This is a genomic window from Micromonospora sp. NPDC048887 (assembly GCF_040649715.1).
Classification (GTDB): Bacteria; Actinomycetota; Actinomycetes; order Mycobacteriales; family Micromonosporaceae; genus Micromonospora.
In genome coordinates this window covers 57672-113894 of record NZ_JBEZGA010000008.1, presented here as the reverse complement: position 1 = coordinate 113894, position 56223 = coordinate 57672, and the positions used below count along the sequence as shown (strand labels likewise).

Here is a 56223-nt window from a genome sequence, read left to right as displayed (position 1 = left end):
GGCCCGGCTCCGCCCCCGCGGTACGGGTCACCGCGACCGCCCAGCTCGGTGCCGTCGGCCGGGTGGGCACCACGTACACCGGCTCGTCGTTCGGCGCGGCCGGCGCCGGACCACGGGCCGGCACGTTGGTGCGCCGGCAGAGCTGAGGCCCGCGCCGCATCGCGGCGCTCGACGACCGGCCGGGGTGCGCGCAGGGGGCATGCATCCCGGCCGGTTGCGGTCCGCCCGTCACTCGCACAGGTGTACGTCCGGCGAAGACGACGCTTGATCCACGCGCGCCTCTAGCCGCGCGGCCCCGAGGCGATTAGCGTCTAGGCATGGCACGGGGTTTTCCCGGGCCAGCCGGACAGCCCGGACCTGCGTCCTCGCACACGGGGCCCGCATCCGACCCCGTGTCCTCCGGGCACCGGAAGAGGCGGAACTCGGGTGGCCGGGTGCCCATCCGCGGAGCAGGCCTGTGACCACTCGCCGTACCCCCGCCGGAGCCGAGCAGACCCCGGCCTCGACCGCCCCGACCCGCCGGACCACCCGCAGCCGCCGCGCCGCCGCCGCGGAGGCCGAGGAGCCCCGACCAGCCGGCCCGGCCTTCGTGCTGGACACCTCGGTCCTGCTGTCCGATCCGGCGGCGTTCCACCGCTTCGCCGAGCACGAGGTGGTGCTGCCGCTGGTGGTGATCTCCGAACTGGAGGGCAAGCGGCACCACCCGGAGCTGGGCTGGTTCGCCCGCCAGTCGCTGCGCATGCTGGACGAGTTGCGCGTACGGCACGGCCGGCTGGACCGCCCGGTGCCCGCCAACGACCAGGGCGGCACGCTGCGGGTGGAGCTGAACCACACCGACGACGGTGTGCTGCCGCCCGGCTTCCGCAACGAGTCGAACGACGCGCGCATCCTGTCCGTGGCGCTCAACCTGGCCGCCGAGGGGCGTCAGGTCACGCTGGTCAGCAAGGACATGCCGCTGCGGGTGAAGGCTGCCTCGGTGGGCCTGCGCGCCGACGAGTACCGGCACGGCCAGGCCAGCGATCCGACCTGGACCGGGATGGCCGAGCTGGATCTGGCCGAGGAGGAGATCGGCCGGCTGTACGCGGGCGAGGCGCTCGACGTCGACGTGGCGGCGGGACTGCCCTGCCACACCGGCCTGGTGCTGCACTCGGGCCGGGGCTCGGCGCTGGGCCGGGTGCTGCCGGACAAGACAATCCGGCTGGTCCGGGGCGACCGGGAGGCGTTCGGCGTGCACGGGCGCTCGGCGGAGCAGCGGATCGCGCTCGACCTGCTGCTGGACGAGTCGATCGGCATCGTGTCGCTCGGTGGGCGGGCCGGCACCGGCAAGTCCGCGCTGGCGCTCTGCGCCGGCCTGGAGGCGGTGATGGAGCGACGCCGGCACAAGAAGGTGATCGTGTTCCGTCCCCTGTACGCGGTCGGCGGTCAGGAACTGGGCTACCTGCCCGGGTCGGAGTCGGAGAAGATGTCGCCGTGGGCGCAGGCCGTCTTCGACACGCTCGGCTCGGTGGTGCACGAGAACGTGCTGGAGGAGGTCACCTCGCGCGGGCTGCTCGAGGTGCTGCCGCTGACCCACATCCGCGGCCGCAGCCTGCACGACGCGTTCGTCATCGTGGACGAGGCGCAGTCGCTGGAGCGGGGCGTCCTGCTCACCGTGCTGTCCCGGATCGGTCAGGGGTCGAGGGTGGTGCTCACCCACGACGTGGCCCAGCGGGACAATCTGCGGGTCGGCCGGCACGACGGGGTGACCGCGGTGATCGAGGCGCTGAAGGGGCATCCCCTCTTCGCGCACGTCACGCTCAGCCGATCGGAGCGTTCTCCGATCGCCGCCATGGTCACCGATCTGCTGGAGGACATCCCGGGCTGAGTGCCGCATTTGCACTATTTCATCCCGATATTAGGGGTGACGCAGATCACTTTTCGGCCTGGCCATTTCCCACCGGCCTCACCGTGCGCGATGGTGTCCATCGAGCGTCACCTACCACTCCAGCGCCGGACACGGCCCGGAGTCACACCGGTACCGGTGCGCTCACGGCACCCGGCGTGACCCGACCGTGGCCCACGTGTGCCGTGTCCCTGCCCCCGACGAAGGGAAACTTCGTGAGTCGGCTGTGGAGCCGGTTCGGCGCCCGTACGGCCGCTGTCGCACTGCTCTCCGTGGGCGTCGCAGGCGGCTTCTACCTGGGCGAGGATCGACAGACCCAGCAGCAGGGCCTGACCGCACAGGTCGGCCTGGAGGTCGACCAGGCGGAGCACGCGTACCAGCGTGAGCGGCTGTCCGACCACCGCGTGGACTCGTCGCGCAAGCGTGCCGCCGAGTACCAGGCGAAGCTGCGTGCCGCCGCGGCGGCGAAGGAGGCCGCCGAGCGGGCCAGGAAGGCCGAGGCGGCCGCCGCGTCCCGCAAGAAGGAGCGGGACGCCGCGGAGGCGGCCGAGAAGGAGGCGAAGGTCAAGCCGTACAGCGGCCCGATCCCGTCCTCGTGCGCGGAGTACAGCGGCAACCGGAAGGTCGGTTGCGCCATCATGCTCGACAAGGGCTTCGGCATCGACCAGTTCCCCTGCCTGGACAAGCTCTGGACCAAGGAGAGCGGCTGGAACCCGAAGGCCTCCAACAGCTCCTCGGGGGCGTACGGGATCCCGCAGGCCGTGCCGGGCAGCAAGATGGCCTCGGTGGCCGACGACTGGAAGACCAACCCGGCGACCCAGATCACCTGGGGTCTCGGCTACATCAAGGGCCGGTACGACACCCCCTGCGGCGCCTGGCAGAAGTCGCAGAGTTCGGGCTGGTACTGACATCACCACGACGGCGGGACACACCGGCAGACCCGGGTGTCCCGCCGTCGTCGTGCCGCCGCCCGACTGGCGGCCCGCCGCATTTGCTGATAGCTCTTGGTAGGTGACCTGGCACGGCGGCCCCAGCGGCGACCCCCATCGGTTCGGCACCGACGCGTTCTACGCGGCGCTCGGCCGGGCCTTCGTCGCCATGTGCGCGGTCGTGCCGGTGCTGTTCCTCATCGAGGCGCTCGACGTCGGCCTGCGACTCGGCCTCGACTACACCGCCGGCATCATCCCGCAGCGGCTCCAGGGCCTGGACGGCGTCTTCTTCTCGCCGTTCCTGCACGCCGGGTGGAACCACCTCTACAGCAACAGCATCCCGCTGATCCTGCTCGGCACGTTCGTGCTGGCCGCGGGCACCCGCCGGTTCCTCTGGTCCACCGGGGTGATCATCCTGGTCAGCGGTCTGGGCGTCTGGTTCACCGGCTCACCCAACTCGGTGGTGGTCGGCGCCAGCGGCGTGATCTTCGGATACCTCGGCATCCTGCTCACCCGGGGCGTGGTGGAGCGCAGCTGGTGGAACTTCGCCGTCGGCCTGCTGGTCGGGTTGCTCTACGGCTGGCAGCTGCTCGGCATCCTCCCCACCGACGAGCGCATCTCGTGGCAGGGGCACCTGTTCGGGCTGCTCGGTGGCGTGGTCGCGGCGATCCTGTTCCGGCGCCGCAACGACGCCGGCGAGTCCGACCGTCTCGGCTCACCGAGGATGACGCTGCCCTGACGGCGCGTTGATCGAAGCGCGGGACGTGCTTGCCCGCGGCCACCCGCCCGCCTACCGTTTCCGCATCAGCACGGGGTGATCCGAAGCGGAAAGTGACGGTACGCCATGCGCGAGGTCGATGTCGCCGTGATCGGGGCCGGTCCCGCCGGGCTCTTCGCCGCCTACTACGCCGGTTTCCGTGGACTCTCCGTGTCGGTGATCGACGCGCTGCCCGAGCCGGGCGGCCAGGTCACCGCGATGTACCCGGAGAAGCTGATCCTCGACGTCGCCGGCTTCCCCGCGATCAAGGGCCGTGAGCTGGTCACGAACCTGGTCGCCCAGGCCGCGCCGTTCCACCCCGACTACCGCCTCGGCGTACGCGCGGAGAAGCTGTCCTACCTCGACGGCCGGCCGGTGCTCGGCCTGGCCGGCGGTGAGCAGCTCACCTGCGGCGCGGTGCTGGTCACCGGCGGGCTCGGCAGCTTCACGCCCCGGCCGCTGCCGGTCGCGGAGAGCTTCACCGGCGGCGGGATCGTCTACTTCGTGCCGCAGCCGGCCGAGCTGACCGACAGGCACGTGCTCATCGTCGGCGGCGGCGACTCGGCTTTCGACTGGGCCGCCACGCTCGCCCCGCTGGCCCGGTCGGTGACGCTCGTGCACCGGCGGGACCGCTTCCGGGCACACGCCGCCACCATCGAGCGCGTCCGCGCCCTGCCGGTGCGGATCGTGGTGAACGCCGAGGTGAGCCGGCTGTACGGCGAGGAGACGGTCACCGGCGCCGAGCTGACCGTACGCGGCGGCGAGGTGGAGACGCTTCCGGTGGACACGGTGGTGGCGGCGCTCGGCTTCACCGCCGACCTCGGCCCGCTCGCCGAGTGGGGGCTGAACCTCGACCGGCGGCACATCGTGGTGGACAGCGCGATGGCCACCAACCTGCCCCGGGTGTTCGCGGCCGGGGACATCACCGAGTACCCGGGCAAGGTCCGCCTGATCGCGACCGGCTTCGGCGAGGCCGCCACCGCCGTGAACAACGCGGCCGTCGTCATCGACCCGGCCGCGCACCTGTTCCCCGGCCACTCCTCCGACGGCACCTGACGCCGACCGGCGTCAGGGCAGGCCGACCAGGTCCGCCATCAGTCCGATCTGGTGGTCGAAGTACTCGTCGCGGTGCGGCAGCGCCCGGTTGATCCGGCCGAACAGCTCGAAGCTGATCAGCCCGAACAACTGGGTCCAGCCGGCCATGCCACGGGCCAGCAGGGCGGGCGGCACGTCCATGCCGAGCAGGCCGACCAGTTCGGCCACGTCGCCGCGCAGCGGCTCGGGCAGATCCTCGTCGGGCGGGGCGAGCCGGCCGGACGCCAGCCCGTCGCGCAGGATGCCGACCAGGGTCACCGGTGGGCGCTGGGCCGGCGCGACGGTGTCGTCGGGGGCCGCGTACCCGGGCACCGGGCTGCCGTAGAGCAGCGCGTACTCGGCGGGGTGGGCGAGCGCCCACGCGCGGGCGGCCCGGCAGGCGGCGAGCCAGCGTCCGCGCAGGTCGGCCTGGTCGGCGGCGGCGTCGGCCGCCTCCACGGCGTCACCGAGCGCGTCGTACGCCTCCAGGATCAGCGCGGTGAGCAGGTCGTCGCGGCTGGGGAAGTAGCGGTAGATCGCCGAGGACACCATGCCGAGGTCCCGGGCGACCGCGCGCAGGGACAGGTTCGCGCCGTCGGTGTCCAGGTGGCGGCGGGCGACCGTCTTGATCTCTTCGATCATCCCGGCGCGGACCCGGGCGCGGAGCGAGGGAGCGACCATGTCTCCACTCTGCCATGGAGAGAGCGGCAATCAAAAGAGAGAGCACTGCTCTTGACGTGGGCCGCCGCGTAAGTCATGCTCTGTTGCGAGAGCGGTGCTCTCGATTCGGATTACTGCTTCAGCGAAGGTGGACCTGTCATGACACTGCACGTGATCGTCGGCGCCGGCCCCGTCGGCACCGCCACCGCCCGCCTCCTCGCCGAGCGCGGCGAGCGCGTGCGGATGGTCACCCGGCGCGGCACCGGCCCCGAGCACGCGGCGATCGAGCGGGTGGCCGCCGACGCCGCCGACGCGGACCGGCTCACCGCGCACACCGAGGGCGCGGACGCGCTCTACAACTGCGCCAACCCGGAATACCACAGGTGGCAGACGGACTGGCCGCCGCTGGCCGCCGCCCTGCTCACCGCCGCCGAACGCAGCGGCGCCGTGCTGGCGACAGTCGGCAACCTCTACGGGTACGGCCCGGTCGACGCCCCGATGACCGAGGCGACCCCGCTCGCCGCCACCGGCGTCAAGGGCCGGGTCCGCAACCGGATGTGGGCCGACGCCCTGGCCGCCCACCGCGCCGGCCGGGCCCGGATCACCGAGGTACGCGGCTCCGACTACATCGGCCTCGGCGGCAACTCGCTGCCCATGATGGTGCTGCCCAAGGTGCTCGCCGGGCAGCGGGTGTTCCTGCCGGTGGCCTGGGACGCGCCGCACACCTGGACGTACGTCGGGGACGTCGCCCGTACCCTCGTCGCGGTCGCCGCCGACCCGCGGGCCTGGGGACGGGCCTGGCACGTGCCCAGCGCGCCCCCGATGTCCATGCGGGCGCTCGCCCACCGGGCGGCGGAGCGGGCCGGGGCGCCGGCACCCCGGCTGACCCGGATGCCCTACCCGGTGCTCTGGCTCGGCGGCCTCGCCGACCCGTTCGCCAAGGAGATCCGGGAGACCGCGCACCAGTTCGCCGGGCCGTTCGTGATGGACTCCACCGCGGCCACCGAGACGTTCGGGATCGAGGGGACGCCGCTGGACCGGGTGGTCGACGAGATGGTCACCGGCCTGCGCGCCGCCGCGCCCGCCGCCGCCCGCTAGGTGCGGGGACGGGTCGGGCCGAAGGCGGCGACGAGCACGGCGACGAGGGTCAGCGCCGCGCCGAGCAGCGTGTCCAGCCCGGGGTGCGAGGCGGCGGTCGGCAGCGCCAGGTCCAGCAGCACCGCGCCGACGATCTGCCCGGCGATGGTCGCCAGGCCGAGCAGCAGCACCCCGGTGAACCGGACGAGGGCGGCGGCCAGCGCGATGAACACGATGCCGATCGGGCCGCCGAGATACAGCCACGGCTCGGCCGGGAAAGCGCCGGCCGGCCGGCCGCGTACCGCCAGGTCGACAGCGAACGTGAGCAGCAGCGCCGCGGTGCCCACTGTGAAGTTCACCAGCGTGGCCGTCATGGCGCTGCCCGCCGCCGCCCGGACCCTCCCGTTCACCGCCTGCTGCCAGGCGATGCCCACCCCGGCCGCCAGCGGCAGCACGGCCAGCACCAGCGCTTTCGGGTCGCCGAGCCGGTCGCCCACCGCCAGCAGGACCGCGAGCACGGTGAGCACCGCGCCGATCAGCCGGTTCGGGGTGACCGGCTGCCGGCCGGTCGGGCCGATGCCGGCCCGGTCGACGAGCAGGCTGCTGCCGGACTGCCCGGCCACCACCGCGACGGTGAAGACCGCCACGCCGAGCGTGCCGATGGTCAGCCCCTGCGTCGCGACCAGGAACGCGCCGCACACGCCGCCCAGGCACTGCCACGGCCGCAGCGTGCCGGCGCGCAGCGCGCCGCGCAGGGCGGCCAGTCCCCGCCGGCCACCGGGGGTGGCGGGGACCAGCACCAGCAGGATCAGCAGGCCCACGCCGAACGAGACCACCGCCGCGGCGATTCCGTCGGCCAGGCGTACGCCCAGCTCGCCGTTGATCCGGGACTGGACGGCGACCATCACGCCCGAGGCGGTGGCCAGCCCGACACCTGCGACACGTCGTCCGGTCGACAGCGTCGGCGGTGCCGGTGGTGCCGCCGTCCCGGCTCTGCTCACTCCTGCTCGGCCAGCGGTCGGCCGTCGAAGTCGACGGCCGAGTAGAGGGCGAGCTTCTCCAGCCGGTGGTACGAGTCGATCACCCGGATCGTGCCGCTCTTGGAACGCATCACGATCGACTGCGTGTACGCCCCACCGGAGCGGTACCGCACGCCGCGCAGCAGGTCACCCGAGGTGACGCCGGTGGCCACGAAGAAGCAGTTGTCGCCGGTGACCAGGTCGTCGGTGAACAGCACCCGGTCCAGGTCGTGCCCGGCGTCCAGCGCCTTGCGGCGCTCGTCGGAGTCCTTCGGCCAGAGCTTGGCCTGCATCATGCCGCCCATGCACTTGAGCGCGCACGCCGCCGTGATGCCCTCCGGGGTGCCGCCGATGCCCATCAGCACGTCCACGTCCGACTCGCCACGCGCCGCCGCGATGGCGCCGGCGATGTCGCCGTCGGAGATGAACCGGATCCCGGCGCCGGTACGCCGGATCTGCTTCACCAGGTCGTCGTGGCGCGAGCGGTCCAGCACGCACACGGTCACCTCGGCGGCGTCGGTGCCCTTGACCTTGGCGATCCGGTTGATGTTCTCGGCCACCCCGGCGTTGATGTCCACCACGTCGGCGTACATCGGGCCGACGGCCAGCTTCTCCATGTAGAAGACGGCGCTCGGGTCGAACATCGCGCCGCGCTCGGCCACCGCGAGCACCGCCAGCGCGTTCGGCATGCCCTTGCTCATCAGCGTGGTGCCGTCGATCGGGTCGACCGCCACGTCCACCTCGGGGCCGGTCCCGTCGCCGACCTCCTCGCCGTTGAACAGCATCGGGGCGTTGTCCTTCTCGCCCTCGCCGATCACCACGACGCCACGCATCGGGATCGAGTTGATCAGCTTTCGCATGGCGTCGACAGCTGCGCCGTCGCCGCCTTCCTTGTCGCCCCGGCCGACCCAGCGGCCGGCGGCCATCGCCGCGGCCTCGGTGACCCGGACCAGATCGAGGGCGAGGTTGCGGTCGAGATCCTGGGGCGTCCGCGTACTGGTGGTTGTCATGGCGGCCTCCTCGCGACGTTGCGGGGTGGGACCGGCGGTCACCACCGCCGGTTTGTCGCTGATCCTCACACGATCTCAGGTTCGCCGTCCCGGCGGGGCGGAGGAGGCCAGGATCACGTCCCCCGGTGGGCTGCCACAATGGCCGGGTGGAAGCCGCACAGCCTGCCGACCGCACACCGACCGACGCCACCCCGCCGGAGGGCCAGCCCGCGCTGGGCGAGCCCGCGGCTGTGGCACCCGCGCCCGGCGAGCCCGCGGCTGTGACACCGGCAGCGGGTGCGCCCGTGGCTGGTCCGGCGGGGGGCAAGGCCCGGTCCGAGCGGTCGCCGAAGGACATGGCGCTGTCGCTGCTGATCCTGCTGGTCCCGATCGCGCTGCTGCTCGCCTTCTACCGGGGCTTCCTCGGCGGCGACTCGCCGGTCACCGTCGACCCGGCGCCCGCGCTGGAGCAGGCCCGCTCCGCGAACGCCTTCCCGGTCAGCGAGCCGACCGGGCTGGGCGACGACTGGCGTACGGTGAACGCCCGGTTCCGGACCGAGGCGGACGGCTCCACGCTGCGCATCGGCTACGTGACCCCGGAGGGCCGGGGTGCCCAGCTCGTGGAGAGCAACGTCCCGGCGGAGAAGCTGCTGCCGGCCGAGCTGACCGAGGGACAGCCGCAGGGCGCGGCCGACCTGCCCGGCGGGCTGAGCTGGCAGCGCTACACCGCGCGCGGCAACGAGCAGGCGCTCGTCCTGCTGGAGCCGAACCGCACCGTGATCGTCGTCGGCGACGCGGGCGAGACGGAGCTGCGCAAGCTCGCCACGTCGCTGCGCTGAGTCCTCCCTCCGGGTGACGCGGGATTGCGGAAGGCCGCTTCCGGGAACAGAAGGGACATCGAGCCCGGACGACCCACCTGGAGAGGTTGACGTGAAGATACGACGCTTCAGCGCCACCGCGTTCGCCGCGGCGCTGCTCATTCCCGGCCTGGCGGCCTGCAACGGCAACGGGACGACGTCCGACGCCTCCGCGACCCCGAGCGCCTCCGGCAGCGTCGCACCGAGCGCCACGGCGTCCAGCAGCGCGGCCAAGCAGGCCCTGCTCGACTCCACCAACGCGATCCGCGAGGGGAACTTCAAGTTCACCATGACCGGCGCGGGCTCCACCGCCGAAGGGCAGGTGCACGAGCCGAGCCAGAGCGCCGACATGCGGATGACCATCGGCGACCCGTCGTCGGACCTGATGATGAAGCTGGACCTGATCCACGCCAAGCCGGACAGCTGGGTCAAGCTGGAACTCGGCGGCACCGCCGCCGCGCAGATCCCCGGCGTGAAGAACCTCAACACCGGCAAGTACCACCACCTCGACCAGAACCGGATCAAGGGCAACCGGGCGCTCGGCTTCGACTTCGAGAAGCTCGACCCGGCTGGCAGCGCCGTGCTCACCCAGGGCATCACCGAGGTGCGGCAGACCGGCGAGGGCGCGTACGAGGGCACCGTCGACGTGTCGAAGGCCGCCCAGGCGGGCTCGCTCGACCCGGCCGTGATCACCGCGCTCGGGGCGCAGGCCCAGTCGGTGCCGTTCACCGCCAAGGTCGACACGCAGGGCCGGCTCAGCGAGATGGTGCTCAAGATCCCGGCCGCCGGCCAGAGCGCCGCACAGGACCTGAAGATCACCTACACCGACTACGGCAACGCGGCCCCGGCCCAGAAGCCCTCGGCCGACCAGGTCGTCGAGGCGCCCGCCGAGCTGTACGGCCTGTTCAACTGACCCACCGCTCCCCGAGACCTGGGCAGTTCCCGCGCCGAGCGGGAACTGCCCAGGATTCGTTTTCGGGTCAGTCCTCGGCGCGCTGGCGGGCGGCGTCGATGCGGGCGCGAGCGCCGTCCAGCCAGCGCTGGCACACCCCGGCGAGCTGTTCGCCGCGCTCCCAGAGGGCCAGCGACTCCTCCAGCGAGGTGCCACCCGCCTCCAGCCGCTCCACCACCGAGGCCAACTCGGCGCGGGCCTGCTCGTAGCTGAGCTGTTCGTCCTGCTTCGTCCCGGTCATCGTTCCTCTTCCCTCAGCCGTCGACGGTGGCGGTCAGCTCGCCCTCGGCGAGGCGTACCCGCAGTGCATCGCCCTTCGCCACCTCGGTGGCCGCGCGGACGACATGGCCGTCGGCGCGCTGCACGATCGCGTAGCCGCGCTCCATCGTCGCCGCCGGGGACAGCGCGCGCAGCCGGGCCAGCGTGTGCCGCAGGTCGTCGGTGGCGCCCCGCAGCCGGTGCTCAAGGGTGCGGCCGGCGCGGTCGCGCAGCGCTGACACGTCCACCGCCCGCTGTTCGACCATCACCTGCGGGCGGGCCAGGACCGGACGGGAGCGCAGCAGGTCGATCCGGTGCTGTTCCCGGTCGACCAGGTGACGAACGGCCCGTTCCAGGCGGGACCGGGCCTGCCCGATCAGCCGGGTCTCCTCGGTCAGGTCCGGCACGATGCGCTTGGCCGCGTCGGTGGGGGTGGAGGCGCGCACGTCGGCCACGTAGTCGAGCAGCGGCGCGTCCGTCTCGTGACCGATCGCGCTGACCACAGGCGTGCGGCAGGCGAACACCGCCCGGCACAGCGCCTCGTCGGAGAAGGGCAGGAGATCCTCGATGCCGCCGCCGCCCCGGGCGATGACGATCACGTCGACGGCCGGGTCGGCGTCGAGCACCTTGAGCGCGCCGACGATGTCCGGCACCGCGCTCGCCCCCTGCACCGCCACGTTGATCGTGCGGAAGTCGACGGCGGGCCAGCGGCGGCGGGCGTTCGTCAGCACGTCCCGCTCGGCCGCCGAGGCGCGGCCGGTGATCAGGCCGACCCGGCCCGGCAGGAACGGCAGCCGCCGCTTGCGGGCCCTGTCGAACAGGCCCTCGGCGGCGAGCAGCTTCTTGAGCTTCTCCAGCCGGGCCAGCAGCTCACCGAGGCCGACCTGGCGGATCTCGTCGGCCCGCAGGCTCAGCGTGCCCCGGGCCGCGTAGAACTCGGGCTTGGCGTGCAGCACCACCCGGGCGCCCTCGCGCAGCTCCGGCGCGCCCGCGTCCAGCACGTCCCGGTTGGTGGTGACGGTGAGGCTGAGATCGGCCGACGGATCACGCAGCGTGAGGAAGACGGTGCTCGCGCCGGGGCGGCGGCTGATCTGCGCCACCTGGCCGTCGACCCACACCCAGCCCAGGCGGGCGATCCAGGCGCCGACCTTCTGGCTGACCACCCGGACCGGCCACGGCTCCTCGGCCGTGCTCCGTCCGTCCGGCGCCCCTCGGCCGTCTTCTCCCGCGCTCACCCGCCCACCCTACGACCCGGCACCGACAGCGCCCGCGTGCGCCTCGCGGCCGCTGCCGCGCGGGAGAGCGGCACGTACGATGGGCCTGTGACTGACGCTGAGACGACTCCCCGGACCGGCAAGCGCGTGCTCCTGGCCAACCCCCGCGGCTACTGCGCGGGGGTGGACCGGGCGGTGCAGACCGTCGAGGAGGCGCTGAAGCTCTACGGCGCCCCGATCTACGTGCGCAAGCAGATCGTGCACAACAAGCACGTGGTGCGCACGCTGGAGGCCCAGGGCGCGATCTTCGTGGAGGAGAACGAGGAGGTGCCGGAGGGCGCCACAGTCATCTTCTCCGCCCACGGCGTGGCCCCCGAGGTCTACGAGCAGGCCAAGCAGCGTTCGCTGCGGGCGATCGACGCCACCTGCCCGCTGGTCACGAAGGTGCACCACGAGGCCCGCCGCTTCGCCGCGCAGGACTACGACATCCTGCTCATCGGCCACGAGGGGCACGAGGAGGTCATCGGCACCGCCGGTGAGGCGCCCGCCCACATCCAGCTCGTCGACGGCCCGGACGGGGTCGACAAGGTCACCGTGCGCGACCCGGAGAAGGTGGTCTGGCTGTCCCAGACCACGCTGTCCGTGGACGAGACGCTGGAGACCGTGGCCCGGCTCAAGAAGCGCCTGCCGCTGCTCCAGTCGCCGCCCAGCGACGACATCTGCTACGCCACCTCCAACCGCCAGCACGTGGTCAAGGAGATCGCCCCGGAGTGCGACGTGGTGATCGTGGTCGGCTCGCGCAACTCCTCGAACTCGGTCCGGCTGGTCGAGGTGGCGCTGGACGCCGGCGCCCGCGCCGGCTACCTGGTCGACTTCGCGCACGAGATCGAGGACGCCTGGCTGGCCGGCGCCCGCACCGTGGGTGTGACCTCCGGCGCGAGCGTGCCCGACGAGCTGGTCCAGCAGGTGCTCGCGCACCTGGGCGAGCGCGGCTTCGGCGACGTCGAGGAGATCACCACGGCGGACGAGCGGCTGACGTTCTCGCTGCCGCAGGAACTCAAGCGCGACATGAAGGCCGCCGCCGCGGCGCGCGGCTGACCGGGAACGGATCGGCCGCCCGCCGCGTCCAACCGATCATGAAGACTCCTCGTACGGTGCTCGTCGCACTGCTCGCCGGCCTCGCGCTGACCGCCTGCGCCGCGCCCGGCGACGGGTCCGCCGATTCCAGCCCGAGCCCGAGCCCGAGTACGACGGGAGCCGCCCCGGTGACCAGCCAGCCCGACCCCGGCACCAGCCCGACGACCCGCCCGGACCCCTCCTGGAAGGGCGGCCCATCGACGCCGCCGGGTGTCGGCGGGACCGTCATCAGCGGCACCGTGCAGGCCGGCGTGGAGCCGAACTGCCTGCTGCTCGACGGTCACCTGCTGGTCGGCGGCCCGCGCGACGTGCTCAAGGCCGGCGCCCGGGTCGAGGTCACCGGCCGCCCCGAGCCGGGCATGATGACCACCTGCCAGCAGGGCACCCCGTTCGTGGTCGAGTCCGCCCGGCGCGCCTGACGACACGACGGAGCCCCGCCCCCTGCGAGAGGGGACGGGGCTCCGTCGTGTCAGCGGCTCAGTTGACCGCGAGGACCTCGACCGAACCGCGGCCGACGACCGCGCCCTCGGTGGTGGTCACGGCCATGTCGCCGTACAGCTCCCGGCCGGCGGCCGGGGTGGACAGGGCGGTCACCGCACCGGTCAGGGTGGCGGTGGCGCCGTACGCCAGGGACAGCGGCGTGGACGGCGCGGAGAGCGTGCCCAGCGCCGGGGACGCGAACGAGTCCCGGTAGTCGTACGCGGTGCTCGGGTCGCTCATCGAGTAACCGTCGATCACGACCCGGTAGGTGCCCGGCGTCGGGTTGGTCAGCGTGACCGCCTCCTCCGAGTCACCGTCGGCCGACTGGCCCACCTGGGTGGTGCCGCGGAAGACGGTCAGGTCCAGGTCGGCGCTCAGGTCGGACGGGTTGCCGATCCGGGCGGTGAACGAGGTGGCGCCCTCGGGCACCTCCACCACGTACTCCTGGGTGGCGCCCTCGGTGATGCTGGGCCGCTCGGCCCGGGCGCTCGCCAGCGGACCGCCGACGCCGGTCACCTGGACCGGGCCGAACGTGTTGGTCAGCTTCCAGCTCACCGAGGCCGGGGTGCCCGCGGTGACCGACGGGAGCTGGACCACTGCGGGCTCCACCTTGACGCCCTGCACGCGGGCCTGCAGCCGGAACGGGTTGTCCAACGCCGGCGAGGTGCGACGCGCCTCCACCTCGATCTCCCACACGCCCGGCAGCGGGTTCTGGTAGTCCCGCTCCTGCGGCTTGCAGACCGCGGCGTCGGAGAAGTTGGTGTAGCAGGCGGTGCTGGCGGTGCTCTCGACCGGCACGCCGTACGGGTTGATGGCGATGAAGCGGGTCTGCGAGCCGGTCGCGATGCCGGACAGGTTGACCTGGAGCGCACCCGCACCCGGCGGGACGGTCACGAAGTACGACCGGAAGCCGTTCCGCTCGACCGAGCCGTCGACCGAGAAGGAGTACGCCGGAGCGGACACCGGGTTCGAGGCGACCACGACGGTGGCGACCTCGAAGTCGACCACATTGGTGGCCGGGTCGTCGACGGTCATGATGGCGCCGTGGGCGCCGGCCGTCATCGGCTTGGCCTTCACCTTGACCGTGACGGTCTTGTTCAGCGGCAGCCAGACCACCTTGGGGGCGCTGTAGGTGCCGTCGTTGCCGCGGAACGCGACCTCGTGCTTGATGCCCTTGTTCGGGCCGCTGGTGCGGGTCAGCTTCACCTCGTAGTGGCGGCTCTCCTTGACCTTCTGGCCACCGCGGTCGGCGGCGCAGCGGTTGTAGAGGCCGGTGCCGACGTTCGGGTTCGGCACGAACGTGCCGGAGGCCCGGTCGTAGCGGGTCAGGTTCGGCGACAGTTCGGTGCAGACCGGCGCCTCGGAGGTGTAGGTGCGGGTCGGCACGCCCTTGGCGAGCAGGCTCCACGCGCCCGGCACGTCGAACATGCCGTAGCCCTGCGCGTACGTCGGGACATCCGCGATCGGCTGGGCCGAGGTGTAGACGGCCCGGCGCAGCGCGGCCGGGGTGACGCCCTTGCCGGTCGCCTTGGCGGCCGACAGCAGCAGCGCGGCGGCGCCGGTGGCCTGCGGGGCGGCCATCGAGGTGCCGTTGAGCATCTGGTAGCCCGGGGGCAGCGGGTAGCCCGCCTCCGGCACCGGGTTGCCCGGCTGCCAGGTCGGCGCGGTGGAGATGGCCGAGCCCGGAGCGGCGACGTTCGGCTTGAAGCCGCCGTCCTCACGCGGGCCGCGCGAGGAGAAGTTGAACAGCGCGTTGTCCTTGCGGACCACCGAGCCGTAGTTGGCCAGCCAGGTGTCCTTGCTGATGCTCGCCGCGACGCTGACCACGTCGGTGGCGACCGACGGGTCGCCGACGGTGTTCAGACCCGGGCCGGAGTTGCCGGCCGAGATGAACAGCTGCACGCCGTAGGTGTTGATCAGGTCGTTGTAGAGGACCGCGCGGGCGTTCGAGCCGTCGTTGAGCGCGGGCAGGCCTCCGATCGACATGTTCACCACGTCGACCTTGCGGTTGATCACCAGGTCGGCCATGCCGGTGGTGAGCGCCGCCGCGGTACAGCCGCCACCCCAGGAGCAGGCGCGGGCGGAGACCAGCTTGGCACCCGGGGCGGCGCCGTCGAAGGCGCTGTTGCCGAGCATGTCGTTTGCGGCGGTGATGCCGGCGACGTGGGTGCCGTGGGTGCTCTCGACGATGCCGATGTTGACGTAGTCGACCAGGCCGGGGCCGCCGACCGGGGCGGTGTTCACGTTGCGCCGGTACTCGACCACGAACGGGATCTGCTCCCGTACGGCGGTGGCCGGGTTGTCCGTGCCGAAGTGGCCGACCTGGAACTTCTCCTTGTACGGCCGCATCACCTCGTCGTCGGTGAAGTCGTTGTTCTGGTTCGCGTCGACGCGGACGTCACCGGTGGTGGGGCTGTAGAGCACGCCCCAGAAGTCGGTGGTGTCCCCGTCGCGGTTGAGGTCACCCCGCGCGTCGCTGTTCGCGGTGATGTTCTCGCGGAACACGTTGAACCGGTAGTTGCCGGCCGGCGCCGTCCAGGTGCCGAGCGAGGTGGTGAACGTCGGGCCGCTGACCTCGGTCAGCATCGGCCGCCAGGACGCGTCCTCCAGCGGGTCGGTGGCGGTCACCCAGTCGACGATCTTGCGCTCGCCGGTGGTGGTCTGCTGCAGCGCCGGGTGATCGAGGTCCACACCGGAGTCCATGATGCCGATGGTGACGCCGCGGCCGTCCCACTGCGGGTTCGCGGCCTTGAAGGACTCCGCGCCGGTCTCGTTCGTCGGCATGTACGGGTTCACCGCACCGGTGTCGCCGCCCGGCCCGGCCAGCGTCTGGGCCTGCGCGGCGGTCTTGGCGCCCTTCGGGGCCGCCTCCGGGGCCGGGTCGGGGAGCTTGATGGTCTCGTCCAGGTCGACGGCGGCGACACCGGGCAGCGTGGCGGCCTTGAGCGCCTTCGCGGTCGGTACCTGGGCCAGCACGTAGCCGATCTGGTCGTACCGCTGGCTGACGGTGGCGCCCAGGGCGGTCAGGCCGTCGACGACCTTCTTGGTCGAGCCCTTCTTGGCCGCGACGATCATCGTGACGGTCGGCGCGTTCTTCGCCTCGGCCTCGTCGAGCAGCTTGGCGTCGTGTGCGCCCAGTGCCTTCGCGGCGGTCGGCTGCGAGGGTTGGGGGGCCGGGGCGGCGCTCGCGGTACCGGCGCCACCTCCGACGGTCAGAGCGCCGGCCGCGAGGACCGAGGCCAGGAGCGCGGCGGACGGTCGCCGGCTGCGCGTGCGGGGTCTACTCAACGTTCTCTTCCTCCAGAGAACAGGGCCCTCGAGGGGCAGGGCACGTGTGACGGTGATCCTGCGTGTCACGACGGCAGGTGTCACTACTCGGCCTGGGTTTGTGATCAGTCCGTGATACGGATCGGCCTACGTCATCGCGCGTGCCGTGCTAGATGTCGACGCCTGCCGACCTCTCGGACGATGTGGACGGCGTCCCCAGCAGCTCTGGTGCCTGCGGCTGCCTCGGCGCCAGCTCGACCTGCGCCGGGGTGGCCAGCTCGTCGTCGGAGACACCCAGCTCGGCCAGCTTGCGGGCGCTGACCAGCACTCGCGCCTCCAGCGACCCCACCGCCCTGTTGTACGCCGTCACCGCCCCGCTCAGCGAACTGCCGAGCTTGCCGACGTGGTCACCCAGTGTGGACAGCCGTGCGTACAGCTCGCGGGCCAGCGAGTGGACGGTGGCCGCGTTGCGCGCCAGCGCCTCCTGCCGCCACGAGTAGGCGACCGTGCGCAGCAGCGCCACCAGAGTGGCCGGGGTGGCGAGCACCACGTTGCGGGCGAACGCGTGCTCCAACAGGGACGGGTCGCGTTGCAGCGCCACGTCGAGGAACGGGTCCGCCGGCACGAACAACACCACGAACTCGGGTGTCTGGTCGAACGCCGACCAGTAGGACTTGGCGGCCAGGGCGTCCACGTGCGCGCGCAGGTGCCGGGCGTGCGCGTCCAGGTGGGTGTCGCGCCCGCGCTCGTCGCGCGCCTCCATCGCGGTCAGGTACGCGTCGAACGGCGCCTTGGCGTCCACCACCACCGTCCGGCCGCCGTGCAGGCGTACCACCAGGTCGGGGCGTACCCCCTGGTGGTCGGTCGCGGCGGTGACCTGCTCGCTGAAGTCGCAGTGCTCCAGCATGCCGGCGGCCTCGACGATCCGGCGGAGCTGGTGCTCGCCCCAGCGGCCCCGCACCTGCGGCGCGCGCAGCGCGGCGACCAGTTGCTTGGTCTCGGTGCGCAGCTCGCCGGAGACCGTGCTCATGGCGCGCACCTGCTCGCGCAGCTCGGCGTACGCGTCGACGCGGTCCCGCTCCAGCTCGGCCACCCGCTGCTCGTAGCGGCGCAGCGTCTCGTGCAGCGGCGCGACCGCGCGGGCAACCGCCTCCTGGGACTGCGCCGTCGCCTCGTAGCTGAGCGCCCGCATGGACTGCTCCAGCCGCCCCTCGCCGGCCTTGGTGGCGGCGAGCGTCGCCTCCAGGCGGGCGATGTCCGCCGCCGCGCGCGCCCGCGCGGCCAGCCAGCCCACCGCGCCGCCCGCGGCGAGGCAGAGCAGCACCACGGCCAGCGTCGCAAAGCTCATGGCCAAGAGCTTGCCAAACGGGTACGACGAGCGCCCGGTGGGTACGTTTGAGTCATGGAGTTCGCGTTGTGGCTGGTCCTGATCCTGCTGCTCGGAGGTGCGTTCGTGTTCTGGCGAAGGGGGAGCAGGTCGCGGCGGTCGAACGAGCTGGCCGACGCCCGCGCCGAGGCGCAGCGCTGGTACGAGCGGCTCGGCGGCCAGCTCATGAACCTGCACGGCGACGCCCCGGCGGTCCGGCAGGCGCTCGCCGACGCCGGTGAGCGCTACAACGCGGCCGGTTCGCAGCTGGAGCAGGCGAGCACGCCGCGCCAGTTCGGGCTGGCCCGGGAGACCGCGCTGGAAGGGCTGGCGTACATCCGGGCGGCGCGGACCGCGATGGGCATCGACCCGGGCCCGGAGCTGCCGCCGCTCGCCTCCGCCCAGGGCGCCGGCGCGCTCACCAAGGAACGCCAGGTCGACGTGCAGGGGCAGACGTTCCGGGCCGGCCCGCAGCCGGGGAACGCGACGCCCTACTACTACCCCGGTGGGCGGTTCCAGGGGCGGCCGGTGCCGGCCGGCTGGTACTCCACGCCGTGGTGGAAGACCGCGCTCGGGGCGGGCGTCGGTGTGGTCGGCGGCATGCTGATCGCGGACGCGCTGTTCTCGCCCGCGTTCGCCGACCCCGGGTACGGCTACGACGCCGGCTACCAGGAGGGCTTCGGCGACGGCCAGGACTTCGGCGACCAGGGCGGCGACATGGGCGGCGGCGACGCCGGTGGCGACTTCGGTGGTGGTGGTGGCTTCGGCGGCGGCGACTTCGGTGGCTTCGGCGGCGGCGACTTCGGCGGGGACTTCGGCGGCGGCGACTTCTAGCCGGCGCCGCGCGTCCGAGACCGCGCGTCCGAGCGCGCCACTCGCGCCACTCGGGCGCGCTCGGCGCATGCGTTAAAAAGGGCCCCCTCTTATGCACGAGGCGTTAAGAGGGGGCCCTTCCTTACACCTCAGCCGGTGTTGCGCATGCCGGCGGCGATGCCGTTGACGGTGGTCAGCAGCGCCCGCTCCAGGGCCGTGCCGTCGTTCGGGGCGCGTCGCCCACCCGGCGCGGTCGCCACCGCCCGCCCGGCCGCGCCGGACTCGCGGTACTGCCGCAGCAACGCCACTTGGAGGTGGTGCAGCGGCTCCAGGTAGGTGTCCCGCACGGCGAGCGTGCGCTGGAGCACCGGGGAGTTGTCCAGCAGCGCCGGTGAGGCGGTGACCGCCAGCACCTCCTGCTTGGTCAGCTCGTACTCCTGCTCGATCTTGTCGAAGATCGGGTGCAGCTTCTTCGGCACCAGCGTCTCCACGTACCGCCGGGCGATGGTCAGGTCGGTCTTGGTCAGCATCATCTCGACGTTCGACAGGAACGTGCGGAAGAAGTGCCAGTTCCGGTTCATCTCGGCGAGCACGTCGGCCAGCCCGGCCGCCCGCGCGGCGGCCAGCCCGGAGCCCACGCCGAACCAGCCCGGCACGATCTGCCGGGTCTGCGTCCAGCCGAACACCCACGGGATGGCCCGCAGGCCGGACAGTCCGGCACCGGTGTTCGGGCGCTTCGCCGGCCGGGAGCCGATGTTCAGCGCGCCGAGCAGCTCGGTCGGGGTGGAGGCCCAGAAGTACGCGGGCAGGTCCGGGTCCTCGACCAGCGACCGGTACGACCGGAACGCCGACTCCGAGACGACGTCCATGGCCGCGTCCCAGCGCTCCAGCATCTCGGCCGGCTGCCGGGGCGCGGTGTGCAGCAGCGTGGCCTGGAGCACCGCCGCCACCGTCAGTTCCAGGTTCTCCCGGGCCAGCGCCGGCAGCGTGTACTTGTCGGAGATGACCTCGCCCTGCTCGGTCACCTTGATCGCGCCGTCGAGCGTGCCGTACGGCTGGGCCAGGATCGCGTCGTGCGTGGGGCCGCCACCCCGGCCGACGGTGCCGCCCCGGCCGTGGAACAACCGCAGGTGCACACCGTGCCGCGCGGCCACGTCCCGCAGCGCGCGCTGCGCCCGGTGGATGGACCACTGGCTGGTGGTGATGCCCGCCTCCTTGTTGGAGTCGGAGTAGCCGAGCATCACCTCCTGCACGTCGCCCCGCGCCGCGACCAGCGCCCGGTACGCGGGCAGCGACAGCAGCTCGTCCAGCAGTTCGCCACCGGCGTTCAGCTCGGCCGGGGTCTCCAGCAGCGGCACGATGCCGATGCGGGCCCGCCCGGAGTGCACGTCCACCAGGCCGGCCTCGCGGGCCAGCACCACCGCGGCGAGCACGTCGTCCACGCCGAGCGTCATCGAGATGATGTACGACTCGATGACCTCGGGGCCGAACCGGTCCTGCGCCTCGCGGATCGCCGCGAACACGTCGAACGTCTTGCGGGCCGACTCGGTGAGCGGGCTGTCCTGGGTGGAGAGCGGACGGCGGCCGGTCAGCTCGTCGGCGAGCAGCTTGGTGCGCTCCAGCCGGGACAGGGCCGGGTAGTCGGACACCTCGCCGACCGCCTCGTAGAGCTGGGCCAGCACCTCGTGGTGCTTCTCCGCGTGCTCCCGGATGTCCATGGTGGCCAGGTGCAGGCCGAACGCGGACACCGTACGGATGGTCGAGGCGAGCCGCCCCACGGCGGTGAGCTGACCGGAGTTGCGGGCCAGCGAGGCGCGCAGCAGCTCCAGGTCGGCGATCAGCTCGGCCGAGCCCCGGTAGTCGCGCCCCGGCACGTGCGGGGTGTCGGCGCGCAGCCGCTCCCGGGTGTTGGCGAGCTTCGCCTTCACGCACCGCGCCTTGAGCCGGTACGGCTCCTCCGCGTTCACCCGGCGGAACCGGGGTGCCACCTCCGGTAGCGCGTCGAGGTCCTTGGCCAGGCTGGCGGACAGGTCGAGCGACACCGCGCGCAGCCGCCGGGAGACGCTGACCTCGGTGATCAGCTCGTCCATCGCCTTCTCGGTGGCGGCGATGCCGTGCTCGTGCTGGATGCGCAGCACCTCGCGGGTGACCACCGGCGTGACGAACGGGTTGCCGTCGCGGTCGCCGCCGATCCAGGTGCCGAAGCTCAGCGGGCGGGACGTCGGTGACGTCTCCACGCCGAGCGTGCGCAGCGTGTCGGCGAGGTCGTCGAGGACCTGCGGCGCGGCCTCGGCGTACAGGTCCCGCAGGTAGTAGATGGCGTTGCGCGCCTCGTCGGTCGGGTCCGGCCGGTCCAGCCGCAGCTCGTCGGTCTGCCACATGAGATCGAGCAGTTCGGCCAGGCGGCGGTTCGCCGGGCCCTCGTCGCTGGCGCCGTAGAGGATCGCGTTCGCGGTCTCGGTGTCCAGCTCGTCGGCGACCGCGCGCAGCTTGGACAGGATGGACCGGCGGGCCGCCTCGGTCGGGTGGGCGGTGAAGACCGGGCGTACGGCAAGCCGCCGGGCCGCCGCGGCGATCTCCTCGGCCGGTACGCCCCGCTCGGCGATCATCTTGGCCGCCTGGTCCAGCCAGCCGCCGTGCGTGGCGCGGCGACGGCGCAGGTCCCGCGCGCGGTGCACCTGCTCGGTGATGTTCGCCAGGTGGAAGTAGGTGGAGAAGGCACGGGCCAGCTTCGTGCCGGTGGTGACGTCGAGCCCGGCGAGGCGCTGGGCGGCGGCCGGCACGTCGGAGCGGACCTGGGCGCGGATCTCCTCGACCAGGTCGAGCAGCGGACGGCCCTCCTGGCGGGCAAGGGTCTGCCCGAGCAGCGTGCCGAGGCGGCGGATGTCGGCCCGGAGAGCGGCGTCGGGGCCGTCGTGGTCGTGCTGGTCGGTCACGGTTGCGCTCCTTACGCGAGGACGAAGGACAGCGCTGTCCGACTCCTCTGGATGGTATCCGCGTGCCCCCGGTGGGCAGGAGGGGGACGGCGTGATGATCTGCACTCTGGGACGGCCCGCCGGTCAGCCCCGGTCGGCGGCGTGCCGACCCGGCGGCGGCCGCCGCCGGGCGCGGAACATGGTCGCGGTGAGCAGACCGGCCAGGCCGGCGAGCACCCAGAGCAGCAACCCGGTCAACGCCCACCCGCCGCCGCGCCAGTCGAAGTAGATGGCCGACTTGAACAGGTCGGTGGCGAGGCCTGGAACGTTCCAGCGGTGCATGCCGCGCAGGAACGGCGGCAGGAACTCGGGCGCGTAGATGCCGCCGGAGCCGGGGTTGCCGAGCACCACGAGCAGCAGGATCACGATGCCGGTGCCGAGCAGCCCGAGCCAGCCCTGCACGGCGGCGGCGACCATCCCGGCCGCGAACGCGGCGAGCGCGCCGACCACCGCCACCGTCGCCGCGTGTCCGGCGAACACACCCAGCACCGGCCCGACCAGGATCGCCCCGATGACGCCGAGCAGGATCGCGTGCACCGCGAGCGTGGCGATCCGCAGCCCGGCCCGGCGCAGGCTGCGCGGGCTGGTGCCGAGCGAGATGCCGAGGGCGGTGGACGCCAGGTAGCCGCCGAGCACCACGCCGACGGCCAGGTAGAACGGCACCAGGCCGCGCGGGTCGTCGGCGGAGACCGGCACGTCGTCGGTGACCTGAAGTGGCACCCCGGCCTGCCGGGCCGCCTCGGTGAACACCCCGGTGACGAGTTCGCTGGCGGCGGGCGCTCCGGCGCTGGCGGTGGCGAGGGTCAGGCCGCCGTCCGGGGCGGAGCTGAGCACCGCGTACACCGACCTGTCGTTGAGGCCGTCGGAGGCGGCGTCGAGGCTGTCGTACCCGACGGGTTTGATCGTGTCTGTGCGGGCGCGGACGCCGGACATCACGGCCTGGGCCTGCTGGTCGTTCGTGACCACGGCGACCGGCACGTCGCGCGGGTCCGGCTTGTGCAGCGCGCCGACGTAGGCGGCAATGAACGCGCTGGCCAGCGCCAGGGTGCCGAGGATCAGCGCCGCCGTGCGCGGCAGCCAGTCCCGGGTACGCAGCTCCGGCTCGTCGTCCACGGCCACAGCCTATTGCCGGCATATGTCCGGCTCGTGGGGTTTCGTCGAGCGAAAACCGCTGGCCCGGGCCGATAGCGTCGGGCCATGAACGTGCCTGTCTACCCCGCCAAACCGCAGCCGGGCGACCGGGTCGCGGTGGTGTCGCCCTCCGCCGGCCTGCCGGGTCTCTTCCCCCACGTGTACGAGCTGGGGCTGCGCCGGCTCCGCGACGAGCTGGGGCTGGAACCGGTGGAGTATCCGACGACCCGGGTCATGGGCGCCGACCCGCGCGACCGGGCACGTGACCTGACCGCCGCGTTCGCCGACCCGACGATCACCGCCGTCCTGGCGACGGTCGGCGGGGACGACCTGATCACCGTCACCCCGTACCTGGACGACGACGTGCTGCGGGCGAACCCGAAGCCGTACTTCGGCTACTCGGACAACACCAACGTGCTCAACCACCTCTACCGGCTGGGCGTCGTCGGCTACCACGGCGGCTCGGTGCTGGTGCACCTCGGGCGCTCCGGCAAGCCGCACCCGCTCACGCTCGACTCGCTGCGCGCCGCGCTGTTCACCTCCGGCTGGTACGAGCTGACCGCCGCGCCCGAGTGGGGCGACGAGCCGTGCGACTGGCGCGACCCGGCCGCGCTGGCCGGGGAGCCGCCGATGTACCCGTCCGAGGGCTGGCGCTGGCACGGCCCGGCCGAGGTGGTGCGGGGCCGCACCTGGGGCGGCAACCTGGAGATCCTGCACTGGCTGATGGCGGCCGACCGCGTTCCGCGCGCGGCCGACCTGGCCGGCTCGGTGCTGGTGCTGGAGACGTCGGAGGAGATGCCGCCCGCGCAGGAGGTCTTCCGGATCGTGCGCAACATGGGCGAGCGGGGTCTGCTCGCCGCCGTACCGGCGATCGTGGTGGGCCGCCCCAAGGCGTGGGACTTCGACCGGCCGCATACCGTGGCGCAGCGGCTGGCCTGGAGTGAGGACCAGCGGGAGGCGATCCTGTCGGCGCTCGCCCCGTACGCCGGCGACCCGGTGGTGGTCTTCGACGTCGACCTGGGCCACACCGACCCGCAGCTGATCATCCCGTACGGCGGCGAGATCCGGGTGGACGCGGTCGAGCGCCGGATCGCCGTGCGCTACTGACGACGCCGGCCATGGGTGTCTCCGCGCTGTTTCGACACCCATGGCGTTCCACCCGGCGCTGTCCGGCCGGCGCCGGCGTGGGTCAGGCGTCGACGACGGCGAAGGCGCGGACCGGGAACGTGCCCATGCCGGCCACCCGTGGCGGGGCGGCGGTGAACCGGAAACCGGTAGGCGGCAGCGCGTCCAGACCGGTCAGGTGTTCCACGATCGGGATGCCGGCGGCCAGCAGGCCGGTGTGCGCCGGGCGCTGACCGGCTGCCGCCGGAGTCATGTCGTCGATGTTGATCGAGTCGATGCCGACGAGCGCCGCGCCCGCCTCGGCCAGCCACTGCGCGCCGTCACCGGTCAGGTAGGGCGCCTCCGGAGCGGCGTACGCGTCGGTGCCGAAGTGCGCGTCCCAGCCGGTGTGCAGCAGCACCGCGCACCCGGCCACGTCGTACGGGGCGAGCAGCAGCCGGTCCACCGCGCGCGTACCGGCCGGCACGCGTACCACCAGGCCGGGCAGGTCGGCGAGGCGGTCCAGCGGCATCCCGGTCAGGTCCGGGCCGTCGGCGAAGCGGTGCGACGGCGTGTCCACGTACGTGCCGGTGTTGGCGATCATGTTGATCCGCGCGACGTGGAACTCGACACCCGGCGCGTACCGCTCCCGGGACTCCTCCCGGGTCAGCCAGTCGGTGATCGACGGTCCGGGCCAGCCGGGCAGCGTGACCATGCCCTCGGTGATCACGTGACTCAGCTCGACGAGCTTCCGCCCACCGGAGGCCGGGACGTCGAGGCCCCGCCCGCCCTTGTGCGGCTCCTCGACGACGGTCCGGTTGGTGATCCGTACCTCGCCGACCATGAGCAGCCCGAGGTGCCGGACCAGCAGCGCGGCCACCTCGTCGTCGGTGACGTCCGGGTGCGGCACGTCCAGCCGGAACCCGTCGGTGCGCAGCCCGCCACCGTTGGAGAAAACCACCTCGGCGTCGAAGACCGTCCGATACTCGATCATCCGCCCACCGCACCACGCCCGGCCGCGGCCGGTCAAGATCCAGATTCGGGCGGCCCCGGAACGTCGGTGCGGGGGGATAGGCTCGAACGGTGCACCCCCCGTCCGGCTGGACGCGGGGTCGTCGTCGTGTGTCGAAGCCGCTGGAAGTGATCACTGATGCTCACCGGACTCTTCTCCGCCGCCCTGGCCGACCCGGGGCTGGCCCGGGCGCGTGACCTGGCGCGCTCCGGTGCCGCGCAGGTCGACGGGCTCGACCTGACCGCCCCCGCCGCGCTGCGCCCGTTCGCTGTCGCAGCCGTCGCCGCCGACGAGCCGGCCGGCGGCGCGGGCCGCCCGGTCCTCGCGGTCACCGCCACCACCCGCGAGGCCGACGACCTGGCCTCCGCGCTGGGCAGCCTGCTGCCGCCGGAGCAGGTGGCGGTCTTCCCGTCCTGGGAGACGCTGCCGCACGAGCGGCTGTCGCCCCGCTCCGACACGGTCGGGCGCCGCCTGGCCGTGCTGCGCCGCCTCGCCCACCCGGACGCCGCTGACGCGCACGGCCGTACCGGGCCGCTGCGGGTGGTCGTCGCGCCGGTCCGCTCGCTGCTCCAGCCGCAGCTCAAGGGCCTCGGCGACCTGGAGCCCGTCCAGCTCGCCGCCGGTGACGAGGCCGACCTGGAAGAGGTGGCCCGCCGGCTCACCGACATGGCGTACGCCCGGGTCGACCTGGTCACCAAGCGCGGCGAGTTCGCCGTGCGCGGCGGCATCCTGGACGTCTTCCCGCCCACCGACGAGCACCCGTCCCGGGTCGAGTTCTGGGGCGACGAGGTGGAGGAGATCCGCACCTTCGCGGTCGCCGACCAGCGCACCATCGAGGGCGTCGCGCAGCTCTGGGCGCCGCCGTGCCGGGAACTGCTGCTGACCCCGGCGGTGCGGGAGCGGGCCGCCGCGCTCGCCGCCGAGCACCCCGAGCTGGCCGAGATCCTGGACAAGCTGGCCGAGGGCATCCCGGTCGAGGGCATGGAGTCGCTGGCCCCGGCGCTGATCGGAGCCGACGCGCTCGAACTCCTCGTGGACTGCATGCCGGCCGGCACCCACGTCCTCCTCTGCGACCCGGAGCGCATCCGCACCCGCGCGCACGACCTGGTCCGTACCTCGGAGGAGTTCCTCCAGGCCAGCTGGGCCGCGGCCGCCGTCGGCGGCCAGGCCCCTGTCGACCTCGGCGCCGCCGCCTTCAAGACCCTGGCCGAGGTACGCACGGCGGCCCGCGCCCTGCGCCAGCCCTGGTGGACGCTCGCGCCGTTCGGCCTGGTCGAGGCCGACGCCGCCCCGGCCCGGCAGCCCTGGGAGGACGAGCCGGCCGCTGTCGACGTCACCCCCGACGACGCCATCGCGGTGAGTCTGGCCGCCCAGCCGGCCCCGCTCTACCACGGCGAGACCGCACGGGTGGTCGACGACCTGAAGCGGTGGGCCGGCGAGGGCTGGTCGATCGCGCTGGTGTTCGAGGGGCACGGTCCCGCCCAGCGGGCCGTCGAGGTGCTGCGCGACGCCGGTCTCGGCGCCCGCCTCACCGAGGAGGTGCCCGCCGCGCCCGCGCCCGGCGAGCTGCTCGTGTCGTGCGGCTGCCTGACCGCCGGCTTCGTCGACGAGGCGTCGAAGTTCGTGCTCCTCACCGGCAACGACGTCACCGGCGGCCGGGGCACGTCCACCCGCGACATGCGCAAGATGCCCAGCCGGCGGCGCAACACCATCGACCCGCTGGAGCTGAAGGCCGGCGACTTCGTGGTGCACGAGCAGCACGGCATCGGCCGGTACGTCGAGCTGGTGCAGCGCACGGTGAACGGCGCGAGCCGCGAATACCTGGTCATCGAGTACGCGCCGAGCAAGCGCGGCCAGCCCGGTGACCGCCTCTTCGTCCCCACCGACCAGCTCGACCAGCTCTCCCGCTACGTCGGCGGCGAGCAGCCCACGCTGCACAAGATGGGCGGCTCGGACTGGCAGAAGTCCAAGGCCCGGGCCCGCAAGGCGGTCCGTGAGATCGCCGCGCAGCTCATCCAGCTCTACGCCGCGCGCAAGGCGTCCAAGGGGCACAACTTCGCCCCCGACACCCCGTGGCAGCGGGAGCTGGAGGACGCGTTCCCCTGGCAGGAGACACCCGACCAGCTGGCCGCCATCGAGGAGGTCAAGCGGGACATGGAACAGACCGTCCCGATGGACCGGCTGATCTGCGGCGACGTCGGCTACGGCAAGACCGAGATCGCGGTACGCGCGGCGTTCAAGGCGGTGCAGGACGGCAAGCAGGTGGCCGTGCTGGTGCCGACCACGCTGCTGGTGCAGCAGCACTACAACACGTTCGCCGAGCGGATGAGCCAGTTCCCGGTGTCGATCCGGCAGCTGTCCCGGTTCCAGACGCCGAAGGAGACCGAGCAGACGCTGGAGATGGCCGCTGCCGGCACCGTCGACATCGTCATCGGCACCCACCGGCTGCTCCAGGCGTCCACCCGGTTCAAGTCTCTGGGGCTGGTCATCATCGACGAGGAGCAGCGGTTCGGCGTCGAGCACAAGGAGCACCTGAAGACGCTGCGCGCCTCGGTCGACGTGCTCGCCATGTCGGCCACCCCGATCCCGCGCACGCTGGAGATGGCGATCACCGGCATTCGGGAGATGTCCACCATCGCCACCCCGCCGGAGGAGCGGCACCCGGTGCTCACGTTCGTCGGCGCGTACGACGACCGGCAGGTGGCCGCCTCCATCCACCGTGAGCTGCTGCGCGACGGTCAGGTCTTCTACCTGCACAACCGGGTCGAGTCGATCGAGAAGACGGCGCGCAAGCTCCGGGAACTGGTGCCGGAGGCGCGGGTCGCGGTGGCGCACGGCCAGATGGGCGAGGAGGCGCTGGAGAAGGTGATGGTCGGCTTCTGGGAGAAGGAGTTCGACGTCCTGGTCTGCACCACCATCGTCGAGTCCGGCATCGACATCCCCAACGCCAACACCCTCATCGTCGAGCGGGCCGACCTGCTCGGCCTGGCCCAGCTGCACCAGATCCGCGGCCGGGTCGGCCGCGGCCGCGAACGGGCGTACGCCTACTTCCTCTACCCGCCGGAGAAGCCGCTGACCGAGAACGCGCACGAGCGGCTCGCCACCATCGCCCAGCACACCGAACTCGGCGCCGGCATGTACGTGGCGATGAAGGACCTGGAGATCCGCGGCGCCGGAAACCTGCTCGGCGGCGAGCAGTCCGGCCACATCGAGGGCGTCGGCTTCGACCTCTACGTGCGGATGGTCGGCGAGGCCGTGTCCGCCTTCAAGGGCGAGAGCACCGAGGAGGAGACCGAGGTCAAGGTCGACCTGCCGATCGACGCGCACCTGCCGCACGACTACGTCGCCGTGGAGCGGCTGCGCCTGGAGATGTACCGCAAGCTCGCCGAGGCCCGCGATGAGGAGCGCCTGCGTGAGGTGGTCGCCGAGATGACCGACCGGTACGGCGAGCCGCCCGCGCCGGTGCAGAACCTGGTCGCGGTGGCCCGGTTCCGGCTGCTGGCCCGCCGCTACGGGCTGACCGACGTGTCGATGCAGGGCAAGCACATCCGGTTCGGCCCGCTGCCGCTGCCCGACTCCAAGCAGATGCGGCTCAAGCGCTACCACCCGGACTCGGTCTACAAGCAGGCGCTCGACCAGGTCAGCGTGCCCCGGCCCAGCACCCGGCGGATCGGCGGCGAGCCGCTGCGCGACCAGGCGCTGCTGGAGTGGTGCGGGCAGCTCCTGGCCGATGTGCTGGGCAAGCCCGAGGAGCTGGCCGGTTCTGCCAGCCCCGCAGTGGCGAGCGGAAGGTGACGGGGCAAGCCCGAGGAGCTGGCCGGTTCTGCCAGCCCCGCAGTGGCGAGCGGAAGGTGACGGGGCAAGCCCGAGGAGCTGGCCGGTTCTGCCGGTTCCGTGGCCGGTGCCCGATGAGGTGGGTGGAGTCACAGGCCGGTACGGGGCGTGAGAGAGTGACCCTCATGCGTGCTCGCCGTTCCCTCGTCGCCGTCAGCGTCGCGGCCCTCGCCGCGCTCTCTCTCGCCGCCTGTGGCCGCTCCGCCCCGGACGTCGCCGCATACGTCGGCGACACCCGGTACTCGGTCGACCGGGTCGACGCGATCTACGAGGACGCGCAACGGCAGTACGCGGACGCCGTCCGTAGCCAGGCGCCGCAGACGCCCTCGCCGGCGGAGCTGCGGTCCTCGGTGACCCGGCAGGACGTGCTGAACCTGCTGGTCGCGATCGACCTGGGCAAGCGCGTGGCGGCCGAGAAGGGTCTCCAGGTCGCCGACCAGATCTCCCCGGAGCAGCTCCAGCAGGAGCTGCGCATGCCGGCGACCACCGAGTACACGAAGCTGTGGGGCGAGTGGGTCGACCTCTCCGGCACGCTCCAGCAGAGCCTGCCCCCGGCCGACCTCAGCGACGAGTCCCTGATGGCCGTCTACCGGGCCATCGAGAAGACCGGGGCGATCCAGCCGGGCATGAGCGTCGACCAGGTCCGGCAGGCGTTCGGCGAGGCCGGGTTCGTGCGTACCGCCACCGCCCTCAGCAACGCGCTCCAGCAGCAGGCCGAGAAGACGGACGTCCGCGTCAACCCCCGGTTCGGCGTGACCGGCGTGCCGTCGCTCGTGAACACCGGCCAGTCGTTCGTCTTCTACTCCCTGCCGTACGTCAACGAGGAGGGCCCGGTCACCGACATCTCGACGCCCGAGGCGCCGGCCTCCGGTTCGCCGGCTCCCGGAGCCGCATGACCGCGCGCATCGTCCTGCTCGTCACCTCGCCCCGGCTGCCCGCCGGATTGCTGACCTCGGCCGCCTGGGACGCCGTACGCTCCGCTCCGGTCCTCGCCGGTGCGGAGAGCGAGCTGACCCGGGCGGTGCGGACGGCCGGCGCCGAGGTGAACGTGGTGACCGAGGGTGCGACCCCGGCGCTGCTCGACGCCGCGGCGGCGCACGGTGGGGCGGTGTGGCTGGCCGGCCCGACCGGCGACGAGGCGCTGGCCCGCGAACTCGGCCTGCGGCTGGCCCGCGAGCCCGCCCTGGCCGAACTGGAGCTGATGTACGGCTCGTGGGACCCGCCCGGCGCCCGGCTGCTCGACGCGGTCGAGGTGATGGACCGGCTGGCCTCGCCGGGCGGCGACCCGTGGAAGCGGGCACAGACCCACCGCACCCTGGCCCGGTTCCTGCTGGAGGAGTGCTACGAGGCGTACGACGCGATCAGCGCCGACGACACCGACGCGCTCCGCGAGGAACTGGGCGACGTCCTGCTCCAGGTGCTGCTGCACGCCCGGCTGGCGGAGAACCTGCCGGAGGGCAAGAGCTGGACCGTCGACGACGTGGCGGGGACCCTGGTCGACAAGATGGTGCGGCGTAACCCGCACGTCTTCTCCGGCGAGCCGGCCGGCTCGATCGAGGAGATCGAGGCGAACTGGGAGCGGATCAAGCGGGCCGAGAAGACCCGCGAATCGGTGCTCGACGGCATCGCGCTGAGCCAGCCCGCGCTCTCGCTGGCCGCGAAGATCCTGGACCGTGCCGGCCGGGTCGGCCTGGCCGTACCGCCCCCGCTTGCCGAGTCGCAGGTGGACCCGGAGGCCCGGCTGGGAGCGAGCCTGCTCGCAACTGTCGCCGCCGCACGGCAGGCCGGCATCGACCCGGAGGCCGCCCTGCGGCGGGCCACCCTGGCGTACGCCGAAGCCGTCCGAGCCGCCGAACGCCCCACCCCCACCAACCCCGCCTAGCCCCTCCGCGCCCCACCCTTCCCTGCCCTCCCTTGGCGATCTTGCACTTTCGGCCCGAGCGGTGCCGCAAATGCCCGATCTGCCCGGGCGCAAAGTGCAAGATCGCCGAGCCGACCCGGCCCCGCCCAGCCGCGCCTCCCGGAAGGCGAGACTCGCCGTTCGTATCGCGGGATCAGCGGAGATCTTGGTACGAAAGTGCCCCTATAGGGGCCGTTTCCGTCCAAGATCTACGTCGGCCTTGGGCGCGCTCGCGCCCACCAGCCAGCGCGTCGAGGGCCGGCGGCAGCGCCGGCACGGGCCGTCCAGCTGACTCGCCGTGGTGATCAAGGAGTTTGTGTCGTCGGGGGGCGCTGAGCGGGACGCAAACTCCTTGATCAACGCGGAGGGGCGGGGAGGGCGCGGGGAGGGCGCGGAGGGAGCGGAGGTCGGTAGGGTCGGGGGATGGAGTCGTTCGTGCCGCTGGCGGAGCGGATCGTGGAGGCGTTGCTGGAGAGCCGGCCCGGGCTGGCCACCTTCGCCGGGGACCACCGTTACGACGACCGCCTGCCCGACCTCTCCGCCGATGCCCTCGCGGCCGACCAGGCGATGCTCAAGGACGCCGCCGACGCGCTCGCGGAAATCGACCCGGACGCGCTCGACCCGGCGGAGAGCGTCGACCACGCGCTGCTCACCAGCCTCGTCGACAGGGGTCTGTTCGAGGTCGGCGAGATCCGCGGCCACGAGTGGGATCCGCTGCGCCACAACCCGGGACCGCTGCTGCACGCCCTGCTGGCCCGTCCCTTTGCCCCGGCCGAGGAGCGCCTGACCAGCCTGGTCGGGCGCCTGTCGGCCGTACCCGACGCGCTGTCGACAGCGCGCGCGACGCTGCGGGACATGCCGCGGGTCCACGCGGAGACGGCGGTCGGGCAGTTCACCGGTACGGCGGCGCTGATCCGCGACGAGGTGCCCGGGTTGCTGGCCGAGGCGCCGGCGCTGCGTGAGCGGGTCGGCGCGGCGGCCACCGACGCGATCGCCGCGCTGGAGGAGTTCGTGGCCTGGCTGCGGCAGGGCCTGGCCGCCGACGCCGGCCCGGGGCGTGACCCGCGGCTGGGCCGGCGGCGGTGGGAGGCGCGGCTGTGGCACACGCTCGACACCGAGCTGAGCGCCGCCGAGGTGCAGCGCCGCGCCTGGGCCAACCTCGACCGGGTCACCGAGGAGATCCGCGCGGCGTCGGTCGAGCTGGTCGGTGGTCCGGCCGACGACGAGACGGTACGCCGGGCGCTGGACCTGCTCGCCGCCGAGCATCCGGACGACGCCACGATCGTCGACCTGGCCTCGGTGACGCTGGACGAGGCGAGTGACTTCGTCCGCCACCACGACCTGGTCAGCATGGTCGGCGACCCGTGCGTCATCCAGGAGATGCCGGAGTTCGCGCGGGGCGTGGCGGTGGCCTACTGCGACTCGCCGGGCCCGCTGGAGACGGCCGACGTGCCGACCTTCTACTGCATCTCGCCCACCCCGGCGGACTGGCCGGCGCAGCGGATCGAGTCGTTCTACCGGGAGTACAACGACCACATGATCCGCAACCTGACGGTGCACGAGGCGATGCCCGGCCACTTCCTCCAGCTCGCGCACGCCCGCCGGTACGACGGCCCGACCCGGGTACGCGCGCTCACCGAGTCGGGTGTGTTCGTCGAGGGCTGGGCGGTCTACGCCGAGGAGTTGATGGCCGGGCTCGGCTTCGGCGGCCTGCCGGTGCGGTTGCAGCAGCTCAAGATGCAGCTCCGGATGACCATCAACGCGCTGCTCGACCAGCTCGTGCACTGCGACGACCTGCCCGAGTCCGAGGCGATGGCGTTGATGACCGGGCGTGGCTTCCAGGAGGAGGGCGAGGCGGCCGGCAAGTGGCGGCGGGCGCTGCTCACCTCGACGCAGCTGTCCACGTACTTCGTCGGCTACAGCGAGATGGCCGACATCGCCGCCGCGCGGCCGGACGGCGTGCCGCTGCGTGACTGGCACGACGCCATGCTGGCGCACGACTGCCCGCCGCCGCGCCACCTGCGGACGCTGCTGGGGGTGTGAGGGCTCACCGGCGGGCGGCGACCGCGTCGATCAGCCAGCGCGACAGCGAGTACGCGGGCGGCAGCTCGGCGGGCAGCGCGTCGACCGGGAACCAGCGCGCCTCGGTCAGCTCGGTGCCGTCGGGCGCCGGTTCGGCGGCCGGGTCGGTCACCTCGGCGGTGAACCCGGTGAGCAGCGTGCCCGGCCCGGACAGCGCCCACGGCTGGCTGTCCACGTAGGCCGGTCGCCGCAGGGTCAGGCCGACCTCCTCGGCGACCTCGCGGTGCACCGCCGCCTCCAGCGACTCGCCCGCCTCGACGAACCCGGCAACGAGCGCCCACAGCTGCGTCGGTCCGTGCGCGTGGCGGACCAGCAGCAGCTCGTCGGCGCCACCGGCCGGGCCGGGGCGGGTGATCGCGGTCAGCACCGCGACGGACAGGGGGAGGAACGAGGTGAGTTCGCACTCCGGGCAACGCCGCGCGGTCTCGCCCGGCACGTCGGCCAGTTCGGCCCGGCACGCGCCGCACCACCTGTGCGTACGCCGCCAGGTGACCACGGCGAGCGCCCGCCCGGCCAGGTCGGCGCGGGGTGCCGGTAGTTCGGCGGCGAGGCCGCGCCAGCTGCGCCACCGGCCGGGCAGCGACTCCGGATCGGTCACCTCGGCGGCCCACGCCGGTATGCCGTCGAGCGTGCCGACCGGCGTCCAGGCGAGGTCGCCGGGCAGCGCGCCGATCCGCAGCGGCTGCTCGTCCGGGCCGGTCAGCAGCTTCCGTCCGGACACCGGCAGCGCCAGGTCGTCGCGCTGCGGCGGCCGCCCGTGATCGGCAGCGGGCAGGAATCCGGCGCGCGCCGGGCGAGCGACGGTGGCCCGGGCCTCGGCCTCGGACGGGGGACCGTCGGGCGGGGTCACGACGTGGTGGGGCGGCGGTCCACCACACCGGCGCCGGCCGGCACGGCGAACGCGGCGGCCTCGACGCTCTCGGTGTAGCGACTCAGTGTCACCTCGGCGGGCTTGCCGTCGAGCGTGCCGGAGAAGCTCCCCAGCACGCCTTCGGTCGTCACGCAGGCGCTGAAGCGTTCCCCGCTGTGGGTGACGTCGACGCAGGTGGCGTGGCGGCCGGCGAGCGTGGTGTCGCTCTGCTCGATGACCGCTTCCGGATCGAGCGCCGCCGCGGTGAGCAGCCGGATCACCGCGGGCGGCGTGACCAGGCCCTCCTTGCGCGCCTCGTCGTAGACGACCACCGACGGCTTGCCGGCGGTGAGCACGGGCGGCGAGACGGTGCAGGAGGTGCGGGCGGCGGTGCTCGCGCACCGGGTCACCGACTCCTGCGTCACCGTGATCTTGCCGCCCGGCCAGGTGTACGTGGAGCGCAGCGGCTTCTTCGTCTGCGCGATCGAGGCGGTCCGGCCGCCGTCGATCTGGTAGTCGGCGGCCCAGGTCTGCTCCAGCGCCCGGTCCATCCGCGCGGCGAGGTCGTTGACCAGGTCGGAGCGGCCGAGCGCGACGTTCGCGTCGTCCAGGGCCTGGCAGCCGGTGACCGAGAGCGACGCGATGACCGAGGCGGCGAGCACGCGGAGAGTCGTCGTGGCGGCAGGCATGATGCCCAGCCTTGTCGATCGGCGCAACGTCTCGCAAACCGGTTGCCGGTTGACGACCGGTAATCCGGGAATGTCCGTCTCAGCAGGCGCGTCGAGGGCTGCCCCGAGCGGCGTGCGGCGGGGCGGGGACCGATACGCTGCGTTCAACACCTGCCTCAGCCGCACCGTCGCGGCCCATATGGACCGGAACCACACAAACGAGGAGCGACTCAGTGGCAACCATCGAGGGAATCGTCGCCCGGGAGATCCTGGACTCGCGGGGCAACCCGACGGTCGAGGTCGAGGTCGGGCTCGACGACGGCACGATCGCCCGTGCCGCGGTGCCGTCCGGCGCCTCCACCGGCGCCTTCGAGGCGGTCGAGCTGCGCGACGGTGACTCCGACCGCTACCTGGGCAAGGGTGTCGAGAAGGCGGTCGCCAACATCGAGGACCGGATCGTCGACCAGCTCATCGGCTACGAGGCCAGCGAGCAGCGGCTGATCGACCAGAAGATGATCGACATCGACGGCTCGGACAACAAGGGCGAGCTGGGCGCGAACGCCATCCTCGGCGTCTCCCTGGCCGTGGCCAAGGCCGCCGCCGGCAGCGCCGAGCTGAGCCTGTTCCGCTACCTGGGCGGCCCGAACGCGCACCTGCTCCCGGTGCCGATGATGAACATCCTCAACGGTGGCGCGCACGCCGACTCGAACGTCGACATCCAGGAGTTCATGATCGCGCCGATCGGCGCGCCGACGTTCCGGGACGCGCTGCGCTCGGGCGCCGAGGTCTACCACGCGCTGAAGTCGGTGCTGAAGAAGAAGGACCTGTCGACGGGCCTGGGTGACGAGGGCGGCTTCGCCCCGAACCTGCCCACGAACGCCGCCGCGCTGGACCTGATCGCCGAGGCGGTGGAGAAGGCCGGCTACCGGCTCGGCACCGACATCGTCTTCGCGCTCGACGTGGCCGCCACCGAGTTCTTCGACAACGGCACCTACACGTTCGAGGGCAGCGCCAAGAGCGCCGAGGAGATGAGCAACTACTACACCAAGCTGGCGGGCGACTACCCGATCGTCTCGATCGAGGACCCGCTGGCCGAGGACGACTGGAGCGGCTGGGCCACCCTCACTGCCGCGCTCGGCGACCGGATCCAGATCGTCGGCGACGACCTGTTCGTCACCAACCCGCAGCGCATCGCCCGGGGCATCGCCGAGCAGGCCGCAAACGCGGTGCTGGTCAAGGTGAACCAGATCGGCTCGCTCACCGAGACGCTCGACGCCGTCGACCTGGCCCACCGGGCCGGCTTCAAGTGCATGATGAGCCACCGTTCCGGCGAGACCGAGGACACCACGATCGCCGACCTGGCCGTCGCCACCGGCTGCGGGCAGATCAAGACGGGCGCACCGGCCCGCTCGGACCGCGTGGCCAAGTACAACCAGCTCCTGCGGATCGAGGAGGAGCTGGCCGACGCGGCGCGGTACGCCGGGGCGGGCGCCTTCCCGCGCTACCGTTCGGCCTGAGCGAGCGCTCCGGGGGAGGGGTGTGACGATGCAGCAGCGCCGCACACCGGGTGGGCAGCGGCCCGCCCGTCGGCCGGGTCAGCCCGGCCGGGCGGGCGGGGCCCGGGTCCGGTCCACGGCACGCGACAACGGCGTCCGCGCGGAGGCGCGCGCCGCCGGCCGGTCACCGGGCGCGTCCCGTGCCACCGACGGCGTACGCCCCGCGAGCCGTCCCGCCGCGGCCCGGCGTACCGCCGCCGGTGGTCCGGTCAAGCGGCTCACCGCACCCCAACCCCGGCGCTTCACCGGGCGCGCCACAGTGCTGTTCGCGGTGCTGATCGCGCTCGCGCTGGCGTACACCTATCCGGTCCGGGTCTACCTGGACCAGCAGGCCGACATCGAGCGGATGGAGGCCGCGCAGGCCGCCCAGCGCGACGAGATCGAGCGGCTCACCGCCGAGGCGGCCAAGTGGAAGGACCCGGAGTACGTCAAGACGCAGGCCCGGGAGCGCTTCTTCATGGGCAAGCCGGGCGAGACGCTGCTGGTGGTGCTCTCCGACCCGGAGGGCGCGGCCAAGGACGCCGGCAAGGACGCGAAGCCGGGGGCGCCGACCGCGCCGGAGCCCTGGTACGACACCCTGTGGTCGAGCGTGCGGGCGGCGAACGCCGAGCGCGGGGACAAGTGAGCACCACACGAAAGGCACCATCTTGAGCGTCGTACCACCGTCGGAGCCGGCGGCGGACTCCGTACCCCTGCCGGAACGCCAGCCGGCCACCGAGGCCGACCTGGCCGCGGTGGCCGCGCAGCTCGGACGCCCGCCGCGCGGCACCCGCGCGGTGGCCCACAGGTGTCCCTGCGGCCTGCCCGACGTGGTGGAGACGACGCCCCGGCTGGCCGACGGCACGCCGTTCCCGACGCTGTTCTACCTGACCTGCCCGCGTGCCACAGCGGCGTGCAGCCGGCTGGAGTCGGCCGGGCTGATGAAGGAGATGGCCGAGCGGCTGGCGGAGGATCCGGAGCTGGCCGCGCGGTACCGGGCGGCCCACGAGGACTACCTGACCCGCCGGGAGGCGATCGGCGAGGTGCCGGAGATCGCCGGCATCTCGGCCGGCGGCATGCCGGGGCGGGTGAAGTGCCTGCACGTGCACCTCGGGCACGCGCTCGCCGCCGGGCCGGGGGTCAACCCGTTCGGCGACGAGACGCTGGCGCTGGTGGAGAAGTGGTGGGCGGCCGGTCCCTGCGTGGACGTGCCGCGGGCGGAGTGAGATGAGCGCCGACGAGATCACCGTGCGCCGGGCCCGCACCACTGACGTGCGCGGCATCCGGCGGCTGGTGGACACCTACACCGACGATCGCCGGCTGCTCAGCAAGGCCACCGTGACGTTGTACGAGGACGTGCAGGAGTTCCGGGTCGCGGTGACGTCGAGCGGTGCCGTGGTCGGCTGCGGCGCGCTGCACGTCATGTGGGAGGACCTGGCCGAGATCCGGACGGTGGCAGTGGACCCGTCCTGCCGGGGCCACCGGATCGGGCACCGGATCGTGGGCGAGCTGATCGACTCGGCGCGTGAGCTGGGCATCGGCCGGATCTTCGTGCTCACGTTCGAGACCGGTTTCTTCGGCTCGTTCGGCTTCCGCGAGATCGACGGCGCCCCCGTCCCGCAGCCGGTGTACGAGCAGCTCCTGCGCTCCTACGACGAGGGTGTCGCGGAGTTCCTGGACCTGGAACGGGTCAAGCCCAACACCCTGGGCAACACCCGCATGCTGCTGCGCCTCTGACCGTGCGCGGGCTGCCGTAGGGTGGGCGCCGTGAGTGCGCGTGTGGCCGCCATCGACTGCGGGACCAACTCGATCCGACTGCTGATCGCCGACCTGCCCGAGGCGTCGGCCGGGGAGACGGCGCCGCTGCGCGACGTCAGCCGGCGGATGGAGATCGTCCGGCTGGGGCAGGGCGTCGACCAGACCGGCATGCTCGCCCCGGAGGCCGTCGAGCGGACCCGGGTGGCGCTCGCCGACTACGCGGCCGAGATCGAGAAGTCCGGCGCCGAGCGGGTACGCATGTGCGCCACCTCGGCCTCCCGCGACGCCTCGAACGCCGCCGACTTCCGTGCCATGGTCGAGCGCACACTCGGCGTACCGCCCGAGGTGGTGACCGGCGACGAGGAGGCACGGCTGTCGTTCACCGGCGCGGTGCGCGGCCTGCCCGCCGACGCCGAGCCGCCGTACCTGGTGGTCGACATCGGCGGCGGCTCGACCGAGTTCGTGGTCGGCACCCGCGCCGACGGGGTGCGCGGCGCGATCTCGGTCGACATCGGCTGCGTCCGGATGACCGAACGGCACCTGCACGGCGACCCGCCCGGCGCTGCCGAGATCGCCGCCGCCGAGGCCGACATCGCCGCCGCCGTCGACCGCGCGCTCGCCGTCGTGCCCGGCCGCGAGGCCGCCACGCTGGTCGGGCTCGCCGGTTCGGTCACCACAGTGGTCGCCTTGGCGCAGGGGCTCCAGGAGTACGACCCGAGCCGCATCCACCACGCCCGCATCTCGTACGAGCAGGTGGCCGAGGTGACCGCCGACCTGCTCGGCAAGAGCAGTGAGCAGCGGCTGGCGTACCCGGTGATGCACCCCGGGCGGGCCGACGTGATCGGCGCGGGCGCGCTGGTGCTGCGGATCATCATGGAGCGGGCCGGGATGCCGTCGGTGGTCGCCTCCGAGCACGACATCCTCGACGGCATCGCCTGGAGCCTCGCCTGACCCTCGCCTTCTTCGACGGTGATCAAGGAGTTTGTGTCAGATCCGGACGCCTCCGGGGACAGGAACTCCTTGGTCGACAAGGAGGGCCGGGGAGTTACGACGTCGCCAGGTCGGGGCGGTGCTCCCTGATCCACTTCTCGACGTCGGACTTCCGCCAGATCTGGCCCATCCTCAGCACCTGATAGGGCGCGGGGAAGTCACGTCGCGAAGCGACCACCGACGCGCGGGCACGCGAGACGCCACCGAGCATGTCTCGGATCTCGGCGATTCCCACGAACTCCACCACCCCTTGACGGTAGGTAGCTGCGATTGTCCGACGATCGATAACAGCGATAGGGGTTGACGATCGGCAACGACGCGAGCACGATCGGGGGATGACTGTGCGGAACTGTTCTCCCGTACCCGATCGCGGTCGCCGGGTCGTGCGGCCGCACGTACCGATGCGGCCGTTGTGGTTGTGCCGGGTGTGCGCGGCCCCCTGGCCGTGCCAGCCGGCCCGCCTGTTGTTGCTGCTGGACTACCGGCGCGACCGCGTCGCCCTGTCGATCCACATGGCCGGTTGCCTGTTCGACGCCACCGCCGACCTCCTGGCCGCCAACCCGAACCCGGCCGACCTGTTCGACCGTTTCATCGGGTGGACCGCCCGCCCCTCCTCCCGGTGATCAAGGAGTTTGGGTCATCCGGACCGCGCTCTCCGGACGCAAACTCCTTGATCACCGTGCGTCGGCGGGGGGAGGCGGAGGCGGGGGAGGCGGGGAGCGTGGTGCTGTGTGATTGACGGTAGTGTGGATTGCGTACTAGTGTGCGGGGTGTGGATACCACGCAGCTCCTCAAGGGCGTGCTCGACCTGGCGGTGCTCGCCGTGCTCAAGGACGAGGACGGATACGGCTACGACATCCTGCGCCGGCTGCGCGAGGCCGGCCTGACCGAGGTCGGCGACGCCTCCGTCTACGGCACGCTTCGCCGCCTGTTCGCCGCCGGCCTGCTCACCACATATGTGGTGCCCAGCGAGTCCGGGCCGCACCGCAAGTACTACTCGCTCAACACCGCCGGGCGTGACCAGCTCACCCGCTCCGGCAAGACCTGGCGCTCGTTCGCCACCACCATGGACGCACTGCTCGACGATCGGGGGATGGCGGCATGACCGTCACTGGGCAGGAGATCACGGACTACGTCGGCCGGGTGCGCGCGGCGCTCGCCGACCTGCCGCCGGCGGTCAGCGACGAGCTGACCGAGGACCTGCCGGAACACCTCGCCGAGGTGGCCGCCGAGGGCGAGGGCGCGCTGGTGGACCGGCTGGGCACCCCCGAGGCGTACGCGGCCGAACTGCGTGCCGCCGCCGGCGCCGGGGAGGGGCGGCGACCGGCGCGTTTCCACCATCTCGCCGAGGTGTGGGAACGGGCGGCCACTCAGGTGCGCCTGCTGGACCGTCAGCTCGGCCCGGTGCTCGGGCACGAGACGGTGAGCGACTTCCTGCGTCCGCTGCGCCCGGCCTGGTGGCTGGTACGCGGCTGGCTGGCCGCGCTGCTGATCAGCGTGATGGTGGACGGTGGCCGGCCCGGTCTGCTGCCCCGGCCGAACGACAACGCGTCGGCCGGCCTGCTACTGCTCATCGGCGCGGTGGTCGCGTCACTGTGGCTCGGCCGCCGTTCCGTGGCCTTCACCGGTTGGCCGCGCCGCCTGCACCGGCTGGGTACGGCCGGGCTGCTGCTCTTCGGCTTCGCGGTGCTCGTCGATGTGGACCGGAACGCCAGTTCCGACGTCTACAGCGGCTACGAGCAGACGTCGGTGGACCACCGGTACGACCGGATCGAGGACGTCTTCGTCTATGACCAGCAGGGGCGGCTGATCCGCGACGCACGGCTCTTCGACCAGAACGGCGTGCCGATCACGCTCGGCTGGCCGAGCTGCATGGCCGACACGGGCGCGGTGCTGGAGATGCGTAACACCTACCCGTACTGCCCAGAGCTGGCACCGTTCGGCCCGCCGGTCTCGCCGTCGATCGCCCCGCCCGCACCCGCGCCCACGGACAGCATCACCCCATCCGCGGCCCCGCCGCCCGCCCCGTCCACCCCCAGTGCTTCCCCGGAACCCACGTCAACCCCCTGAGTGCGCTCGACCGCGCGAGATCTTGGAAGGAAACGGCCCTCATGAGGGCCGCAATCTTCCAAGATCTCGCGCGGAGCCGCTGTCAGGCGATGGCGGCGATGTCACCGTCGTCGAAGTAGATCGCCTGGTGGAGCCGGCCGCCCAGCGCTGCGGCGAACCGCGCCACCACCTCCTGGCCGGAGATCTTCCCCTGCTCGATCTGGGAGACCCGTCCCTTGGTGACGCCCATCCGGTCGGCGACCTGCTGCTGGGTCAGGCCGCGCGCCCGCCGTACCTCCGCGAGGCGGTGACCGATGACCTCCGCGAGAAGTTCCTGCTTACCCGCATCGACCGCCTCTTCCCCGCCGGCCCGGGCGACGTGGTCGGCGCGGATGTCCTGCCACCGGGAGTAGTCGCTCATGCCTTCCCCTCCTCTCGTGCCCGGTCCTTGAGGTAGAGCTCGTAGCGGTGCTCGGCGACGGGAATGGCCTCCTGATACCACGTCTTCCATCGGCCGGACTTGTCGCCGGCGACCAGGAGGATGCTCGAGCGCCACGGGTCGAACGCGAAAAGGATACGCACGGTGCCCGGCCGGAGCTCCTTCAAGTTCGCCATCGACGAACCGTGGATGGTGTCGACAAGGGGCCGTCCGAGTCCTGGTCCGTGCTCGGCCAGGAGGTCGATCACCTGCACCACCCGCGCATGGGTGGACGCGTCGAGAGTGTCGAGCCACTGCCGCACCTCGTCGACCAGTTAGACGTCCCAGTCTCCAGCCACCACGGGAGCTAGTTTAGCAATCGCTATACCCGGCGTGTGTACCTGTCCGGCGGTTCGACAGGAGGTGAATGCCACTGTTGTTCCGTCTTCCCCGGGCCGCTCACCGCGTGGCACGCTACCGGCACGTAACAGCCAACTGTGCGACCAGCCAACGTTGACTGACCGCAAGGAGGACGGGCCCATGGGCGAGATGGTGAGCTTCACCGGCAACGGGGGGACGAGCGAGGGGTATCTCGCGATACCCTCCGGCGGTGCGGCCAGCCCGGCGGTCATCGTCATCCAGGACTGGTGGGGCCTCGTGCCCCACGTCCGGGCCGTGGTCGACCGCTTCGCCGAGGCCGGTTTCGTCGCCCTCGCGCCCGACTTCCGGCACGGCGGGCCGGCCGTGAAGCCGACCGAGCCGCGGCTGATGCTCAACAGCTCTCAGATGGACGAGGCGGCGACCGACATCGCCGCCGCCGCCGAATACCTGGCGAGCCGGCCGGAGGTCGCCGGCAAGGTGGGCTGCGCCGGGTTCTGCGCGGGTGCCAGCCTGGCCCTGTGGTCCGCCACGCTCTCCGAGCGCATCGTGGCCACCGCCGGGTTCTATCCTCGCCTGCCCTGGGAGGGCATGGCCGTCGGGGCGGCCGACGAGGGCGGCTGGGCCGGCTACGCCGGCAAGGCGGCGCTCATCCACTGCTCCGAGGCGGACGGCCTGTCCGCGGCCGACGGGGTGCAGAGCGTACGCCGGTCCATCGAGTCGGCCGGTGGCACCTGCCAGACGTTCGACTACCCGGGCACCGCGCACGCGTTCTTCAACGAGGACCGGCCGGAGCACTACGACCAGCGGGCCGCGGCCACCGCCTGGGCCCGCACGCTGGAACTGTTCCGGGCCAAGCTTGGCTGAGTCGCGTACCCCGCAGGACGTGGTCGCCCGCGCCGCGCGGGCGACCGACCTCGCCGACCTCGACGGCGCGGTCAGCGACTGCTTCGCCTGCCCGCGCCTGGTGGCGTGGCGCGAGGAGGTGGCCCGGGTCAAGCGGGCGGCGTTCCGCGACCAGGACTACTGGGGACGGCCGGTGCCCGGCCTCGGCCCGCCGGACGCGCGGATCGCCATCCTCGGCCTGGCGCCCGCCGCGCACGGCGGCAACCGCACCGGCCGGATCTTCACCGGGGACCGGTCCGGCGACGTGTTGTTCGCCGCGCTGCACCGCGCCGGGCTGGCCAACCAGCCGACGAGCGTGTCCGCCGACGACGGCCTGACGCTGCGCGACACCCGCGTCTTCGCCGCCGTGCGGTGCGCGCCGCCGGACAACAAACCCACCCCGGCCGAGCGGGACACCTGCGCGCCGTGGCTGCACCGCGAGGTCGAACTGGTCCGTCCCACGCTGCGCGTCGTGGTCGCGCTCGGCGCGTTCGCGTGGGCCGCGTGGTGGCCCGTGCTACGCCAGGTGTACGGGCAGCGACCGCCCACACCGCGACCGGCGTTCGGTCATGGGGCACACTGGTCCGGCGAGTCGGTGCCGGCGTTGCTGGGCTGCTATCACGTCAGCCAGCAGAACACATTCACCGGACGGCTCACACCGGCGATGCTGGACGACGTGTTCACCCGGGCGAAGCACCTGGCCGGGGTGGACTGAGGAACACCTGAGGCGGTGGGATGGATTTCGGCGTACTGCGCAGGTGGTGGCCGGTCGCCGCGGTGACGGTGCTGCTCGCGTTCGCCGCGTTCGCCGCCGGTCACTCCGCCATCGGGGCCAGCCGGATCCCGCCCGCCGCCGACACCATCCCGTACGTGCCGGACTACCCGTCGCCGGAGGCCGTGCCGTCGATCCCCGTGGAGCCGCGCGACGTCGGCGAGCCCACCTCGGGCGGCGTGCCCGACTGGCTGGCCACCGCCGCCGTGGCGTTGCTGTTCGCGGCGGTGCTGGCCGCCATCGGGTACGTGTTGTGGAACGTGCTCCGGGGCGCGCTGCGGCGGACCACCCGCGCGGTGCCGGTGCGGCGCACCCGGCGTACCGCCGAGGGGACCGCCCGCGAGGTGGTGGCCGCGCTCGACGCCGGACTCGTCGAACTGGACGACCGCTCCACCGACCCGCGAACCGCTGTCATCGCCTGCTGGGTACGCCTGGAGGAGGCCGCCGAGGACGCGGGCGTGCCCCGGCACACCGGCGACACCCCGACCGACCTGGTGGCGCGGCTGCTGCGCGGCGACCCGGCGGCCGGCATCCCGGCGATCGCCAGCGCCGACGTGCTCGACGGTTTCGCGAACGTCTACCGGGAGGCCCGGTACGCCACGCACCCGGTCGACGAGCACACCCGGGACCAGGCCCGTGCCGCGCTGCGCCGGTTGCGCGGCGAGCTGACCAGCCTGGCGGCGGGGGAGGCGTCGTGAGCAGCAGCATCGACGACCTGCTCTCGTTCGGCGAGGAGCCCGCCGGGGAGGAGACCCGGCCCTCCGGCGGCGGCCGGGCCCGGCTGCTGCTGCGGACCGCCGCTGTCACCGCCGCGATCGTGGTCGTGGTGGTGGTCGGGCTGCGCGCTGTCGGCCTGAAGATGCCGGTCTGGATCATCGCGGCCGGGGTGCTCGCGGTGCTCGCCGTACGCCGGGTCACCACCACGCTCTCACCTCCGCCGCCGCCCCGCGCGGGGGCCCGCGCGCCCGCCGGCGAGGAGCCCGGCACCTGGAACTGGTCGGCGCGGGACGCGCTGCGTGCCGCGATCAACGGCTGGGAACGCCCGCTGGACTGGTGTGCCGACAACCGGGACCGGTTCAACGAGCGCATCCTGCCCCGCCTCGGCGAGCTGGCCGACGAACGGCTGCGCCAGCGCCACGGCGTCACCCGGGAGTCCGACCCGGACCGCGCCCGGTCGGTGCTGGGCGAACCACTGTGGACGTTCCTCGCCACCCCCGTCCGCCGCCCTCCGTCGCCGCGCGACCTCGCGGCGATCGTCGCCGAACTGGAGAAGATCTGATGAACGACGTGGACCGGAGCATGGCCCCCGCCGAGGTGGGCCGGCTCGCCCGGGCCGTCCTGGAGGCGGTCGGCACCGTCGTGGTCGGCAAGCGCGACGCGCTGGAGCTGGTGCTGGCCGGCATCCTCGCCGGTGGTCACGTGCTGCTGGAGGATCTGCCCGGCCTGGGCAAGACGCTCACCGCGCGGTGCTTCGCGCAGGCGCTCGGGCTGGACTTCCGGCGACTCCAGTTCACCCCGGACCTGCTGCCCGCCGACGTGACCGGCTCGTTCCTCTACGACCAGAGCAGCGGCGACTTCGCGTTCCGGGCCGGGCCGGTCTTCACCAACCTGCTGCTCGCCGACGAGATCAACCGGACGCCGCCGAAGACGCAGTCGGCGCTGCTGGAGGCGATGCAGGAGAAGCAGGTCTCGGTCGAGGGCGTGACCTACCGGCTGGACGAGCCGTTCCACGTGCTCGCCACCGCCAACCCGATCGAGTACGAGGGCACGTACCCGCTGCCGGAGGCGCAGCTCGACCGGTTCCTGCTGCGCGTGTCGTTCGGCTACCCCAGCCACGACGAGGAATGGGACGTGCTGCGCCGCCGGCTCGCCCGCCGCCGCGAGGAGGCCGAGATCAAGCCGGTGGTGGACGCCGCCACGCTGCGCGCCATGCAGGCCGCCCTGGAGGACGTGGTGGTCGAGGACTCGATCGGCCGCTACATCGTGGCGCTGACCGCCGCCACCCGGGAGCACCCGTCGGTGCTCGTCGGCGCGTCCCCGCGCGGCTCGCTGGCGCTGCTCCTGCTGTCCCGGGTACGGGCGGTGCTCGCCAACCGGGACTACGTGGTGCCGGAGGACGTCAAGGCGGTGGCGGCGCCCGCGCTGGCGCACCGGATCACGCTGCGGCCGGAGATGTGGCTGCGCCGGGTCGACCCGTCCTTCGTGGTCGGCGAGGTGCTGGAGTCCACGCCCGCCCCGGCCAGCGGCGCGCTGCCCAGCTACGCCGCCGGACGCTGATGGACCGGGCCGACGCGGCGAACGGCTGGGCGCCCACCTGGGCGCTCGGCCGGGCCGTGCTGCTCACCGGCGTGCTGCTCGTCGTCGCCGTCCTGCTCGGCCGCATCGACCTGGTGGTGCTCGCCACGCCGTTCGCGCTCGGGACCGCGTACGCCCTGCGCCGCCGTCCCGCCGGGCTGCCCGAGCTGGAACTGGGCGTCGCGGACACCCACCTGGTCGAGGGCGCGCCGATGGCCGCCACCGTCGCGGTGGCCAACCCCGACCTGATCGGGTACGACCTGGCGGTGGTCCGCACCCGGATGTCGCGCTGGCTGCGGGTGAAGCAGGTGGGCTTCGGCGGCACCGGGCTGGACGTGAGCCGCTCCGGCGGCGCGGACCGGCCGTTCGTCACCTCCGTACCCCGGGGCAGCGCCGTCGACCTGGAACTGACCGGCACCGCGCTGCGGTGGGGCCGGCACCCGATCGGCCCGGCCGGGGTGCGGGTCGCCGCCGCCGACGGGCTGCTGGTCTCCCGCGCGGTGATCACCGAGCCGATCCGGGCCCGGGTCTATCCGCGTACCGAGCCGTTCGACGCGGTCGAGGCGATGCCCCGGGCCGCCGGGCTGGTCGGCGCGCACCGCTCGCGGCGGCCGGGCGAGGGCGGCGAACTGGCCGGGGTGCGCGTGTTCGCGCCCGGCGACCGGCTGCGCCGGATCGACTGGCGGGTGTCGCTGCGGGCCCGGCAGCTGCACGTCGCGTCGACGCTCTCGGACCGGGACGCCGAGGTGGTGGTGCTGCTGGACGTGCTGGCCGAGGCGGGCCGTTCCGGCGGCGTCAACGGGACCGCGTCGGTGCTGGACACCACGGTCCGGGCCGCCGCCGCGATCGCCGAGCACTACCTGCACCGCGGCGACCGGGTGTCGATGCTGGAGTACGGCCCGTCCGCCCGCCGGCTGCGCCCGGCCACCGGGCGGCGGCAGTACCTGACAGTGCTGGAGTGGCTGCTCGACGTGCAGGCCGACTCGTCCCCGCACGAGCCGTACGACCAGGTCTTCGGCCCGCAGGTGCTCTCCTCGGACGCCCTGGTGGTAGTGCTCACCCCGCTGCTCGACGAGCGGTCCGCGCAGATGCTGGCCCGGCTGGCCCGGGGCGGGCGGTTCGTGGTGGCGGTGGACACGCTGCCGGCCGAGCTTCCGGTGCCGAAGGAGCGGGGCTGGGCCGAGGTGGCGTACCGGCTGTGGCGGCTGGACCGGGACACGATGATCGGCCAGCTCCGGGAGCACGGGGTGCCGGTGGTGCGCTGGGCGGGCTCCGGCAGCCTGGACGAGGTGCTGCGCGACGTGGCCCGGCTGGCGACCGCCCCGAAGGCGGGGTTGCGGTGAACGAGAGGCGGGCCCGGTGAACGCGGTCGTCGAGCGGGTGCGGGCCCTGCGGTACGCCGCCGCCCGGGTCAGCCCGCTGCCGCTGCTGGTACGCGGCGGCATCTTCCTCACCGTGCTGGCCGGCTTCCTGCTCGCGTACCCGGTGCAGGCCTTCACCTCCCGCTCGCTGCTGGCCCTGACGGTGGCCGCGGTGCTGCCGGCGGCCGGGCCGCGCCGGATCTGGCCGACGTTCACCGCGCTGGTCACGGTCGGCGGCTGGCTCCTGGCCACGCTCGGCTTCGACCGGCCGCCGGCGCTGTGGCGGCTGCTCGCCGTGGCGACGCTGCTCTACCTGGCGCACTCGCTCTGCGCGCTCGCCGCGCTGCTGCCCTACGACGGCCTGATCGACCCGGACGTGGTGCTGCGGTGGCTGGGCCGGGCGGGCGGCGTGGTGCTCGCCAGCGCCGTGCTGGGCGTGGTGCTCGCGTGGCTCGGGGGAGTGGGCGGGACGGACGGCTCGCAGGCGGTGACAGCGGTGGGGCTGCTGGTGGCGGTGGGTCTGAGCGCGCTGCTGGGGTGGCTGCTGCGACGCCGGTGACGCTGCGTTCCGGTGACGTTGCGCAGGTCACACGGGTTGTGCTCCGTCACAGAAGGGGGTCTCGCGCGGGATTACCCGGGGACCCCGGGGAAAGATAGATGACGTGAACCCGAAGCGGATCCTTGTCGTGGGTGCCGGTCACGTGGGCCTGTACGCCGCTCTGCGCCTGTCCAAGAAGCTGAACAGGCGTGAGGCCGAGGTCATCGTCGTCGACCCGCAGCCGCACATGACGTACCAGCCGTTCCTCCCGGAGGCATCGGCGGGCAACATCTCCCCTCGGCACGCTGTGGTGCCGCTGCGGCGGGAGTTGCGCAAGTGCACCGTGGTGGCGGGCACCGTCACCCGGATCGACCACGACCGCAAGACCGCCGTGGTGCAGCCGATCAGCGGCCCGGCCCGGGAGATCCAGTACGACCACGTGGTCGTCGCCCCCGGCTCGGTCTCCCGCACCCTGCCGATCCCCGGCCTGCACGAGAACGGCATCGGGTTCAAGACCATCGGCGAGGCCATCTTCCTGCGCAACCACGTGCTGGACCGGCTCGACGTGGCGGCCTCCACCACCGACCCGGCAGTACGCAGCCGCGCGCTGACGTTCGTCTTCGTGGGCGGCGGCTACGCCGGCATCGAGGCGCTGGCCGAGATGGAGGACATGGCCCGGGACGCGCTGCGCTACTACCCGGAGCTGAAGCCCGAGGACATGCGCTGGGTGCTCGTCGAGGCAACCCAGCGGGTGCTGCCCGAGGTCGACCGGGACATGGGCGCCTACACGGTGCAGCAGCTGATGAAGCGCGACATGGACATCCGCCTGGACACCCGGCTGGAGTCCTGCGTCGACGGTGTGGTGAAGCTCTCCGACGGCGACAGCTTCCCGTCCGACACCATCGTCTGGACCGCCGGTGTGAAGCCGTCGCCGATGCTCGACGCGACCGACTTCCCGCGCGACGAGCGCCGCCGGGTCACCTGCCGGCCGACGCTGCAGATCGTGAACGGCGACCGGGTGGTCGAGGGCGCGTGGAGCGCCGGTGACTGCGCCGCCGTACCGGACCTGACCAAGGAGCCTGGCAACTTCTGCTCCCCGAGCGCCCAGCACGCGGTGCGGCAGGCCGCGCGGATGGCCGACAACATCGCCAACGTCATCCGCGGGCGCGAGCCGGTCGACTACAAGCACAAGCATGCCGGCAGCGTGGCCAGCCTCGGCCTGCACAAGGGCGTGGCTCAGGTCTACGGCATCAAGATGACCGGCTGGCCGGCCTGGTTCATGCACCGGACGTACCACATGTCGCGGATCCCCTCGTTCAACCGCAAGGTGCGTGTGGTGGTCGACTGGACGCTCGCGTTCTTCCTCAAGCGTGAGGTGGTCGCGCTCGGCCAGCTGCACGACCCGCGCGAGGAGTTCGCCGAGGCGTCCGCGCCGCAGGTCCCGGCGCGCGTCTGACGCGTCTCGCGTAAGGGCCCTTCCCTTATGGGAGGGGCCCTTCGCCGTCACCGGGGGTCAGAACCGCCAGGTCCAGGCGTCGGCGAGCCGGACGCCGGGGCCGTAGAGCTGCTCCAGGGTGCGGCGCAGCATCTCCGCGTGCGGGGCGTCGTCGGTCACCGCCACGCACGAGGCCTGCCAGAACTCCACGTCCCGGGCGGCCTGGCGGCGTTGCCGGTCACCGACAGCGGGCGCCACGCCCCGGCGGGCCACCTCGGCGAGCAGGGCCGAGGTGGGCCGCTGCCAGGTGCCCATGGTGGCCGAGCCGTCCCGGCCGTACGGGCCGATGAAGAAGCCTTCCGGCATGGCGAACGCGACGCCGGTGGCGGTGGCCCAGCGCATCGGCCAGGGGTCCTGCGGGGTGGCGGTGGGCACCGGCACCAGCACGCCGCCGGGGCGTACGCACTGCCGCCAGTGGCCGCCGGTGACGAACTCGGGCAGCGGCGGCCGGTCCATGGTGGGCAGCGGCGCGGGGAGGACGGTGAGCAGCGCCGCGCCGACCGCGACCGGGACGACCCGGCGGGCCCGCCCGGACTCGCCGAGCGCCCGGTGCACGGCGAGGGTGAGCACTGTGCCGGTGAGCGGCAGCACCGCGAGCGCGAACCGGGTGGGCAGCGCGCCGTCCACCAGCGGCAGCCCGGCCAGGAGTGCGTACGGGCCGGGGATCCCGGTCCGCTCCCCGCCGGCCACCACCTCGGGGCCGAGCGCGAGCGCGGCCATCGTCAGCGCGCCGGCCACGAGCGCCACCACCGGTGCGCGCCGGCCCAGCCAGACCGCGCAGCCGACGGCGACCAGCAGCAGCGGCCAGCCCAGGAACGAGGTGAACTCGGCCGGGCCGGTGGTGAGCCGTACCGCCTCCGGGCTGCCGAACACCGACAGCGCGGAGAGGCGGGTCCAGGCGATCAGGTCGGCGGAGAAGTAGGCGGGTGGGAACATGCCGTCCGCGACGCCCTGGGGGCCGGCGAACTGCACCCACAGCGGGTACGCCAGCACCGGCAGCGCCAGCCCGGCGGCGGCGAGCAGCCCACCGGCGAAGCCGCGACCGGCCCGGCGCACCAGGTCCCGGTCGGCCAGCCCGTACGCGACGGTGACCACCGCCAGGGTGAGCGCGGCGAGGAACAGCACCTCCTCGCCGACGAAGACCTGCACGATGACGACGGCGGCGAGCCCGGCCGTCGAGGACGTCATGCGGCGGCGGTCCGGACCGTCCGGACGACCGGCCGGGTCGGCGGCGCGCAGCAGCCGGACCACGAGCCAGACCAGCACCGGGACCAGCCACTGCGCGGTCATGTGCAGATGGCCGTTGCTCTGCGAGACCATGCCCGGCCCGAAGCCGCACAGCGCCGCACCGGGTGCGGCCGCGAGCCGGCGGGCCCACAGGACACGCGTGAACAGCAGGTACCAGGCGAGCGCCGTACCCGCCATGTTCACGGCCACGAGCAGCGCGAACGTCACAGGTGCCCCGAACGCCAGGGTGACCGGGGCGAAGAGCACGCCCAGCGCCACGACCGAGGTGTTCGCCATCAGGTTGACGCCGTCCGGCGCGTTCAGCCGGTCGGTGACCAGGCTCAGCTCGCCGCGCAGGGCGCGCGCGTCCAGCGCCAGGAACCACTCGTACAGCGTCTGGTCGGCCGGGTTGAGCGCGAGCACACGCGTGCCCGGCGCCGGCCAGAGGCCGTGGGTGAGCCAGCCCACGAGCGCGACGAACGCCAACCCCGCGAGCAGGTCCGCGCGATGCCGCCGGAGGGCCGCCGTCACCCGCCGCGTGCCCGCCGCCGGGCGGGCCGCCCGGCGGCGGCCGGGCCGGAGTGCCGGGCGGGCGGGGCTGGTCACGGCCTCGACCATAACGGCCGCACCCGTCGGGGTACGCCGCGTCGCGGCCGAGCCGCTACGGTGAGATCTGTACCGCCGCGTGTCGACGCGCCGGTGTCACCCGCCCGGGTGGTGGAACGGCAGACACGGCCGCCTTAAAAGCGGCTGCCGCAAGGCGTGCGGGTTCGACCCCCGCCCCGGGCACCCGAACTCTCAGGTTTCCCACAGCTAGGCGTAGCACGCGCGATTGCGGCCACGTTTACCCTGGAGTAGCGCGTCTTTCGTGCGATCGACCCCCTGAGGGAGGCCTGAGAAGTGAAGTCCTCGAACCCGGTGCTCGCCCGGCTCGGCCAGGCGGCAGAGCGTGAGCGGGCGGCCGGGTACGCCCAGCCCGGGCCGTACGGTCAGCCCGGATACCCCCAGCAGCAGTACCCGCAGCAGCAGTACGCCCCGCAGCAGTACCCCCAGCAGCCCTACGCCCAGCCCTACCCGGGCGGCTACGGCCAGCCGGTGGCCCCGCCCACCGTGACCCCGATGACCCTCGACGACGTGGTCGTCAAGACGGTCCTCATGCTCGCCATCCTCGGCGCCTCGGCCGCTGCGGCCTGGGTGCTCGTGCCGGACTCGCTCGTCGGCGTGGCCTGGATCGGCGCCGCGGTGGTCGGCCTGGTGCTCGGCCTGATCATCTCGTTCTCCCGGATGGCCAACCCGGCGCTCGTCGTGGCGTACTCGGTCATCGAGGGCGTCTTCGTCGGCATGGTCAGCAAGGCGTTCGAGTCGCTCTACGACGGCATCGTGCTCCAGGCGGTCGTGGCCACGTTCGGCGTGTTCTTCCTGATGGCGATGATCTACAAGGCGCGGATCATCCGGGCCACCCCGAAGTTCACCCGGATCATGGTGGCGATCATGGCCGGCCTGTTCGGCGTGATGCTCGTCAACCTGGTGCTGGCGCTGTTCGGCGTGAACACCGGTTTGCGTGACGGCAGCCCGCTCGCGATCGGCTTCAGCCTGGTCTGCATCGTGGTGGCGTCGCTGAGCTTCGTGCTCAACTTCGCCGACATCGAGGAGGGGGTCCGGATGGGCCTCCCGCAGCGCTACTCGTGGACCGCCGCCTTCGGCATCGTGGTGGGCCTGGTCTGGCTCTACATCGAGATCCTGCGGCTGCTCAGCTACTTCCAGGGCGACGACTGACATCACGCCCTCCCCGACGACGCCCGCCTGCCGCATCCGCGGCGGCGGGCGTCGCCGTTTCCCCGTCCCCGCCGGGCCGCCCGGGGCAGAGTGGGATCCGGGTACGTGGGCGGGAGGTGGTCACGGTGCGCAGCGCCAACCCGGTGCTGGACCGGCTGGACGACGTCGGCCGCGCCGAGCGGCAGGTGCTCGGGGTCGGGACCGCCGGCACGATGACGGTGGCCGACGTGGTCAGCCGGACCGTGGGCCTGCTGCTGGTCACCGGCGTCACGGCGGCGGTGTCCTGGGTGGTGGTGCCGCAGGCCGCGTGGATCTCCGCCGCGCTCGCCGGGAGCGCGCTGGCCAGCCTCGCCCTGGTGCTCGTCATCTCGCTGAAGCAGATCACCAGCCCTCCGGTCATCGTCGGGTACGCCGTTCTGCAAGGGCTACTGCTCGGGGTGGCCAGCCGCGCCTTCGAGCTGGTCTATCCGGGAATCGTGGCGCAGGCGGTGGTCGGCACGTTCGGCGTCTTCCTCGGCATGGCGGTGCTCTACCGGGCCCGGCTGATCCGCGCCACCCCGCGCCTGGCCCGGCTGGTCATCGGCACGCTCGTCGGGATCGTGGCGATCGGCCTGGTCAACCTGGTCGCGTACCTGTTCACCGGGCGGCAGGGGGCGGTCGTCTACAGCCTCAGCGACCGGGTGGGCTGGTTGCCGTACCTGTTCTCGGTGGTGGCGATCATCGCCGGCGCGCTCAGCTTCATCCTCGACTTCGACCTGGTCGAGCGGTCCGCCGCGAACCGGTTGCCCCGCCGCTACGCCTGGTACTGCGCCTTCGGGCTGCTGGTCGGGCTGATCTTCCTGTACTGGCAGATCCTCCGCCTGCTCAGCTACGTACGCCGCTGACCGTAGACTCGGCGGCGATGAGCGCAGCGGAACTGGACCGGGCGGTGGCCCTGCTGGTCCGACAGGTCGGGCACTGGCAGCAGCCGCGCTGGTCGGCCAAGGCGGAAGGCGGCAACGTGTCCCGGGCCGACCTGGTGCACAAGCTGGTCCAGGAGATCGCCGACCTGGCCGCCGACGCGGCCGGTGAGCCGCGCCGCGACGTGCCCCGCCTCCCCGCCGATCTGGCGCTGCCCGACCAGCTCCGAGTGGTCACCGCCGACCTCACGCGCGCCGCGCCCCCGGAGCCCGTCCTGGTCACCGCCACCGACGCGGTGACCCGAACCCGCACCGCCCTCTAGCCCCGCTTCAGCCAGCGGCGTACCTTGCGGTGCCGGGCCCGATCGCGTGCCCGCAGGACCGCGGGGCGGTCGTGGCCGGCGGCCTCGGCCTGCCGCGCGTGCAGCAGGCCGTAGGTGAACGTGTTCTCGCCGTCGGCGTACGCCTGGAGCGCCTGCCGCCGGAGCGCCTCGCGGGTCACCACCGAATCCTGGTGGGTGCCGAGCAGATTCTGGAGCGCCTTGAACCGCTTCACCAGACGGGCGGCAGGCTTGCCGGCGGCCGGCTCGCGCACCTCCACCGCGTACCGGGCGGCCTTGATCTTCTTGCGTGCCTCGTGCGACGCGGCGTCACCGGCCGGCCCGGTGGTGGCGAGCGCCCGGTCCAGCCGCCGGTCGGCGCGGCGTACCGCGCGGCGGACCCTGCGCTCCACCCAGCGCCGGCCCACGTCGGCGGGCGGCCCGTCGGCCAGCCGGTCCAGACGGGTCAGCAGGGCGGGGTAGCTGTCGGCGTCCAGCGCCGACCGCAGCGCCGCGGTCGCCTCGGCCAGGTCGGCGGCGAACCGCTCGCGGATCCGCGCGGCCACCGGGCCGAGCACCAGCTCGTCCGGCAACTCGTGCACCGCGTCGGTGAGCCGGACGGCCATCACCTGGGTGTCACGGACCCGGCCCAGCTCGCCGCCGAGCCCGCGCAGTTCGGCCCGGAGCGTCTCGCTCTCCCGGCGGTCCCACAGGCCCCGGAAGGTACGCAGCGTCGCCCGCAACCGGCGGGTCGCGACGCGCATGTCGTGGACCGCGTCCTCGTCCCCCTGGTACGCGGCCGCGTGGTTGCCGACGATCGCGTCCCGCTGCGCCCGGACGTACGCGAGGACCTGCCCTGCCGGACCGTCCGGCTCCTGGTCGTCGAAGCGCTCGATCCGGGCGGCGACGGCCCGGTGCGACTTGCTGACCGCCACGTCCCGGGCGCCGGCCGCGTGCAGCCGCTCGCCGACGACGTCGAGCAGACCCTCGTCGCCCTCGACCAGCTCGATCTCGATCTCGTGCCAGGCCCGCTCGGTGCCGTCCACGAGGTCTTCGGACCGGACGTCGTCCTCGGCCACCTCGGCCAGCACCCGGCCGTCCGCGTCCAGCAGCCCGCGTTCCCGGCGGCGGTTGACGACCCGGGCCGCCGGGGCCACCGGGCGACCGCGCGACGCGGCCCGGATCAGCGCGACCAGCTCGGGCGGCGGGCCGTCGTCGGACGCCCCGGCGGGGAACCGGTGCTCGACCCGGGCACCGCCGACCGCGCCCACCTTGAGATGCCAGCCCGCGTCGTGCCCGCCGGTACGCCGGCGCAGCGCGTGCCCGCTGCGCAGCAGGAGCAGATCGTCGGTGTCCCAGTAGACGGCGTCCAGATCCGAGACGGTGGCGTCGGACATGGTCACGACGCCACCGCACCCGGTCAGGTCGGGCAGCCGGAAACCCTCGTCGCCGGAGTACTTGCGCTCACGTTCCACGACGGTCGCCATGCGGCCTCCCGTACCCGGCCCGTGCCCCGGCGAACCGGTCTCAGTTCAGTCGTTCGAGCACCATCGCCATGCCCTGGCCGCCGCCGACGCACATGGTCTCCAGACCGATGGTCTTGTCGTGCCACTCCAGCGCGTTGAGCAGCGTGCCGGTGATCCGCGCGCCGGTCATGCCGAACGGGTGGCCGACGGCGATCGCGCCACCGGCGACGTTCAGCTTCTCCTCCGGGATGCCGAGCTGCCGGTACGAGGGGATCACCTGGGCGGCGAACGCCTCGTTGATCTCGACCAGGTCGACGTCGTCGATGGTCATGCCGGCCCGCTTGAGGGCCTGCTTCGACGCCTCGACCGGGCCCAGACCCATGATCTCGGGGGAGAGCCCCGTGACACCGGTGGAGACGATCCGGGCCAGCGGGGTGAGCCCCAGCTCGGACGCGCGCTGCGCGCTCATGATCACCACGGCGGCGGCGCCGTCGTTGAGCGGGCAGCAGTTGCCGGCGGTGATCCGGCCGTCCGGGCGGAACACCGGCTTCAGGCCGGCCACCGCCTCCAGTGTCACCCCGGCACGCGGACCGTCGTCGGTGCTGACCACAGTGCCGTCCGGCGTGGTGACCGGGGTGATCTCGCGGGCCCAGAAGCCGTCCGCGATCGCCTTCTCGGCGAGGTTCTGGCTGCGGACGCCGAACGCGTCCATGTCCTCGCGGGTCACGTCGTAGACCTGGGCCAGGTTCTCGGCGGTCTGACCCATGGCGAGGTAGATGTCGGGGAGCTGACCGGCCTCGCGCGGATCGGTCCACACCTCGGCTCCGCCCTTCGCGCGGGCCGCGGAACGCTCCCGCGCCTCGGCGAAGCGGGGGTTCTCCCAGCCGCCCCCGACCAGCGCCTGCGCCTCCGGCGGGAGCGTGTCCGAGTTGCCCCGGGCGTACCGGGAGACCATCTCCACACCGGCGGAGACGAACACGTCGCCCTCACCGGCCCGGATCGCGTGCATCGCCATCCGGGTCGTCTGGAGCGAGGACGCGCAGTAGCGGGTCAGCGTGGCGCCGGGCAGGCCGTCCAGCCCCATCAGGGTGGCGACCACCCGGGCCATGTTGAAGCCCTGCTCGCCACCGGGCAGACCGCACCCGAGGTAGAGGTCGTCGATGGTGGTGGGATCGAGGGCCGGGACCTTGTCGAGGGCGGCCTGGACGATCGTGGCGGCGAGGTCGTCCGGGCGGACCTCGCGGAGGGAACCCTTGAACGCGCGGCCGATGGGGGACCGGGCGGTGGCGACGATGACGGCGTCGCGGGGCGACTCAATCGGCATGAGCCAACGTTAACGCGCTAGTAACATGCGCGGGAAGCCGCGAGGCGGGCGGGAAATGTCACCCCGTGGGCGGTCGCCTGTGGTGCCGGAACGCGACAGCGGTGGCGGCCTCGACGGCCGGCAGCAGGGCGTGCGCCCAGACCCGGTAGCCGTCGGCGGACGGGTGGAAGCCGTCGTGGCACAGCGTGCCCGCGTCCGCGCGGAACACCGGACCGGTCTCGGTGCCCAGGTCGACGACGGTGCCGCCGGCGTCCAGCACGGCCGCCGTCTGGGCCCGCGCCATCCGCCGTCCCGACCAGCCGAGCACCTGGCGCAGCGGGGCGGCGACCGCGCGGACCGCGCCGAGATCCGGGCACGTGCCCACGACCACCTCGACGTGGGCCTCCCGCAGCCGGCGTACCGCCGAGCCGAGATAGGCCGCCGCGTCACCGGGCCGGGCCATGGCGGTCG

Annotated in this window: 54 protein-coding genes and 1 tRNA gene (2 of these 55 running past the window's edge); 36 read left to right on the top strand and 19 right to left on the bottom strand. The window is 73.1% G+C overall.

The window, feature by feature from the left end:
* The 5 genes from AB0C17_RS14935 to AB0C17_RS14915 all read left to right on the top strand — a co-directional run.
* A protein-coding gene (locus AB0C17_RS14935; protein WP_357381612.1) for a hypothetical protein crosses the window boundary here: on the top strand, positions 1-146 show its end. The gene continues 280 nt to the left of window position 1, outside the view; 146 of the gene's 426 nt are visible here — the last part of the coding sequence; its start codon lies beyond the left edge, outside the window; it ends in the stop codon at positions 144-146.
* 311 nt (positions 147-457) lie between these two features.
* Positions 458-1864: a PhoH family protein gene (locus AB0C17_RS14930; RefSeq protein WP_357381614.1), complete on the top strand. Its 1407-nt coding sequence runs from the start codon at positions 458-460 to the stop codon at positions 1862-1864.
* 233 nt (positions 1865-2097) lie between these two features.
* Positions 2098-2790, top strand: coding sequence for a transglycosylase SLT domain-containing protein (locus AB0C17_RS14925; protein ID WP_357381616.1), 693 nt, complete (start codon positions 2098-2100; stop codon positions 2788-2790).
* 103 nt (positions 2791-2893) lie between these two features.
* On the top strand, positions 2894-3550 hold the full coding sequence (locus AB0C17_RS14920) for a rhomboid family intramembrane serine protease (RefSeq protein WP_357381618.1): 657 nt from the start codon (positions 2894-2896) through the stop codon (positions 3548-3550).
* Positions 3551-3655: 105 nt separating this feature from the next.
* Entirely contained in the window at positions 3656-4624 is a 969-nt protein-coding gene (locus AB0C17_RS14915; RefSeq protein ID WP_357381620.1) for an NAD(P)/FAD-dependent oxidoreductase, read from the top strand.
* 12 nt (positions 4625-4636) lie between these two features.
* Here AB0C17_RS14915 and AB0C17_RS14910 read toward each other — a convergent pair whose 3' ends face one another.
* The gene (locus AB0C17_RS14910) at positions 4637-5323 is read right to left on the bottom strand and encodes a TetR/AcrR family transcriptional regulator (protein ID WP_357381622.1); all 687 of its coding nucleotides are present in this window, start codon (positions 5321-5323) and stop codon (positions 4637-4639) included.
* A gap of 138 nt (positions 5324-5461) precedes the next feature.
* Between AB0C17_RS14910 and AB0C17_RS14905 the strand changes: the two genes are divergently transcribed.
* A complete protein-coding gene (locus AB0C17_RS14905) occupies positions 5462-6400 on the top strand; it encodes an NAD-dependent epimerase/dehydratase family protein (protein ID WP_357470114.1) in 939 nt (312 codons plus the stop codon).
* On the opposite strand, the gene AB0C17_RS14900 is transcribed toward AB0C17_RS14905, so the two are convergent.
* Both AB0C17_RS14900 and glpX read right to left on the bottom strand, forming a co-directional pair.
* Entirely contained in the window at positions 6397-7338 is a 942-nt protein-coding gene (locus tag AB0C17_RS14900; protein WP_357470349.1) for a DMT family transporter, read from the bottom strand. The two genes, AB0C17_RS14905 and AB0C17_RS14900, sit on opposite strands and share 4 nt — an antisense overlap.
* A gap of 38 nt (positions 7339-7376) precedes the next feature.
* Positions 7377-8408 (bottom strand): class II fructose-bisphosphatase, encoded by a 1032-nt coding sequence (gene glpX, locus AB0C17_RS14895; RefSeq protein WP_252453116.1) that lies wholly within the window; start codon positions 8406-8408, stop codon positions 7377-7379.
* A gap of 146 nt (positions 8409-8554) precedes the next feature.
* On the opposite strand from glpX, the gene AB0C17_RS14890 reads away from it, so the two are divergent.
* Together AB0C17_RS14890 and AB0C17_RS14885 are read left to right on the top strand one after the other, a co-directional pair.
* The gene (locus AB0C17_RS14890) at positions 8555-9226 is read left to right on the top strand and encodes a DUF4245 domain-containing protein (protein WP_357478892.1); all 672 of its coding nucleotides are present in this window, start codon (positions 8555-8557) and stop codon (positions 9224-9226) included.
* Positions 9227-9317: 91 nt separating this feature from the next.
* Positions 9318-10157: a hypothetical protein gene (locus tag AB0C17_RS14885; protein WP_357478889.1), complete on the top strand. Its 840-nt coding sequence runs from the start codon at positions 9318-9320 to the stop codon at positions 10155-10157.
* Positions 10158-10224: 67 nt separating this feature from the next.
* Here AB0C17_RS14885 and AB0C17_RS14880 read toward each other — a convergent pair whose 3' ends face one another.
* Both AB0C17_RS14880 and xseA read right to left on the bottom strand, forming a co-directional pair.
* Positions 10225-10437 (bottom strand): exodeoxyribonuclease VII small subunit, encoded by a 213-nt coding sequence (locus AB0C17_RS14880; RefSeq protein WP_128136699.1) that lies wholly within the window; start codon positions 10435-10437, stop codon positions 10225-10227.
* Positions 10438-10450: 13 nt separating this feature from the next.
* On the bottom strand, positions 10451-11689 hold the full coding sequence (xseA, locus tag AB0C17_RS14875) for an exodeoxyribonuclease VII large subunit (RefSeq protein WP_357478886.1): 1239 nt from the start codon (positions 11687-11689) through the stop codon (positions 10451-10453).
* 87 nt (positions 11690-11776) lie between these two features.
* Between xseA and AB0C17_RS14870 the strand changes: the two genes are divergently transcribed.
* Positions 11777-12766 (top strand): 4-hydroxy-3-methylbut-2-enyl diphosphate reductase, encoded by a 990-nt coding sequence (locus AB0C17_RS14870; protein ID WP_357478883.1) that lies wholly within the window; start codon positions 11777-11779, stop codon positions 12764-12766.
* 38 nt (positions 12767-12804) lie between these two features.
* Positions 12805-13224, top strand: a complete 420-nt coding sequence (locus tag AB0C17_RS14865) for a hypothetical protein (protein ID WP_357478881.1) — start codon at positions 12805-12807, stop codon at positions 13222-13224.
* A gap of 58 nt (positions 13225-13282) precedes the next feature.
* Here AB0C17_RS14865 and AB0C17_RS14860 read toward each other — a convergent pair whose 3' ends face one another.
* Together AB0C17_RS14860 and AB0C17_RS14855 are read right to left on the bottom strand one after the other, a co-directional pair.
* Positions 13283-16573 carry a S8 family serine peptidase gene (locus tag AB0C17_RS14860; RefSeq protein WP_357478878.1) on the bottom strand — a complete coding sequence of 1097 codons (3291 nt, stop codon included), beginning with the start codon at positions 16571-16573 and terminating at the stop codon, positions 13283-13285.
* Positions 16574-16721: 148 nt separating this feature from the next.
* A complete protein-coding gene (locus tag AB0C17_RS14855) occupies positions 16722-17900 on the bottom strand; it encodes a DNA recombination protein RmuC (RefSeq protein ID WP_357470134.1) in 1179 nt (392 codons plus the stop codon).
* Between the two features lie 54 nt (positions 17901-17954).
* On the opposite strand from AB0C17_RS14855, the gene AB0C17_RS14850 reads away from it, so the two are divergent.
* Entirely contained in the window at positions 17955-18752 is a 798-nt protein-coding gene (locus tag AB0C17_RS14850; protein ID WP_357470137.1) for a hypothetical protein, read from the top strand.
* A gap of 128 nt (positions 18753-18880) precedes the next feature.
* On the opposite strand, the gene ppc is transcribed toward AB0C17_RS14850, so the two are convergent.
* Both ppc and AB0C17_RS14840 read right to left on the bottom strand, forming a co-directional pair.
* Positions 18881-21667, bottom strand: a complete 2787-nt coding sequence (gene ppc, locus AB0C17_RS14845; RefSeq protein WP_357381643.1) for a phosphoenolpyruvate carboxylase — start codon at positions 21665-21667, stop codon at positions 18881-18883.
* A 123-nt stretch (positions 21668-21790) separates the two neighbouring features.
* Positions 21791-22819 carry a hypothetical protein gene (locus tag AB0C17_RS14840; protein WP_357381645.1) on the bottom strand — a complete coding sequence of 343 codons (1029 nt, stop codon included), beginning with the start codon at positions 22817-22819 and terminating at the stop codon, positions 21791-21793.
* An 84-nt stretch (positions 22820-22903) separates the two neighbouring features.
* On the opposite strand from AB0C17_RS14840, the gene AB0C17_RS14835 reads away from it, so the two are divergent.
* Positions 22904-23944: a S66 peptidase family protein gene (locus AB0C17_RS14835; protein WP_357381647.1), complete on the top strand. Its 1041-nt coding sequence runs from the start codon at positions 22904-22906 to the stop codon at positions 23942-23944.
* Positions 23945-24026: 82 nt separating this feature from the next.
* On the opposite strand, the gene AB0C17_RS14830 is transcribed toward AB0C17_RS14835, so the two are convergent.
* Positions 24027-24935 carry a cyclase family protein gene (locus AB0C17_RS14830; protein WP_357470143.1) on the bottom strand — a complete coding sequence of 303 codons (909 nt, stop codon included), beginning with the start codon at positions 24933-24935 and terminating at the stop codon, positions 24027-24029.
* Positions 24936-25091: 156 nt separating this feature from the next.
* Between AB0C17_RS14830 and mfd the strand changes: the two genes are divergently transcribed.
* The 4 genes from mfd (at position 25092) to AB0C17_RS14810 (ending at position 32730) form a co-directional block, all read left to right on the top strand.
* Positions 25092-28748: a transcription-repair coupling factor gene (gene mfd, locus AB0C17_RS14825; protein WP_357470146.1), complete on the top strand. Its 3657-nt coding sequence runs from the start codon at positions 25092-25094 to the stop codon at positions 28746-28748.
* Positions 28749-28912: 164 nt separating this feature from the next.
* On the top strand, positions 28913-29683 hold the full coding sequence (locus AB0C17_RS14820) for a hypothetical protein (protein ID WP_357381654.1): 771 nt from the start codon (positions 28913-28915) through the stop codon (positions 29681-29683).
* The gene (locus tag AB0C17_RS14815; RefSeq protein WP_357478875.1) at positions 29680-30669 is read left to right on the top strand and encodes a nucleoside triphosphate pyrophosphohydrolase; all 990 of its coding nucleotides are present in this window, start codon (positions 29680-29682) and stop codon (positions 30667-30669) included. Before AB0C17_RS14820 ends, AB0C17_RS14815 begins: the two co-directional genes overlap by 4 nt.
* Before the next feature lie 441 nt (positions 30670-31110).
* On the top strand, positions 31111-32730 hold the full coding sequence (locus tag AB0C17_RS14810) for a DUF885 domain-containing protein (protein WP_357478872.1): 1620 nt from the start codon (positions 31111-31113) through the stop codon (positions 32728-32730).
* 4 nt (positions 32731-32734) lie between these two features.
* On the opposite strand, the gene AB0C17_RS14805 is transcribed toward AB0C17_RS14810, so the two are convergent.
* Positions 32735-33619, bottom strand: a complete 885-nt coding sequence (locus AB0C17_RS14805) for an NUDIX domain-containing protein (RefSeq protein ID WP_357478869.1) — start codon at positions 33617-33619, stop codon at positions 32735-32737.
* Positions 33616-34308: a hypothetical protein gene (locus AB0C17_RS14800; RefSeq protein WP_357381663.1), complete on the bottom strand. Its 693-nt coding sequence runs from the start codon at positions 34306-34308 to the stop codon at positions 33616-33618. The genes AB0C17_RS14805 and AB0C17_RS14800 overlap by 4 nt, the downstream gene beginning before the upstream one ends.
* A 212-nt stretch (positions 34309-34520) precedes the next feature.
* Between AB0C17_RS14800 and eno the strand changes: the two genes are divergently transcribed.
* The 5 genes from eno to AB0C17_RS14775 are packed head-to-tail and all read left to right on the top strand — an operon-like array spanning position 34521 to position 38531.
* Positions 34521-35804 (top strand): phosphopyruvate hydratase, encoded by a 1284-nt coding sequence (gene eno, locus AB0C17_RS14795; RefSeq protein ID WP_357381665.1) that lies wholly within the window; start codon positions 34521-34523, stop codon positions 35802-35804.
* Positions 35805-35832: 28 nt separating this feature from the next.
* A complete protein-coding gene (locus tag AB0C17_RS14790) occupies positions 35833-36468 on the top strand; it encodes a septum formation initiator family protein (protein ID WP_357479038.1) in 636 nt (211 codons plus the stop codon).
* A 22-nt stretch (positions 36469-36490) separates the two neighbouring features.
* Positions 36491-37048, top strand: coding sequence for a DUF501 domain-containing protein (locus tag AB0C17_RS14785; RefSeq protein ID WP_357478866.1), 558 nt, complete (start codon positions 36491-36493; stop codon positions 37046-37048).
* Between the two features lies 1 nt (position 37049).
* Entirely contained in the window at positions 37050-37559 is a 510-nt protein-coding gene (locus AB0C17_RS14780) for an amino-acid N-acetyltransferase (RefSeq protein ID WP_357470166.1), read from the top strand.
* A gap of 42 nt (positions 37560-37601) precedes the next feature.
* Entirely contained in the window at positions 37602-38531 is a 930-nt protein-coding gene (locus tag AB0C17_RS14775; protein WP_357479035.1) for a Ppx/GppA phosphatase family protein, read from the top strand.
* 94 nt (positions 38532-38625) lie between these two features.
* Here the strand turns inward: AB0C17_RS14775 and AB0C17_RS14770 are convergent, their stop codons facing one another.
* Entirely contained in the window at positions 38626-38805 is a 180-nt protein-coding gene (locus AB0C17_RS14770; RefSeq protein ID WP_357479033.1) for a hypothetical protein, read from the bottom strand.
* Positions 38806-38995: 190 nt separating this feature from the next.
* On the opposite strand from AB0C17_RS14770, the gene AB0C17_RS14765 reads away from it, so the two are divergent.
* From AB0C17_RS14765 to AB0C17_RS14755, 3 genes are all read left to right on the top strand, one after another.
* Positions 38996-39193: a hypothetical protein gene (locus tag AB0C17_RS14765; protein ID WP_357478863.1), complete on the top strand. Its 198-nt coding sequence runs from the start codon at positions 38996-38998 to the stop codon at positions 39191-39193.
* Positions 39194-39342: 149 nt separating this feature from the next.
* Positions 39343-39675 (top strand): PadR family transcriptional regulator, encoded by a 333-nt coding sequence (locus AB0C17_RS14760; protein ID WP_041798804.1) that lies wholly within the window; start codon positions 39343-39345, stop codon positions 39673-39675.
* Positions 39672-40640, top strand: a complete 969-nt coding sequence (locus AB0C17_RS14755) for a hypothetical protein (RefSeq protein WP_357478860.1) — start codon at positions 39672-39674, stop codon at positions 40638-40640. The genes AB0C17_RS14760 and AB0C17_RS14755 overlap by 4 nt, the downstream gene beginning before the upstream one ends.
* Positions 40641-40722: 82 nt before the next feature.
* Here the strand turns inward: AB0C17_RS14755 and AB0C17_RS14750 are convergent, their stop codons facing one another.
* Positions 40723-41040, bottom strand: a complete 318-nt coding sequence (locus AB0C17_RS14750) for a helix-turn-helix transcriptional regulator (protein WP_047891389.1) — start codon at positions 41038-41040, stop codon at positions 40723-40725.
* Complete coding sequence (locus tag AB0C17_RS14745; RefSeq protein WP_357479031.1) at positions 41037-41372, bottom strand: type II toxin-antitoxin system RelE/ParE family toxin; 336 nt, start codon at positions 41370-41372, stop codon at positions 41037-41039. Before AB0C17_RS14745 ends, AB0C17_RS14750 begins: the two co-directional genes overlap by 4 nt.
* Before the next feature lie 205 nt (positions 41373-41577).
* On the opposite strand from AB0C17_RS14745, the gene AB0C17_RS14740 reads away from it, so the two are divergent.
* The 8 genes from AB0C17_RS14740 (at position 41578) to AB0C17_RS14705 (ending at position 48722) form a co-directional block, all read left to right on the top strand.
* Entirely contained in the window at positions 41578-42282 is a 705-nt protein-coding gene (locus tag AB0C17_RS14740) for a dienelactone hydrolase family protein (RefSeq protein WP_357478857.1), read from the top strand.
* Between the two features lie 19 nt (positions 42283-42301).
* Positions 42302-43015 (top strand): uracil-DNA glycosylase, encoded by a 714-nt coding sequence (locus tag AB0C17_RS14735; RefSeq protein ID WP_357479027.1) that lies wholly within the window; start codon positions 42302-42304, stop codon positions 43013-43015.
* 20 nt (positions 43016-43035) lie between these two features.
* Positions 43036-43770, top strand: coding sequence for a DUF4129 domain-containing protein (locus tag AB0C17_RS14730; RefSeq protein ID WP_357381681.1), 735 nt, complete (start codon positions 43036-43038; stop codon positions 43768-43770).
* A complete protein-coding gene (locus tag AB0C17_RS14725) occupies positions 43767-44351 on the top strand; it encodes a hypothetical protein (RefSeq protein ID WP_357381683.1) in 585 nt (194 codons plus the stop codon). The genes AB0C17_RS14730 and AB0C17_RS14725 overlap by 4 nt, the downstream gene beginning before the upstream one ends.
* Positions 44351-45349 carry a MoxR family ATPase gene (locus AB0C17_RS14720; RefSeq protein WP_357381685.1) on the top strand — a complete coding sequence of 333 codons (999 nt, stop codon included), beginning with the start codon at positions 44351-44353 and terminating at the stop codon, positions 45347-45349. The genes AB0C17_RS14725 and AB0C17_RS14720 overlap by 1 nt, the downstream gene beginning before the upstream one ends.
* Complete coding sequence (locus AB0C17_RS14715; protein ID WP_357381687.1) at positions 45349-46710, top strand: DUF58 domain-containing protein; 1362 nt, start codon at positions 45349-45351, stop codon at positions 46708-46710. The genes AB0C17_RS14720 and AB0C17_RS14715 overlap by 1 nt, the downstream gene beginning before the upstream one ends.
* Positions 46711-46726: 16 nt before the next feature.
* Entirely contained in the window at positions 46727-47287 is a 561-nt protein-coding gene (locus AB0C17_RS14710) for a hypothetical protein (protein WP_357381689.1), read from the top strand.
* A gap of 103 nt (positions 47288-47390) precedes the next feature.
* Complete coding sequence (locus AB0C17_RS14705) at positions 47391-48722, top strand: NAD(P)/FAD-dependent oxidoreductase (protein WP_357470175.1); 1332 nt, start codon at positions 47391-47393, stop codon at positions 48720-48722.
* A 57-nt stretch (positions 48723-48779) separates the two neighbouring features.
* Here the strand turns inward: AB0C17_RS14705 and AB0C17_RS14700 are convergent, their stop codons facing one another.
* Complete coding sequence (locus tag AB0C17_RS14700; RefSeq protein ID WP_357478855.1) at positions 48780-50606, bottom strand: hypothetical protein; 1827 nt, start codon at positions 50604-50606, stop codon at positions 48780-48782.
* A gap of 90 nt (positions 50607-50696) precedes the next feature.
* On the opposite strand from AB0C17_RS14700, the gene AB0C17_RS14695 reads away from it, so the two are divergent.
* The 4 genes from AB0C17_RS14695 (at position 50697) to AB0C17_RS14680 (ending at position 52986) form a co-directional block, all read left to right on the top strand.
* Positions 50697-50777, top strand: a tRNA-Leu gene (locus AB0C17_RS14695).
* Positions 50778-50888: 111 nt separating this feature from the next.
* Positions 50889-51764, top strand: a complete 876-nt coding sequence (locus tag AB0C17_RS14690; RefSeq protein WP_357381695.1) for a Bax inhibitor-1/YccA family protein — start codon at positions 50889-50891, stop codon at positions 51762-51764.
* A gap of 125 nt (positions 51765-51889) precedes the next feature.
* The gene (locus AB0C17_RS14685) at positions 51890-52648 is read left to right on the top strand and encodes a Bax inhibitor-1/YccA family protein (RefSeq protein ID WP_357478852.1); all 759 of its coding nucleotides are present in this window, start codon (positions 51890-51892) and stop codon (positions 52646-52648) included.
* A 17-nt stretch (positions 52649-52665) separates the two neighbouring features.
* Positions 52666-52986 (top strand): hypothetical protein, encoded by a 321-nt coding sequence (locus AB0C17_RS14680; RefSeq protein WP_357381699.1) that lies wholly within the window; start codon positions 52666-52668, stop codon positions 52984-52986.
* Here the strand turns inward: AB0C17_RS14680 and AB0C17_RS14675 are convergent.
* The 3 genes in view from AB0C17_RS14675 to AB0C17_RS14665 are tightly spaced (at most 58 nt apart) and all read right to left on the bottom strand, a layout consistent with a single transcriptional unit that may run on beyond the window.
* On the bottom strand, positions 52983-54470 hold the full coding sequence (locus tag AB0C17_RS14675; protein ID WP_357470181.1) for a CYTH and CHAD domain-containing protein: 1488 nt from the start codon (positions 54468-54470) through the stop codon (positions 52983-52985). The genes AB0C17_RS14680 and AB0C17_RS14675 overlap by 4 nt on opposite strands.
* 40 nt (positions 54471-54510) lie before the next feature.
* Positions 54511-55773, bottom strand: a complete 1263-nt coding sequence (locus AB0C17_RS14670; RefSeq protein ID WP_357381703.1) for an acetyl-CoA C-acetyltransferase — start codon at positions 55771-55773, stop codon at positions 54511-54513.
* A 58-nt stretch (positions 55774-55831) separates the two neighbouring features.
* A protein-coding gene (locus tag AB0C17_RS14665) for an SGNH/GDSL hydrolase family protein (RefSeq protein WP_357470184.1) crosses the window boundary here: on the bottom strand, positions 55832-56223 show its 3' portion. 421 nt of this gene lie beyond the right edge of the window; 392 of the gene's 813 nt are visible here — the last part of the coding sequence; its start codon lies off the right edge, out of view; its stop codon occupies positions 55832-55834.

Bases quoted from the DNA above. Each gene is read 5' to 3' on its own strand.
- AB0C17_RS14915 (WP_357381620.1), top strand. From the start codon at position 3,656: ATGCGCGAGGTCGATGTCGCCGTGATCGGGGCCGGTCCCGCCGGGCTC.
- AB0C17_RS14910 (WP_357381622.1), bottom strand. From the start codon at position 5,323: ATGGTCGCTCCCTCGCTCCGCGCCCGGGTCCGCGCCGGGATGATCGAA.
- AB0C17_RS14905 (WP_357470114.1), top strand. From the start codon at position 5,462: ATGACACTGCACGTGATCGTCGGCGCCGGCCCCGTCGGCACCGCCACC.
- glpX (WP_252453116.1), bottom strand. From the start codon at position 8,408: ATGACAACCACCAGTACGCGGACGCCCCAGGATCTCGACCGCAACCTC.
- AB0C17_RS14880 (WP_128136699.1), bottom strand. From the start codon at position 10,437: ATGACCGGGACGAAGCAGGACGAACAGCTCAGCTACGAGCAGGCCCGC.
- AB0C17_RS14865 (WP_357478881.1), top strand. From the start codon at position 12,805: ATGAAGACTCCTCGTACGGTGCTCGTCGCACTGCTCGCCGGCCTCGCG.
- AB0C17_RS14855 (WP_357470134.1), bottom strand. From the start codon at position 17,900: ATGAGCTTTGCGACGCTGGCCGTGGTGCTGCTCTGCCTCGCCGCGGGC.
- AB0C17_RS14850 (WP_357470137.1), top strand. From the start codon at position 17,955: ATGGAGTTCGCGTTGTGGCTGGTCCTGATCCTGCTGCTCGGAGGTGCG.
- AB0C17_RS14835 (WP_357381647.1), top strand. From the start codon at position 22,904: ATGAACGTGCCTGTCTACCCCGCCAAACCGCAGCCGGGCGACCGGGTC.
- AB0C17_RS14830 (WP_357470143.1), bottom strand. From the start codon at position 24,935: ATGATCGAGTATCGGACGGTCTTCGACGCCGAGGTGGTTTTCTCCAAC.
- mfd (WP_357470146.1), top strand. From the start codon at position 25,092: ATGCTCACCGGACTCTTCTCCGCCGCCCTGGCCGACCCGGGGCTGGCC.
- AB0C17_RS14820 (WP_357381654.1), top strand. From the start codon at position 28,913: ATGCGTGCTCGCCGTTCCCTCGTCGCCGTCAGCGTCGCGGCCCTCGCC.
- AB0C17_RS14815 (WP_357478875.1), top strand. From the start codon at position 29,680: ATGACCGCGCGCATCGTCCTGCTCGTCACCTCGCCCCGGCTGCCCGCC.
- AB0C17_RS14810 (WP_357478872.1), top strand. From the start codon at position 31,111: ATGGAGTCGTTCGTGCCGCTGGCGGAGCGGATCGTGGAGGCGTTGCTG.
- AB0C17_RS14800 (WP_357381663.1), bottom strand. From the start codon at position 34,308: ATGCCTGCCGCCACGACGACTCTCCGCGTGCTCGCCGCCTCGGTCATC.
- AB0C17_RS14790 (WP_357479038.1), top strand. From the start codon at position 35,833: ATGCAGCAGCGCCGCACACCGGGTGGGCAGCGGCCCGCCCGTCGGCCG.
- AB0C17_RS14780 (WP_357470166.1), top strand. From the start codon at position 37,050: ATGAGCGCCGACGAGATCACCGTGCGCCGGGCCCGCACCACTGACGTG.
- AB0C17_RS14755 (WP_357478860.1), top strand. From the start codon at position 39,672: ATGACCGTCACTGGGCAGGAGATCACGGACTACGTCGGCCGGGTGCGC.
- AB0C17_RS14750 (WP_047891389.1), bottom strand. From the start codon at position 41,040: ATGAGCGACTACTCCCGGTGGCAGGACATCCGCGCCGACCACGTCGCC.
- AB0C17_RS14740 (WP_357478857.1), top strand. From the start codon at position 41,578: ATGGGCGAGATGGTGAGCTTCACCGGCAACGGGGGGACGAGCGAGGGG.
- AB0C17_RS14730 (WP_357381681.1), top strand. From the start codon at position 43,036: ATGGATTTCGGCGTACTGCGCAGGTGGTGGCCGGTCGCCGCGGTGACG.
- AB0C17_RS14720 (WP_357381685.1), top strand. From the start codon at position 44,351: ATGAACGACGTGGACCGGAGCATGGCCCCCGCCGAGGTGGGCCGGCTC.
- AB0C17_RS14715 (WP_357381687.1), top strand. From the start codon at position 45,349: ATGGACCGGGCCGACGCGGCGAACGGCTGGGCGCCCACCTGGGCGCTC.
- AB0C17_RS14700 (WP_357478855.1), bottom strand. From the start codon at position 50,606: ATGGTCGAGGCCGTGACCAGCCCCGCCCGCCCGGCACTCCGGCCCGGC.
- AB0C17_RS14680 (WP_357381699.1), top strand. From the start codon at position 52,666: ATGAGCGCAGCGGAACTGGACCGGGCGGTGGCCCTGCTGGTCCGACAG.
- AB0C17_RS14675 (WP_357470181.1), bottom strand. From the start codon at position 54,470: ATGGCGACCGTCGTGGAACGTGAGCGCAAGTACTCCGGCGACGAGGGT.
- AB0C17_RS14670 (WP_357381703.1), bottom strand. From the start codon at position 55,773: ATGCCGATTGAGTCGCCCCGCGACGCCGTCATCGTCGCCACCGCCCGG.